The organism is Rhodoglobus galactosidasius (assembly GCF_054957775.1).
This window is the reverse complement of the sequence record NZ_JBQIAV010000003.1, coordinates 172,048-227,901: the sequence shown is the minus strand read 5'-3', so window position 1 is coordinate 227,901 and position 55,854 is coordinate 172,048. Positions and strand designations below refer to the sequence as shown.

Genomic DNA, 55,854 nt, shown 5'->3' with positions numbered 1-55,854 from the left:
GCATGTGCGCGGCAATCGGGTTCGCCGCGATAGCGTTTCGGCATGGCCACACGATCTTCACGCTCCCTCACAGGCATTGCTCTTGTTACCGGTGCGACCTCGGGCATTGGCGCCCAGTTTTCACGTCACCTTGCCCAGGAGGGTTACGACCTGGTTCTTGTTGCACGCGATCGTGAACGCCTCGACAGCGTGGCCGCCGAACTGCGCGAGGAGGCGGGCGTTGCCGTCGAGGTGATTGCTGCAGATCTCACCACCGCGGCTGAGCGCGCAGTGGTAGAAATTCGCCTGAAGTCGGCCACCGAGCCCATCACGTTCCTCGTAAACAACGCCGGCTATGGGCTGCCGCAAGAGTTCGAGCTCAACTCGGTCGACGATGAGGAACGGATGCTCGAACTACTAGCAACAGTTCCGATGCGCCTCAGCCATGCGGCGCTGGGCGGAATGCTCGCTCGCGGTACGGGCACCGTGCTGACCGTGGCGAGCCTTGCAGGCGAAGCCCCACTCGGACTCTATGCCGCAGCAAAAGCGTGGCCGATGAGTTTCAGCCGTTGGGCCAATGCACACTACCGCAGTCGTGGGGTGACGTTCACTGCGCTGGCTCCCGGGTTTGTGCGCACCGAGTTCCACTCGCGACTGGGCATTGAACGAGCATCCATGGCACCGAAGTGGATGTGGCTTGATGCTGAGTTCGTCGTGCGCTCTGCTCTTCGCAGCGCTGCTCGCGGTCGCGCCGTATCAATTCCGAGTGTGCGCTACAAGCTTCTGTGGGCAGTGATGAAAGTGGCACAGCCGCTGATCTTGGTGTTCGTGGCGCGTGCGAGCCGGGCAACCGACAAACCCGGCTAGCGACTCCCGCCAGCTGAGGGCTTGCTCAGCCTGCGACCCCGCAAGTTAGCAACCTCGCCAGTTAGCGAATCGAGAACCCGCGCGATTCGACCTCGTCTTTGAGGTGATCCCGCAGCGCGGCTGATGGGCCAGCGAGCGTTTCTGGTTTACTGCTGCGACGCGCGGTGTGTTCTGCCCACCCGTATTCGGCATCCGGAATCTGGGGGTCGCTGGCAACCTGGCGCCCGGCATACAGGCCGTTGGCGATCATGACGGCGTCGTAGTCACCAACGTGCTGCTCGAGGTCTTCAATGGAGTACTGCTCGCGGTGCACTACCGATCCGCTGGGAAGGCGCGGTTTTGCCCCTCTGCGCACTCCGGGGTTTGGGTAGCCGATCGTGAGTCCGGCGACCGCAAAGACGCCGGCGGGCAACGCCAACTCTTCGGCGACGAGGCTGGGTTCATTGCGTACGGATCCGATGGGCACCGCACCGAGCCCGAGCGATTCTGCCGCAACGAGAGCATTCTGAAGGGCAAGGCTGGCATCGATGGATGCCGTCAAGAACATTTCAAGGTTGTCGGCGGCAAAAGTGTGGCCTTGTCGCTCGGCAAGATAGTGCAGCCGAGAGACATCAGCGCAGAAGATGAGCATTACCGGGGCTTCAGCGACGTAGCGCTGGTCGCCCACTAGGTGAGCCATCCGCGCTCGTCGTTCCTCGTCTTCGATAACGATGATGCTGTACGCCTGCAGGTTTGATGAGGTGGGTGCGCTGCGCGCAGAAACCAGGATCGCTTCCAACACTTCGGCTGCGATGGGGCTGGGATCGAAACTGCGAATCGATTCGTGGCCGGTGAGTACCCGAATGGTGTCAGTAACGAATTCGGGCGAAATTAGTTGCTGCTCTAGTTCGATTCGGGTGTGTAGTGGTGTGGTGTCAGCGCCCTGAGTCATAACCCAATGCTTTCACGCCCGGCGGCATGCTCGATGCAGTCGCCGTAGTGCTCGGACCAGCTATTGCTCGATTGCCTTATTCGGACGCCTGCACTTCGGCCGCGTTGAAGGTTGAGTTTTTGGCCGAGAAGGCTTCAAGGCGCTGCTCGGGCGTCATCGCTTCGATTTGAGTCCAGGCTTCGGCCGAGTGCCCAGTGATTTCTGCGGTGTCGCCGACAGGGATGATCGAGTGCACTGTCTGATTCTCGTAGACATGCACCACGTTGACGGCCTGCCCGTAGTCGACGCCAGACAGCAGCCGATCTTCGGCGCTGAGATCGAGCGTGTAGCAGGTTGCCGAGGCGACAGAGACGGGGATGCCCGCAAAAGTAGAGTGGGTTGAGTAGTGCAGGTGGCCCGCAAGAATCGCTCGCACATCGCTGCCCTTCAACACTTCAGCTAGGCGTTCTTGGCGCTGAAGTTCGAGCATGCCCATCGCTTCGAGCATCGGCGTCGGGATCGGTGGATGATGCACCGCCAACAGGCTGCCGTGCGGGGCTGGGGCGGCAAGTTCGTTGCGCAGCCACTCCAGTTGCTCGTCGCTTATCCCACCGTGGTGGTAGCCCGGCACTGTGGTGTCGAAAGAGATGATGCGCAACCCGTCGATCATGTACACGCGGTCTTGGGGGGCATCCGATTCTTCATTGAATAGGAGCGACGAGTATTGGGCGCGTTCGTCGTGGTTGCCCATGACCCAGATGATCTCGGCGTTCATCCGCTTCGCTGCTGGCTCGACGATGCTGCGCAGGCGTAGGTAGGCGTCTGGCTCGCCCAGGTCAGCAAGGTCGCCGGTGAAGACGATGGCTTGGGGGTGCGCGGTGGATCGTTCGAGTTGCGTGAGAGCCTGTTCGAGGTGGTCGATGGTGTTGACGGCACCATAGAGCGGTCTTCCGCCAGCCAGCAGGTGAGTATCGCTGACGTGCGCAATGACGTGACTGGGTGCTGGGTACTGGCCGAGTTGAATCACGTTTCTAGCCTAGGTGCGTCGGGTGTCATCCGACAGGGTCGCGTGACGGTGGCACTCTAGCCCTCCTTGTTGTGCTGCGTGGTTAACGCAGGATGCCCGCCGCACCACAATTGTGGCGGGCGGGCATCCTCAGTGCTCGCGTCTAGATAGACGTAGCGACTATGCGGAAATTAGTCCTGCTTGGTGATGACGGGCAGCTGCACGGTTCCGGTGCGTACACCTTCGACTGCGGAATCGAATTCCTCAGTGATTCCGGCGCTGTTCTTGAAGGTGAGCATGCTCACCACGACTGCCACAACCAGGTTGAGCGCGAAGCCAGGAACGATTTCGTACATCGCTCCGGTGAGCGCTGGGACGTTGCCCCAGATGATGACGGTGACTGCACCGACGATCATCCCTGCAAGGGCACCCATGCTGGTGAGTTTGCGCCAGAAGAGCGACAGGATCACGATCGGTCCGAACGCTGCTCCGAAGCCGGCCCAGGCGTAGGCAACGAGACTGAGGATCGACGAGTCGGGGTTCCACGCGAGAGCGATGGCGACGATCGAGACGATCAGCACGCCCATACGACCCAGGATTACCTGAGCTTTGGGGGTTGCTTCCTTCTTGGCGACGATCTTGAAGAGGTCTTCTACCAGTGCCGATGACGACACGATGAGCTGCGAGGAGATCGTGCTCATGATGGCGGCCACAACTGCTGCGAGTACGAGTCCTGCGATCAGTGGGTGGAAGAAGATCTGTGCGAGTTCGAGGAACACCCGCTCAGGGTTCTCGAGCGAGAGCTCAGGGTGCTGCTGGAAGTACGCGACACCGATGAGGGCGGATGCCATGGCACCGACTACGGAGACAAGCATCCAGGTTATACCGATGCGGCGGCCGGCGATGGCATCTCCTGGCGAGCGGAGCGCCATGAAGCGCACGAGGATGTGTGGCTGGCCGAAGTAGCCGAGTCCCCATGCTGCTGCAGAAATCGCGGCGAGCACTGTTCCACCAGTGAAGAGGCTGAACATGTCGATTTCGGTGTTCGCTGCACGAATCGATTCGATGGTGTTGGCGACTCCACCGGTCTGCGTGATGCCGACGATGGGCACTGCGATGAGGGCGAGGAAGATCATGATGCCCTGCACAACGTCGGTGTAGGTTGCGCCGATGAATCCACCGAAGAGTGTGTAGAGAACGGTAACTCCACCAACAACGAACATTCCGATCCAGTACTCGGAGCCGAATGCACTCTGGAAGAAGACACCACCGGCGACCATTCCTGATGAGACGTAGAAGGTGAAGAACACGAGGATGATGACGCCTGCTGTGATGCGCAGAATGCGTGACTTGTCGCGGAGGCGGTTCTCGAAGAAGCTCGGCAGTGTGATCGAGTTTCTTGAAACCTCGGTGTAGGCACGCAGACGCGGTGCTACAAACTTCCAGTTGAGCCAGGCGCCAATGGTGAGGCCAATGGCGATCCAGCCTTGGAAGAGTCCACCAATGTAGAAGGCGCCGGGGAGTCCGAGAAGGAGCCAACCCGACATGTCGGATGCGCCAGCGCTGAGCGCTGCAACTCCTGGGCTGAGCTTGCGGCCGGCGAGCATGTAGTCATCAAGGTTGGTTGTTCGCTTGTACGCCCACCAACCGATACCAAGCATTGCGGCCAAATAAATGACCATTGCGATAATTTGGAAGAACTGATCGTTCATTGTGTCGCCTTTCTCATGCACATCCGTGGGCTAAGCCTGTCTACTTTGGCAGACATAAGGATTAGGAACAATCTCAATAGGCACATATAAAGCATTAGATTTTCTAAAGAGTAGGCCTGTTTCTGCAGCTTTGCGGCATATTTCCCGCCTTTGTGCACAATTTTTGCACCGCGAGAGATGACTTCACAGCTTTCACCTCTTGTGCACACAGGTGAGATTGCCCGCTTTTTCGCGCAACATACGTCTGCTTGCGCGAGTCGGTGCTTGTTGGTGCCGGGCCGTCAACGACTCGCTGGAGCCGATACGGTCCGCTTCCAGCCGCGTTCGGTCTCGCTGACGCAGCCGTCGAGCTCCAGCATCCCGAGTTGAGCGCGAACCGTGGCGAGTGCGAGCCCGCTGCGAGCTGCGATGTCGTCTGTGGTGCGGGCGCTGCGCGTGCTGAGGGCGTCGAGAAGGCGCGTAGTTTCGGTGTTGCGTGGAGCGTCAGCATCCGCGGACTCAGGTCGGGATTCGAGGTCGGACCGGCCAGCGGACTGGTCACTGTCGGCTCCACTCTCGGATGTGTTTGTCGGCGCATCGTTCAAGCTGGCGTTGGTATGCGCTTCGCGGTCGAGCGGCGCGAGTTCTGCCATTTGGTCGGGATCGGTGACACACACGGCGTCGTAGTCACGGATGAGACGGTGGCAGCCAGCGGACGCCGCGCTGGTGACGGGACCGGGCACTGCACCCAAAGGTCTGCCAAGCGTGGCGGCATGGCCTGCGGTGTTGAGGGAGCCGGAACGCCAGCCTGCCTCGAGCACAATGGTCGCCATGCTTGCCGCCGCTATGAGTCTGTTTCTTTGCAGGAATCGCCATTTGGTGGGTGGCGATCCGCATGGGAGTTCGGAGATCACAGCACCACTTTCGACGATTCGGGTGAGGAGGCTGTCGTGGCCGCTCGGGTAGAAGCGGTCGACTCCCCCGGCGAGAAACGCCACGGTGAGTCCTTGGCTGGCGAGGGCTGCGCGGTGGGCCATCCCGTCGATTCCGTAGGCGGCGCCGGAGATGATTGTGTATCCACGATCGACGAGACCTGCGGAGGCTTCCATCGTGATGTGTTCACCGTAGCCGGTTGCAGCCCGTGCGCCGACGAGCGCGATGCCGTCGACGATTCCGGCGAGCGCCGCATCCGTTCCGCGCACCCAGAGTGCCGCGGGCGCATGCCAGTCGAGGTCGTTGAGTCGCGTTGGCCAGAGGGTGTCATCGCGCGTCAGGAGTCGGGCGCCGAAGCGCGCCGCTTGACGCAACGCGATGAGCGCACTGTCTGATTTGAGTCGCGGCAGCCACCGTTCGATGGCTTGCCGCATGTCGTCCTCGGGCACCGTATCGCCGTCGGCGGATAGCTCGCCGGCGAAGCGTGCAGCGTCCCAATGTTCAACAACAGCGGTGAGGGCTCGGGCCGGGCCGAGTTGCTGAATAGCACGCCCTGCGAGTCGATCGCCGGGTTCGGCAAGTCCACTCCAGGTGGCTCGCGCAAAGCGGTTTTCGATGGCGTCGCGGTCGAGCTCACCGGGAGCGCTTACCGCCCGTACGAGTTTCGCTACTTCTGATTCTTTGAGTCCAAACATGCTCACTGTGACATTGCCTTTCGTAGATACAGTGCTTGCCCGACGTGGGTGTCGTCGGGTCGTGCGTCGTCGGCGAGGTCAGCGAGTGACCAGGCGACCCGCAACACGCGGTCGTAACCACGCATAGTGATTCCGCCGCGTTCGAGAGCGCGATCCAACCCGGCCGTGATCTTGGGCGCGAGGCGTAGTTCGCGGCCGCGGAGGTACGAGCCCGGAACTTGCGAGTTGAGTCGCCACGGCGTTGCCGTAAGTCGTGCAAGCGCACGCTGCCGGGCTGCAGTAACTTTGGCGCGAGCATCCGCCGTGGAGAGGGACGGGCGCTCCCCCGCAAGACGCAGCTGCGCACTGGTGATTCGTTCAACTCTGAATTGGATGTCGATTCGGTCGAGCAGCGGGCCCGAGAGCCGAGCAAGGTAGCGCCGCCGCGAATTTGGCGGACACGTGCATTCGCTGTCACGCGCACCCCATTGCCCGCAGGGGCAGGGGTTAGCGGCCATCACGAGCTGAAAGCGACCGGGAAAGTGGGCGACCGAGTTGGCTCGGTGGATGCTGATGATCCCCGATTCGAGAGGCTGGCGCAGCGCATCCAGAGCCGCGGGCGCAAACTCGGGTGCCTCGTCAAGAAAGAGCACTCCATCGGAGGCCCGCGCGGCAGCACCCGGACGGATCTGCGAGCTACCCCCACCCACGAGCGCGGCAGCGGTGGCGGTGTGGTGCGGGGCTTCGAGCGGCGGACGGGTAGTGAGGCTACTGCCGACAGGCAGCCCCGCGAGTGATCGGATCGAAGAAACTTCGAGGGCTGCGTGTGGGTCGAGGTCGGGCAGGAGTCCAGGGAGCCGTGCCGCGAGCATCGTCTTACCTGCGCCTGGTGGGCCAAGCAAGAACACATGATGCCCGCCAGCCGCGGCGACGAGCATCGCGTCGATCGCATCGCTGCCTCCAATCATGTCGGCGAGGTCGCCGGTGGTTTCCGGAGTTGCCTCGACGATGGGTCGGGTGATGACATCCACTGGTTGGGGCTCAAACTCTCCCCCGTGCCAGATCGCCGCATCGCGCAACGAGGGAACCGCGACTACGCGCATCCCAGGAACGAGAGATGCTTCGTCAGCATTGCCACTAGGCACCATGACGGTACCGAAGCCAGCTCGCGATGCGGCGAGCACTGCGGGCAGTACGCCGTTCACCGGACGCAATCGCCCATCAAGCCCGAGCTCGCCGATGTGCACAACACGATCGATGGACTCTGCGGACACGGTGCCGGATGCTGCGAGCGCCGCGATTGCTATCCCGAGGTCGAAACCGGAGCCGTGTTTGGGGAGCGCGGCAGGTGACAGGTTGACGGTAATTTTGCGGTTCGGCAGCCCGCATCCAGAGTTCGTGGCTGCCGCCCGCACCCGATCCTTCGCTTCTCCCAGGGCTGTATCGGGCAACCCAATAAGCACAAAGCCGGGCAAGTTGTTAGAGAGGTCGGCCTCGATCTCGACAATCGCACCCTCTAGACCGAGCAGTGAGACGGCGTAGGTTCTGCCGATCACGACACACGCTTCAGGTGCTCGATCTCGATCACTCCACGAGCAGGCACGATCACTGCAACAGCATCGATGCGTATGGCAGCACCTGAGCCGGGGTGTTCCTCACACCAAGCGGCCGCGAGCCGTCGCAAGCGTGCCACCTTGGTGGAGGTTATCGACTCGAAGGGATGCCCGAACAGCACACTTGACCGAGTCTTGACTTCGACGAACACGACCTCGTCACGGTCGCGAGCGACAATGTCGAGTTCACCTTGCGAGCATCGCCAATTGCGGTCGAGAATCTCCAGCCCGGCTTCGGTCAGATGATCGGCCGCGAGGATTTCGCCGCGAGCGCCTAGTTCGTCTTTTGCTGCCATGGCTCAAGAGTGACGCGGACACACCATCGCGATGCCTTTCACGGCAAGTCAGCGCACAGCGCGACAAGCTGCCGCCATGGGGAGGAGAAGACGCCAATGATTCCCACTCTTTTGGCATCCACTCTTACGCGGTATCGTGCCGTATGATGCGAGGTGTCAACCAACGAGTGTGGCTTGAGCGGTGGCAGGTCGAGGACCTTCCAGTGCTCGAAAAGGGCAATACCCCCGAGATGACGAGGTTCGTTGGCGGGCCCGAAAGTGTTCAGTAGATCGTCGCTCGCGCTCTTACCGAATGCCTCCAGTTCGCAGCAGATAACGGTGACCGCGACCATGTGCTGGCGTTCCCCCGCATCGACAACACCGCATCCAATGCTCTCTGCCAGCGTGCCGGGTTCATGCTCATTCGCGAATCAGACTTTGAGTACCCCAAAGGCCACTCAATCCGAGTCAATGAGTGGATGTTCGACCTCACCACCGTGCGCAATCCGAGCTAGGCGCGTCTGGCTACTCGAACAGCCCAGCGATGAGGCTCGCCGCCAGCACGACCATGATCACAGCGATCACAATATCGAGCACGCGCCAAGCAGCAGGCTTCGCAAATAGCGGACGTAAGAACCGGCTGCCATAGCCCAGCGCCGCGAACCAGACAACGCTGCCGAGGCAGGCTCCGAGCGCGAACCACCAGCGTTCATCACCATACGTTCCGCCAATGGAGCCGAGCAGCAGAACGGTGTCGATATAGACGTGCGGGTTGAGCCAGGTGAGCGCGAGCGCCGTCGAGAGGGCTGCGGCGAGCGTCATCCCGGTGCCGCCCGTGCTCGTCGTGAGCGCCTGAGGATGTGCCGCCCGCCGGATCGACAAGAACGCGTACACGAGCAGGAAGAGTGCGCCACCGACGCGGGCAATCACGAGCAACCAGCCGGCCTGCTGGATGAGCGTTCCGAGCCCAGCGATGCCCGCCACGATCAGCACGATGTCCGAGAGAGTGCACACGAGCACGACCGCGGTCACATGCTCACTGCGCAACCCCTGACGCAGCACGAACGCATTTTGGGCACCGATCGCGATGATGAGCGACAGGCCAAAACCAAAGCCTGCAATCACGACAGCGAGAATCAGGGGCATGAATTGACTCTAGGGGCACAATAGGACCATGCCCGACACTTCACTGCAGGATCGCAGCGACGTCGTTGACGCCCTTCGCAGCGTGGTCAATGGAGAGGCGGATGACAGCACCCGTCGCCGCGCCGAATACTCCAGCGATGCCTCCAACTATCGGGTCGTGCCGCAGGTTGTGGTGTTCCCTCGCGACATCGACGATGTGCTCGCCGCGCTCTCTGTTTCTCGCGAAAGCGCCACACCCATCACCGCACGCGGCGGCGGCACCTCAGTCGCTGGCAATGCGATCGGCACCGGCATCGTGCTCGACTTCTCCCGTCACCTCAACCAAGTGATCGAGATCGACCCGGATGCCCACACCGCCCGCGTGCAGCCCGGCACAGTCTTGGCAACTCTCCAAGCTGCCTCGCGACCCCACGGTCTGCGGTTTGGCCCCGACCCATCGACCTGGTCGCGCTGCACTGTCGGAGGCATGATCGGCAACAACGCGTGCGGCGCCCATTCGCTGCAGTTTGGGCGCACCGCCGACAACGTGCGAAGTCTTGATGTCGTTGATGGTCTCGGCCGACGATTCACGGCTGCCCGCGACCCCGGCGTGGTCGACGGCCTCGACTCACTCGTCAGCGGCAATCTCGCCACGATTCGAACCGAGCTGGGGCGTTTCGGTCGTCAGGTGTCGGGCTACAGTCTCGAACACCTCCTGCCTGAGCACGGCCATCACCTGGCCCGCAGTCTCGTGGGCACCGAAGGCAGCCTCGTGACCGTGCTCGAAGCAACCGTCGACCTTGTTGCCGAGCCGCAGCATCCACTGCTCGTCGCGCTTGGCTACCCCGACATGGCCACCGCAGCCGATGCAGTGCCCGCCTTGCTTGCCCACCACCCCAGCGCGATCGAGGGTCTCGACGCGCGCATCGTCGATGCAGTAAGCCGAGCCCGTGGAGCGCGTGCTGTTGCCGCACTACCCGAAGGTGCCGGATGGCTGCTCGTCGAAGTCGCCGGAGCCGAGCCCGCAGAGACACTCCAACGCGCACAACGCATCGCCGCCGACTCCGGTGCAATCGAGGCCAGCGTCATCACGGATGCGGTCGCCGCGGAGCAACTGTGGCGCATTCGAGAAGATGGCGCAGGATTGGCGGGGCGCACAGCATCCGGAGCCCAAGCGTGGCCAGGATTCGAAGACGCCGCAGTGCCACCCGAACGCCTCGGTGCGTACCTGCGCGACTTCGACGAGTTGTTGGCCGAATACGCCATCGAGGGGATGCCGTACGGCCATTTCGGGGACGGTTGCGTTCATGTGCGCCTCGACATTCCCCTCGCGACGGATGGCGCAGTTTTGCGAGCCTTCGTGGATGACGCCGCACAACTTGTGGCCTCCCATGGCGGTTCACTCTCGGGTGAACACGGCGATGGGCGTGCACGCAGCGAGCTCTTGCCGCACATGTATTCACCGGCCGCAATTGGCCTATTTGGGCAGTTCAAGCGACTCTTTGACCCGAACAACCTGATGAACCCCGGCATCGTGGTTGACCCGGCACCCGTCGATGCCGGCCTTCGCCGCCCGGCCGCGCTCCCCATCACCAAGATCAACGGTTTCGCCTTCAGCGATGACGGCGGCGATGTCACGACGGCCGCGCATCGCTGCGTGGGAGTCGGCAAGTGTCGCGCCGACAACTCCGCCAGCCACGGCGTGATGTGCCCGTCGTTCCTTGCGACCGGTGACGAGAAGGACTCCACGCGAGGTCGCGCCCGCGTGCTTCAAGAAATGGCTAACGGCACCCTCGTGACCGGTGGTGTGCACTCCCCCGAAGTGCACGACGCCCTCGACCTGTGCCTCTCCTGCAAAGCTTGCGCGAGCGACTGCCCCGCCGGCGTCGACATGGCCACCCTCAAAGCCGAGGTCTTGCACCGCCGCTACGACGGAAAACTACGCCCCCGAAGTCACTACCTCCTCGGGCAACTTCCCCGCTGGGCACGCCTGATCGCACCGATCGCCCCGTTTGTGAATGCGATGCTGCGGATCCCGCTCTTCGCTCGCATCGCCCTCTGGGTCGGCGGAATGGATGCTCGGCGCACGATCCCCGCATTTGCCCGCCGCCCGTTCCGCTCCAGCTCCGAGGCTCGCGCCCTGCGCGCATCCAGCCGAGCAGCGCCCCCTCCCGGTGAGCAAACGCACGGCGCGAGCACCCTGCCCGCGCCCAAACGCCCCCAGGTGCTCCTCTGGGCCGACTCGTTCACTGACAACTTTTCGCCCGACATCGCTCGGGCCACCCTCCGCCTGCTCGATGCGGCAGGCTATGAGGTATTGCTGCCAGAACGCGACGTGTGTTGCGGGCTGACCTGGATCACGACGGGGCAGTTGGAGGGCGCACGAAAGCGACTCACTGAGCTGGTGGGCGAGTTCTCCCGCTATGTCGACCGGGGCATCCCGATTGTGGGCATCGAACCATCCTGCACGGCGGTTCTGCGCTCCGACCTCACCGAATTGCTCCCCGATATCGCGGAAGCAGCCGCGGTCGCCCGCTCAACGTTCACCCTCTCCGAGCTACTCACGGCTCCGGCACCGATGGGTCCGGCCGACTGGCAACCGCCGAGCCTGAGCGGCGAGACGTTCGTCGTGCAGCCGCACTGTCACCAGCACGCCGTGATGGGCTTCGACGCCGATCGTGCTCTGCTGGCGGCGACCGGGGCAACCATCACCGAAATCAGTGGATGCTGTGGTCTAGCCGGAAACTTCGGTATGGAAAAGGGCCACTACGACGTTTCGGTCGCGGTCGCCGAAAACGGCATCCTGCCGGCACTGCGCAACGCGGAACCCGGCAGCACACTGCTCGCCGACGGCTTCTCGTGCCGCACGCAGGCGACACAGCTCGCCAACGTGCACGGCAAGCACCTCGCCGAAGTTCTCGCGGCAGCGCTACCCGAGCACTAACCGGCTATTCGTCGAGCGCGAGCTCTTTAGGCAGTTCGAGATCCTTGGCGCTGAGCTCTTCGATGTTCACATCTTTGAAGGTGAGCACGCGCACGCTCTTGACGAAGCGGTCGGAACGGTAAACATCCCACACCCACACATCAGTCATTGAGAGCTCGAAATAGAAGTCGTGCTCCGTGTCCCGGCGCACCAAATCGACCTCGTTGGCGAGGTAGAACCGTCGCTCCGTTTCAATCACAAAACGGAACTGGCTCACTACATCGCGGTACTCGCGGTACAGCGCAAGCTCGACCTCACGGTCATAGTCTTCAAACTCGTCTTCATCCATGCTGTCTTTATTGTAGGCCGCACTAACGCAACCATGTGTGCCGGTGCAGTTCTGTGGCCCCTAGGCCGCGAATCGCCTCAAAGTGTGCGGCTGAGCCGTAGCCTTTATTACTGGGCCAGTGATAGCCGGGATACTCCCCATCGGCTGCGATCATGAGCCGATCCCGTTGCACTTTTGCCACCACGGATGCCGCAGCAACCGACACGCAGTCCCGGTCAGCTTTTACCCTGGTGTGCACTCGCGGCGCAACGGTCAGCGCAGTGCTGAGCCAGTCGGTGGAACCGTCCAACAGCACCACACTCGACATGACGTCAACACCCGCTTCATGAAGTTGGATGAGTGCGCGTTTGCCGGCGAGCCCGAGGGCGGCGGTGATTCCGATGGAGTCGACTTCTGTGGCATCCGCATAACCGACTGACGACAGCGGAGCCCACTCGAGTGTGAGAGGTTCAAGAAGTTCGCGGCGTTTCTGACTCAACATTTTTGAGTCGCGCAGCCCTACCGGCCAAGCACCATGCGTGGGGGACATTGCGGTCATACCGACTCCGACGGGGCCGGCGATCGCTCCTCTGCCGACTTCGTCGCATCCGATTACGGCACGCGCACCCGCCGCAAACAGCTCAAGCTCAACGGCGTTGCTCGGGTCAGCTACTGCCACTGTCTACTCTGCGTTCGGGGTTAGCCGCTGGAAGGTGGTGGGGTAATTGTCGAGCACGCTCCAGCGCTGGGTCGGCCAACTGATGAGAAAAGCCCGCCCGACGACAGATCCGACCTTCACAAAACCACCGGTGGGGTCATCGCGGTGGGCCGCAGAGTCAGCGGAGTTGTAGCGGTTGTCACCCATGACCCAGAGGGAATCATCGGGCACGGTAACGGAGAAGTCCTCCGGAGTTGCTTTGGTGACAGAATCCGGGAGCACAATGTATGGCTCTTCCAACGGGATGCCGTTGACGATCAGTTGCCCAAACTCGTTGCAGCACTCGATGGTGTCGCCGGGCAAGCCGATTACGCGCTTGATGAGGTGATTGCTGCTGTCTGGCGCGCTGAGCCCCACAAAGGCGAGCACACCATCCACTGCACCAACAAACCAGTTCTCTGGTTCGCTTGAGAGTGCGGGAAGCCAGCCCCCTGGATCGGTGAACACGACAACGTCGCCGTGGGAGATCGGGAAGAATCTGGGTTCAAGCTGATTGACGAGAATGCGGTCATCAATCTGCAAAGTGTTTTCCATCGACGACGACGGGATGTAGAAGGAACGCACCAAGAATGTCTTGATCATGAATGAGATCAGGATGGCTGCGACGAAGATGATTAGCAGGTCGCGCAGGAAGAGTTTCCAGCCGCCGCCCTTTTTGCCAGCATCGCGACGGTGACCAGGACTGCTCGGCAGCGCGTTCTCAACAGTTTCGTTTGTCATTTAACCCCAAAGCTCCCAGCAAGCATAAGCCGCTGGGAGCAGTTGGTTCGTGAATTGCGAGTCGTGTTAGTTGTCGCGCTTCTCTTTGATCTTTGCCTTCTTGCCGCGAAGTGCGCGCAAGTAGTACAGCTTGGCGCGGCGGACTGCACCGCGTGAGACGACCTCAATGTGGTCGATGATTGGGGAGTGAACGGGGAAGGTACGCTCGACGCCTATCTGGAAGCTGACCTTGCGCACCGTGAAGGTCTCGCGAACGCCGTGGCCTGAACGACCGATAACAACGCCCTGGAACACCTGGATACGCGAGCGCGTACCTTCGATGATGTTTACGTGAACCTTGACGTTATCGCCGGCACGGAACTCAGGAATGTTGTCTTTAAGAGACGCCTTGTCGACGTCATCGAGGATATGCATAATTGATCGCTCTCTGCGCCCGCCATGAGTCGAACACACATAGTTAGAAAAGAAAGATTGTGCTTCAAGCGGTTACGACGCCCTCATGGCAGAGTCGTGCGCGAGCACAATCAACAATTCTGCCACAGATTTAGTCGGAAGTGCGATTCTCATCCTCGTCGAGGATGATGACATTGCCGTTGTCGAGTCGCTCTCCTGGCTGAGAGGGCCGCTGAGCATCACGCTCGAAGCCCTCAACGAGGGTGGTGAAGCGGTTACGTGTCTCAGTGACGAGTTGCCAGAGCGCGATCCAGAAGCCAGCCACAGCCCCGACAACGATGAGTGCTGCCAGCAGCGGGGCATCCATAAATCCGTAGGCAATGATCACTGCATGCCAGGCGGCGAGCACCCCGGCATCGATCCATGACACCGCACGCTGAGAACGCACACTCTTGCGTGCCGTGGTCAGACCAGCGATCGCAAGTAGTGCAAAGGCCAAGATGGGGCACAGCAGCAGGAAGAGAACGAAATCCCAGCCAACACTTGAGCCGAAGATTCCACGCCCGACCAGCACCCACAGGGGCAACACGATCACAGCGATGAACTGCCAGTAATAGAACGCACGCCTGATCATCATGGTTCTCAGGGTATCTTCGATGTGACTAAGAATGCTGAAAATCTCACTCTGAAAGACCGTGGTGGTCCCCTGTGCCAAAACCCGCCATTGTTCGCACTGAACCAGTGCAGCAACGAAGCGCCGAGCGCATCAACGTTTTGCTTGATGCTGCCGCAGTGCTCCTCGATGATCTCGGAATCGATGCGATCACGACCAGCGATGTTGCCAAACGGGCACGCTCGTCTGTTGGCGTTATCTATCGCTACTTTCCCAACATCCAGGCGCTGCTTCGTGCTCTTGCAACACGCAATTTTGACAAGTACCGTGCTGGGCTCACCGCAACTCTCAACAAGAGGGCGACAAACGCGCTCGATGCACTCAATGTTGCAATCGATATTTATGTCGAGCTGAGCCGCACAGAGCCAGGCTTTCGGGTGCTCTCCTTCGGCAATATTATCGACCGCAGATTCAACGTCGATCGCAAGAGCAACAACACGGCTCTTGCCGAAATCTTGACGGACCTACTGATCACCACTTATGGGGTTCCCGCCTCAGATGCACTCACTTTCGACATCGAAGTCACGGTAGAAATAGCGGATTCGCTGCTTGAGCGTGCATTCTTGTATGACCCGCGCGGTGAAGAACCGTTTATCGACAAGCTTCGAGAGTTCATTGAGCAACTCTTGGCACCGCACACGAAAGAGGCAGTTACCGAATGATCGAGTTGAGAACGCCCGCCGAAATTAATGAGATGAAAGCCGCGGGAGAGTTCGTCGCCAGCGTGCTTACCGCAACTCAGGCGGCATCCAAGGTGGGAGTCAACCTGCTCGAGATCGATGCGCTCGCCCACAGCATGATCCGCGAACGTGGCGCCGAAAGCTGCTACATCAACTACCACCCCTCGTTTGGTGCATCGCCCTTCGGCAAAGTCATTTGCACCTCGGTGAACGATGCTGCACTGCACGGGCTCCCCCACGATTACACGCTCAAAGATGGCGACCTGCTGAGCCTTGACTTTGCTGTTGCGGTGGATGGCTGGGTCTCTGACTCCGCCATCACGTTTGCTGTGGGTACTCCCCGCGACGAAGATATCCAGCTGATGGATGTCACGTCTCGCGCCCTCGATGCTGGTATCGCCGCGGCCGTCGTCGGCAATCGCATCGGCGGCATCTCAGCAGCAATCGGCGATGTCGCTTACGGCGCTGGCTACGAAGTGAACCTCGATTTCGGTGGTCACGGCGTTGGCCGCGAAATGCACGGTGACCCGCACATCCCCAATGACGGCAAAGCTCGTCGTGGAATGCCGCTCAAGCCAGGCCTCGTGTTCGCCATCGAGCCGTGGCTCATGATCGGCACCGACGAGATCTACACGGATGACGACGGCTGGACACTGCGCAGCATCGACGGTTCGCGTGCCGCCCACTTCGAGCACACGGTAGCGATCACGCCAGAAGGTCCGCTAGTTCTGACCGCTCGTAAATAGGCGAAGTTTGTCGGATGCTCGGCTCCGGTTGCCTGGCAATGGAAGCTCGGCGCCAGCTATCGGGCATAGTTACTGTTCGTCGGACAGTAAGTCAGGGCGAACTCGTCGGGTGCGTTCAACCTGCTGCTCGTGCCGCCAATCGGCAATCGCCTTGTGATTTCCGCTGAGCAAAACGTCGGGAACTGAGCGTTCACGCCACGTCGACGGTTTTGTGTAACTGGGGTATTCGAGGAGGCCCTGTTCGTGGCTTTCTTCAGTGAGACTTTCTGGGTTGCCGATGACGCCAGGCACCAGTCGGCCGATTGCTTCGATCATCGCCATCGTCGCGACCTCGCCGCCGTTCAGCACGTAGTCGCCGAGACTGATCTCGCGCACTCGCACCTGTGAGGCTGCGTAGTCGATGACTCGTTGGTCGATGCCTTCATAGCGCCCGCAGGTGAAGACGAGATGCTTCTCCTGTGCGAGCTCACGGGCGGCAGCCTGCGTGAAAGGAACTCCGGCAGGAGTCGGAACGATCACTACCGTTTCGGGCGTGAGTGTGGCATCCAGCGCTTCACCCCATGGCTCGGGACGCATGACCATGCCTGCGCCGCCGCCGTAGGGGGTGTCATCAACGGTGCGATGCCGATCGTACGTGAAATCACGCAGATCGTGCACACCGAGGTCGATGATTCCACGCTCGCGCGCCTTGCCAAGCAAAGAGATGTCGAGCACTCCAAAGAAGTCGGGGAAGATCGTCACGATGTCGATGCGCACGCGTTGACCCTAACTGCTATTTGGCTTCAGGTGCGTCAGTCTTGGGCGCTGCGGTCTCGACTGCGTCATCTGCGAGGTCTTCAAAGAGGCCAGGCGGAGGGGTAACAACCATTTTGCCGGTCTTGAGGTCGACGCTGGCAACGATCGACTTGACGAACGGCACGAGTACGTCGCCGTTCTCCGTTGTGACCGTGAGCAGGTCTTGCGCGGGAAAGTGATCAACTTGCGCGAGAGTACCGACCTGAACGCCGTCGCGGATTACCTTGAGGCCAATGAGCTGGTGGTCGAACCACGCATCTTCTTCTGGCTCCTCGTTAGGATCGTGATCGATCCAGAGGATGGCCTTGACCAGAGTTTCAGCCTCACTGCGGTCTAGCACTCCGGTAAAGAAGGCGACCGGCTGGGCGTTGAACCACTTGAGCTCGATGAGCTCGAGCGTTTTACCGTGCCAAGCAGAACTTGTTGGCACCTGCAGTGAGAACACGGCGCCCGGAACGAAACGTCGTTCCGGGGCATCCGTGTACATCTCTACTTTAACGGCTCCCTTGAGCCCATGAGCCTTCGTCAGGCGCCCCACTCGCAGCTGTGTGCGACCTTCGCGGGGTGTTTTTACTTCGCCCACTGGTTAGAAGTCAGTGTCGACGACGTCGACACGTACCTTGCGACCATCGGCCAGAGCCGTGATCAGCGTACGCAGTGCTTTCGCGGTGCGACCAGAACGACCGATTACGCGGCCAAGATCTTCTGGGTGCACGCGAACCTCGAGAAGTTCACCGCGTTGCGTGTTCTTTGCAACGACCTGAACGTCTTCGGGGTGGTCGACGATACCTTTGACGAGGTGCTCGAGAGCGGGAGCGAGCAAGGGCTAAGCCTTGTCTGCGTCTGCTGCAGGAGTCTCGTCGGCGACGGGAGCTTCTGCGGCTGGTGCTTCTTCGGCCTTAGGCTCAGTCTTCTCAGCCTTGGGCTTGAGAACAGGCTTCTTCTTCTCGTCAGCCTGGAACTCTGGCTTGGCTTCCTTCACCTTGACGGTGCTCTTAGCGTCTTTGTCACCCTTGAAGATGCCCCAGTCGCCGGTCAGCTTGAGGATTGCCTCAACCTGCGGGCTCGGCTGCGCGCCAACGCTCAACCAGTACTGTGCACGCTCGGACTCGACCTCGATGAACGAGGGCTCCTCGGTGGGGTGGTACTTTCCGATTTCTTCAATGACACGACCATCGCGCTTCTTGCGCGAGTCGGCAATGACGATGCGGTAGTAGGGTGCACGGATCTTGCCCATGCGCTTCAAACGAATCTTTACAGCCACAATTCTCCTGATTTAAATGTTATTGGTGGCGAACCGCTAGCCGTGAGCGTGGGGGCACACTCGGCAGAAAAGCTCTAGTGGATTCCGTTCGTGCCAGATTAGAGGGTCGAGCTACGAAGGACTCAACCGCCTATTCTGCCAGAGTTTTCGCCCGATGATGAACCGGCGGCAAAGAAAACCCCGAATGGGTCACATTAATCGTTTTGTGAGTCGCGCCAGGAGAGCCACTGCTTGGTGCTAGTGAGGTCATAATCGGGCCCGGTAATACCCAGTGTGAAGAGCGTGATGCCCTGCTCGCGCATGCTGTCAGCATCTTCAACACTCTTATCGCGAAGTTCGTTCGACAGCTCAATTTCGCTGATGTCGCGGCCAATGGCCTCGCAGTGATCAGCCAAGACGCTCATCTTGTGCACGAGCGCATCGCCTGTGGCGAAGCTGTGCCAAATATCTGCGTGCTGAGCGACCAGCTTGAGAGTCTTCTTCTCTCCCCCGCCACCGATCAGCACGGGAATTTTGCGTGTGGGCGCTGGGTTCACCTTGCCCCAGCGCGACTCGATGCGCGGAAGTGCCTCGGAGAGAGCATCCAACCGTGATCCGGCAGTGCCGAACTCGTAGCCGTATTCGTCATAGTCGCGCTCGAACCAGCCTGATCCAATGCCAAAAATGAAGCGCCCACCACTGATGTGGTCGAGGGTGCGGGCCATGTCTGCCTGAAGGTCAGGGTTTCGGTAGCTGTTGCAGTTGACGAGGGTGCCGAACTCAACGCGGCTCGTTAGCTCTGCCCAGGATGCCAGCTCGGTCCATGCCTCGAAGTGCAAACCGTCGGGTTCGCCATAGAGGGGAAAGAAGTGATCCCAGTTGAAGAGCACGTCAACGCCGAGTTGTTCGAGTTCACGAACACGGTCTCGAATGACCGAATATTCGGCGTGCTGAGGTTGAAGCTGAACGGCTATACGAACGGGACGGCTCTGAGTCATAACTCCAGAGTATCGCGTCGCAGCGACGCGACTTCTAGCTAACCAAGCGCGCCTACGAGACCCTCACCGCAGGCTCAGAGCGGCAGTCGACTAACGACCGAGGAACTTCTGCAGACTCTCGAGCTCTTCGGGTGAAGGACTATCAGCAGCAGGTTTCGAACCACCGAGACCAAAGCCTGAGCCGGCGGGCGCGGAGGTGCCGACAGCACCGTGAGCACGCGCTGCTTCGTCTGCCGCGCGCTTAGCCGGGTTGCCCGACTTGGAGCTCTTCTTCTTCTGGCCCTTCTTCGCATTCACCGACTTGCCGCCATGGCCACCAGGGATCGGGCCCATACCGGGAATCTGTGGCGTGCCGCCCTTGGCAACCGTCTTCATCATTTTGGCTGCTTGCTCAAAGCGGTTCACGAGCGCGTTCACCTCGGTGACAGTCGTTCCCGAACCACGAGCGATACGCACACGACGGGAGCCATTGAGCAGCTTAGGCACTGTGCGCTCTTGCTTAGTCATTGACTGGATGATGGCCTCGGTGCGCGTGATCTCCGACTCGTCGAAGTTGTCGAGCTGCTCACGCATGCCTTTGGCGCCGGGGAGCATGCCCAGCATGCTCTTGATCGACCCCATGTTTTTGAGCTGTTGCATCTGCCCGAGAAAGTCGTCGAGCGTGAACGAATCAGTCGCAAACTTTTCGGCGACCTTGCGAGACTCTTCTTCGTTGAAGGTCTTCTGCGCCTGCTCGATGAGGGTGAGGATGTCACCCAGGTCGAGAATTCGGCTTGCCATGCGGTCGGGGTGGAACGGCTCGAAGTCGTCGAGCCCTTCACCGGTTGAAGCGAACATGATCGGGCGGCCCGTGATCGAGGCCACCGACAGCGCGGCACCACCGCGAGCATCACCATCGAGCTTGGAGAGCACGACACCGGTGAAGTCGACCCCCTCTTGGAAGGCACGCGCCGTCTTGACCGCGTCTTGACCGATCATCGCGTCAATAACAAAGAGCACTTCGTCGGGGTCGACAGCCTTGCGGATGTTGGCGGCCTGCTTCATAAGCTCGGCATCCACACCCAAACGACCAGCGGTGTCAATGATGACGACATCGTGCTGCTTGTCTTTGGCAAACTTGAGGGCCTGCTTGGCGACCTTGACCGGGTCACCCTTGCCGTTACCCGGTTCGGGCGCGAACACTGCAACGCCTGCCTGCTCCGCGACCACCTGAAGCTGCGTTACCGCATTGGGGCGCTGAAGGTCGGCCGCAACCAGCAGCGGGGTGTGGCCATCAGCGGCAAGCCACTTGGAAAGCTTTCCGGCAAGAGTCGTCTTACCTGCACCCTGCAAACCAGCAAGCATGATGACGGTCGGTGGGTTCTTCGCGAACTCGATGCGCCGTGCCTCGCCACCCAAGATCGTGACCAGCTCGTCGTTGACGATCTGCACCACCTGCTGGGCGGGATTCAACGCATCCGAAACCTCATGGCCCAGCGCACGCTCACGAACACGGCCCGTGAAGTCTTTGACGACCTCGAGCGCAACGTCAGCATCGAGTAGCGCACGGCGAATCTCGCGAACGGTGCGATCGACATCCGCTTCGCTGAGCTTGCCCTTGCCGCGCAGGTTCTTGAACGTATCCGCGAGGCGGTCGGTGAGATTTCCAAAAGTGGCCATGATCACACCAGTTTAAGGTGTCGGAGCGCGGCTAGCGAACCCAATGCGCTGACAGCGCGCCCCAGTAGGGTGAGAGCGTGAGACACGGCATCGTAATCCTCCCCCAACAGCCTTGGGCTGAAGCCAAACATCGCTGGATCCAGGCGGAAGAACTCGGCTTCGATCACGCCTGGACTTACGACCACCTGTCGTGGCGATCCCTCGCCGACGAGACGTGGCACGCGACAGTTCCCACGCTGACGGCAGCCGCGAGCGTGACCAGCCGCATTGGGCTCGGTACTTTCGTTGCCTCACCCAACTTTCGGCATCCGGTCACCTTTGCTAAAGAGCTGGCAACACTCGATGACGTCAGCGAGGGTCGCGTCCTACTCGGTGTTGGCTCTGGCGGCACCGGCTTTGACTCGACTGTGCTCGGCATGGCAGAGCTGAGCCCCCGCGAACGTCACGCCCGCTTCGAAGAATTCGTACGTGGGCTCGATGAGTTGCTTCGCTTCGAACAACCCGGCAGCGGTGGCATCAGCTTCAGCGGCGACTGGTTCACCGCAGTGAATGCACGGATGGTCGGGGTACCTGCCCAGACTCCGCGCCTGCCCTTCGTGGTTGCTGCGGAAGGCCCCCGCGGCCTAAGACTTGCCGCAGAACTCGCCGACGGCTGGCTCACGCTCGGTCGCACCGCTGACACCCTCGAGGAGTGGTGGCAGGTCGTCGCCGCATCGTCTGCTCGAATGGATGACAGCCTCGAGAAGTCTGGCCGAGCATCCACCACTCTCGATCGCTATCTCAACCTCGATGGCGCACCGCAGTTCAGCCTCGAGAGCGTTGGTGCCTGGGATGACGCCGTCGGTCGCGCCGAAGCACTGGGATTCACCGATGTGATCGGGCACTGGCCGCGCGCCGAAGGAATCTACGTCGGCGACGAGAGCGTGCTGATCGAAATCGCTTCACGCTTCTCGCGGTAACTTATCCAAGTATCGCGCTAGCGTAGAAGCATGACAGCTCTCATCGTGCCCATCGCCGAACATACGCCCCAGGTTTCTGACAGCGCCTTCGTAGCGCCCAACGCGACCCTCGTCGGGCAGGTCACGCTCGGCGAACGCACGAGCATCTTCTATGGCGCAGTGCTGCGAGCCGACGTCGACTCCATCACCATCGGTGAAGGATCAAACCTGCAAGACAACGTGACGGTTCACTGCGATGAAGGCTTTCCGACATCCTTAGGTTCTGGAGTGAGTGTCGGCCACGGCGCTGTGCTTCACGGCTGCACCGTCGAAGATGACTGCCTGATCGGGATGAGCGCAACAGTGCTCAATGGAGCCGTCATCGGCACCGGGTCACTCGTCGCGGCAGGTGCTGTTGTGCTCGAAGGCACCATCGTGCCGCCCGGATCGCTCGTTGCTGGCGTTCCCGCGAAAGTACGCCGCGAACTGAGCGAAGAAGAGATCGCCAGCGTGCGCCAGAACGCCACGCACTACCTCGACATCGCTGCTGCGCACAAAGCCGTCGGCAACTAGCGAACTAGCCGACGAGATTCTGCACGAAGACGTGCGGGGTGAAGCCAGTGAGGTCGTTGATGCCCTCGCCCTGGCCGACCAGCTTGATCGGGATGCCCGTGCGTTCCTGCACCGCGAGGATGAACCCGGCCTTGGCCGAACCATCCAACTTCGTGATCACAAGGCCAGTGACGCCGGCGTGCTGGATGAATGCTTCAGCCTGAGCAACACCGTTTTGACCGGTGGTCGCGTCCAGTACGAGCAGAACTTCGGCGATCTCCGTCTGCTTCTCAACGACACGGCGGATCTTGCCTAGCTCATCCATCAGGCCGCTTTTAGTCTGCAAGCGTCCTGCTGTGTCGATGATGGCGATATCGATCGACTCCCGCTGAGCACGCTCCACCGTCTGGAATGCAACGGATGCCGGATCTTGGCCCTGCTGCTGAGGGCGCACAATCGATGCTCCCCCACGTTCGGCCCACGTCGCCAACTGCTCAACTGCGGCGGCACGGAACGTGTCAGCCGCACCAACCACAACAGAGCGGCCATGGCCGACCAAGAACTTGGCAAACTTGCCGATCGTGGTGGTCTTTCCGACGCCATTGACCCCAACAACCAGCACTACGGCGGGGCGGGCGCTGAGAGTAAGGGTGGGGTCGAGACGGGCTAAGCGTTCCTCAAGGGTTTCGCGCAGCATCCGCTTCAGGTCGGTTGGATCGTCAGTCTTGTATTTGGCGACGCTCGCCCGCAGTTCTTCGATGATCGAGTCGGTGATGTCCGGCCCAAAGTCTGCTGAAATGAGGGCGTCTTCGAGATCGCTCCAGGTTTCGGCGTCGATTGTGTCGCGCGCGAACATAGATTTGAGTGCGCCCGAAAGCGACCAAGATGCTGCCATATCTACAGGTTAAGGCAGGTCGGCGTCCGCACCCTAACCGCGCTAGGATTTTTGGATGCTCTCACTGATTCGTCACGGCCAAACCGACTGGAATGCTGCCGGACGCATGCAAGGCTCCAGCGACATTCCCCTCAACGACACTGGGCGTGAACAAGCCCGTGAAGCTGTAGAGCTGCTGCGTGGCACCGAGTGGGACGTGATTGTCAGCTCTCCCCTGCAGCGCGCCCGCGAGACAGCGCAGATCATCGCCGACGGACTAGGGCTCGAACTGGGTCGCAGCTATGACTTGCTCATCGAGCGCAACTATGGCGAAGGCGAGGGCCTCACCAAGGCCGAAATCGACGAGAAGTGGCCGGATGTCCCCATGTACCCCGGCCTCGAAAGTCTCGACTCGGTTGTCAAACGAGGCGTCGCTGCTCTGGACCAGGTCTCAGCCGATTATGGGGACAAGCAAGTGATCGTTGTGTGTCACGGAACGATCATCCGCTACACGCTCTCCGAACTTGCCGGGCGCGACTTCGATCACATTCTGAACGGATCGATCTCAACCATCGAACGACTCACCGATTGCTGGGCTGTGCGCACCGTCAACGGCGAACCACTGGCCTGGGTCGACTAGCTTGCTGCAGTTTCTTTCGCAACGCGCTGGCCAACAACTGCGCTGATGCCGTCGGATCGCATGCTCACGCCATAGAGAGCATCCGCGATTTCCATGGTGCGTTTTTGGTGCGTAATGATGATGAGCTGGCTGGTTTGGCGTAGGTCTTCGAAGATGGCGAGAAGTCGGCCGAGGTTGGCATCGTCGAGCGCCGCCTCAACCTCATCCATGATGTAGAACGGGCTGGGGCGTGCCTTGAAGATGGCGATCAACAGGGCCACCGCGGCTAGTGATCGCTCGCCACCGCTCAGCAAAGAGAGTCGTTCAATCTTCTTGCCTGCGGGCTTCACCGTGACCTCGATGCCTGTCGTGAGCAGCTCATCGGGGTTAGTCAGGAAGATGCTTCCCGTGCCGCCGGGGAACAGCACAGGGAAGACATCGTTGAACGCGTTCTTGGTGTCCTCGAAGGCGCTCGAGAAGATTGCCTGCATCTTCTCATCGAGCTCATCGATGATCGTGAGCAAGTCTTTTCGGGTGTTCGAGAGGTCGGTGAGCTGCTCGGTCAAGAACTTGTGACGCTGCTCGAGCGCTTCGAACTCTTCGAGCGCGAGCGGGTTGACCCGGCCCAAACGTGCGAGCTTTCGCTCAGCCTTCTGCAGGCGAGCCTCTTGTTCGGTGCGAACAAACGGGCGACCGGATGCCGCTGGTTCGACTGCTGCATCGCTGGCGCTGTCGTCGGCGACCGTGTCATCCGGCACGGCAACCTGCGGGCCATATTCCGCAACGAGTACATCTTCGACGAGGCCGAGTTCTTCACCCGATCGCTCAAGCAAACTGGAGAGGTGCAGCTTCTTTTCGTAGATCTGCATTTCGAGACCGTGCACGCTTTCGCTCACTGCCGAGAGGCGTTCACGCAGCGCTGACTCTTCGCGGCGCAGCCCCGAGAGTTCCTGGTTCTGAGCGGAACGTTCGGCCTCTTTCGCTGCGAGAACCACGCGAGCTTCAGACAGCGAACGGTCGACAGAGTCCAGCACTGCTGGCAGCATTTCAACGACACGGGTCGCGGATACAATCTGCCGTTGACGAATAACCGCCAGTCGTGCCTGTTCTGCGGCCGCTTCACGCTCGCGCACAAGCTGGGCGGCAAGTTGCTCGGCCCGGGCGCGCTCGGCGCGCACCCGCTCGCGGATCGTCTCAAGTTGGATTCGGTGCTCAACTTCGCGCGCCCTGGCTGTCTCAACCTCGGCGAGCATGGGGTCACGTTCTGAGACGTCGAGGATGGGCCGCGGGGCGGACTGATATTCGTCAGCTGCGGACTGTGCGCGGCCGACCTCGGCGGTGGCATCCGCGACCGCTTCTGCGGCAACGTCGACGGCACGGGCGAGGCGATCGCATTCGGCCTGGGCGGCATCCGCCTGAATGCGGTGTCGGCCAAGAAGTTCAGACTGGGCAGCCAACTGGGCGTCGTATTCGCGCAGTGTCGAAAGCGCTACTTCGGCATCCGTCTTGGCTGAGGTGAGTTCGCGGCGCTTCTCATCGAGCTCGAAGCTGGTGCGTTCTATTTGCGTGGTGACGCCGCCGAGCTTTTCGGCGGCGGCATCACGTTCGGCAACAAGTTCGACTCGTGAGCGTCTGGCTCCAGATCCGCCGCGCAAAACAAACTGGGTGAGAACGTCGCCTTGGCGCGTGACGAAGGTGATGTCTGCGGCGTTGGAGAGTGAACCGTAGGCGGCGCGGGCGGCGTCAAGGTCGTCGGCGATCAGTACGTGGGTGAGGAGTCCGTGCACGCCATCCGGTGCGGTTACGACGTCGGAAGCCGGCACCGTTCCTGCGGCAGCACCGAGAGACACCGTCGACTTCGCGGCGTTGGCAACAACAACTTCTACTCGGCCGAAGTCGCGGCTGGCAGACTCGGCAAGCGCATCGATCGCAGCATCGCGGTTGTCGGCGAGCACAGCATCGGCAAGCGTGCCGAGCGCGGCAGCAATCGCCGCTTCGAAACCGGGGGTGATCTTGACATGCTCGGCGACCAGACCCCGGATGCCAGAGAGCTGGGCTGCAACGAGTGCGCTAGAGCCATCCTTCTGATCGACCGCGAGCGAAAGTGCCGAGTTGCGGGCCGCAAGAGCATCGCGTTCACGTTCCGAGGTGTGCAGCGCCTCACGTAGCGATTCGATTTCGGCTTGGATGCTCGCAACCTTCGCCTCTGCCGCCGCATAGGCGTTGTCGAGCGAGCCATCCGACTCCGTGGTGGAGTTGTTGGCCTCAACCTCGAGGGCCTCAAATTCGGTTTGTGCTGCCTCGCGACGAGACTGCGCTTCGGCGAGCGCCTGCTGCTGACGAACAAGTTCGCCCTGGGCGGCAGTGAGCGTCGAGGTGGCTACTTCTACGCGGGCCGTGAGCCCGGCGCTCTCCAACTCGTGACGCGATACCAGTGCACTCTGAGCGGCGATTTCTTCGTCGAGCGAATCGAGCGCGGCCTTCGCTGTTGCGGTCGTTGCTGCGGCGGCGCCGACGGCCTTTTCGGCATCCTCGACCCCGGCGGCGAGCACGTCGGCTTCAGCCGTGACTTCATCAACCAACGTCTGGCTGACGGTGCTGCCCGAGGTGGGCGCATCACTCTGCTGGCCCAACAGCGACAGTCGCTGGTTGGCAAGGGTGTACAGACTGCGCAGGCGTTCTTGCACCGACTCGAGACCGAAGGACACACGTCGAGCCTCATCAACGTCGTCACCAACCTGAGCTTGCTCAAGCCGGGCTTCGCGCAGCTTATTCTGATCGAGCTGTTCCTGCAGAACGATGCGCTGAGTCTTGCGTTCGCTCTCGCTGCGACTGAAATCGTTAATGCTTGAGCGCAGTTCTACAACCTCGTCGGCGAGGAGTCGTGCGCGAGCATCCCGAACAATGGAGGCAATCGATGCTGCCTCTTTGGCAATCTCGGCCTGCTGCCCAAGCGGCTTGAGCTGGCGACGGATCTCCCCGGCCAAGTCAGAAAGGCGCGTGAGGTTAGCCTGCATCGCGTCAAGCTTGCGAATCGTCTTCTCTTTGCGACGGCGATGCTTCAGGATGCCAGCAGCTTCTTCGATGAAACCGCGACGGTCTTCTGGGCTGGCATGCAGCACCGCATCCAACTGACCCTGACCGACGATGACGTGCATCTCTCGGCCAAGACCCGAGTCGCTGAGCAGTTCTTGCACATCAAGCAGTCGGCACTGGGTCCCATTGATCGCATATTCGCTGCCGCCATTGCGGAACAGTGTGCGGCTGATGGTGACTTCGCTGTACTCAATCGGCAGAGCGCCATCAGCATTGTCGATCGTGAGCACCACTTCGGCGCGACCCAGTGGACCCTTCGTTGCTGTGCCGGCAAAGATGACGTCTTCCATCTTGCCGCCGCGCAGAGTCTTGGCACCCTGCTCGCCCATGACCCAAGCCAGAGCATCCACCACATTCGATTTGCCCGAACCGTTAGGGCCGACGACACACGTCACGCCCTGCTCGAAAGCAAAAGTGGTCGACTGAGCGAACGACTTGAACCCCTTGAGGGTCAAACTCTTGAGGTACACGTCACCGCCTTCACTGTCCTGGCCAACACTGTGCTGGCCAAGTTGCTGTCCAACATGCTGGTCAGAACCTTGCTATACGGTACCGGATGCGCGGGGTCCTGCCGTTCTGCCGCGCAGAAGAACAGTCGTGGTAGCTCTAGCGCCGAACGAGAGCCAGGCTAAACCGCGTGAGTCGCGGCCCGCACACGCTGACAGAAACTGCAGAAGTGCGAGCCGCGATTCATAAACTGCTCTCGCACGACCTCACGCCCGCAGCGTGGGCACTCCTTGCCCTGCTGGCCGTACACGTTCAGCGAGTGGGCGAAGTAGCCAGACTCGCCATTCACGTTGAGGTATTGGGCGTCGAAACTTGTGCCGCCCTCAGCCAGCGCTTTGGCGAACACGGCCCGCACTTCGGCGAGCAGCAGCACGGCTTTGGCTCGACTCAACGACTCGGTGGGCTGGTTGTAGTGAATCTGTGCCGCCCACAACGCCTCATCGGCATAGATGTTGCCGATACCGCTCACGAGGGTCTGATCGAGCATCGCCCGTTTCACCGTGGTGCGTTTCGCCTTCAGCGCCCGCAAAAACTTGGCGTCATCAAAGAACGGGTCGAGCGGGTCACGCGCAATGTGAGCAACCTGGCTCGGCACCGTCAGGTGCGGCTGATCAACGGTGGGCAGCATGCTGTCGAGAGACATCGAGCCGAAAATACGTTGGTCGACAAAGTTGAGGCGCAGTGCGCCGTGGTCAGGGTGATCAAGTTCGATCCGGATGCGCGTGAGCCGGTCATCCGTGCTGCGATCACGCAGCAGCACTTGCCCGCTCATACCCAGGTGGGCCACAAGCGCTTCGCCGTGGCCGAGCGGGATCCACAGGAACTTGCCGCGCCGCTGAGGTGCCTGCAAGGTGCGGCCGGTGAGCCGGTCGATGAAGTCTTCGCTCGGGCCGTCATGACGGCGGAGAGAGCGTTCGTCAAAAACGGTAACAGATGCCGCAGTCGCGCCAGTAATTGCCGGTTCAAGGCCGGCGCGCACAACTTCGACCTCGGGAAGTTCAGGCACAGAAGCTACTTGGCCGCGGTTTGAAGGAGGGTCCAGGCTTCAAGCGCTGCAGCCATCTCTGCCTGTTTCTTGCTCGAGCCGACACCTGTGGCAATGACCTCATCGCGCAGAACAATGCTGGCGTGAAAACGCTTGGAATGGTCGGGGCCACTATCTTCGATGCGATAGTCGGGAGCCCCACGTCCAAGCTGGGCGGCGAGCTCTTGAAGGCTCGTCTTGGGATCCATTGCCGCCCCAAACCGTTCAGGATCGGCCAGCAGGGGTGCAACCAGGCGTAGAACGAGCGCGGTAGCTTCGTCGTCACCCAGATCGAGGTACGCGGCACCGATGATTGCTTCAACAGTGTCCGCCAGAATGGACGGCTTTTCGCGGCCGCCCGTCTGCTCTTCTCCCTTGCCAAGGCGAATATATGCGCCAAGACCGATTTGCCGCGCGATTTCGGCAAGCGCGACAGAAGAAACAAGACTAGCCCGACGTTTGGCAAGGTCTCCCTCGTCAAGATTCGGGTTATCGCGATACAGCTTGACCGTTACTGCCTGGCCAAGAATGGAGTCACCAAGAAACTCGAGCCGCTCATTGTTGGCAATTCCGCCGTTTTCGTACGCGAAAGAGCGATGCGTCAACGCAAGCGCAAGCAATTCGGGGTCAATGCTGACCCCGAGCACGGCGGAGAGCTCAGCCGGTGCGCTAGAGCCCGTGACCGCCATTATTCGACTCGAGAAAAGGAAACTAGTTAAACGTCAGCTACCTTGCGGCCCTTGTACTCCATGTACAGGGGGGTGCCGGCGGAGTCTTCGACTACCTTGGCGCGGTGCGGGAGGCTGTAAACGGTCTTGCCGTTTTCGACGGTCTTGACGAGTGTGGGAGGCGTTGCCTTCCACTGGGCGCGGCGCATGCGGGTGCTGGCCCGCGACATCTTGCGCTTAGGTACTGCCATGACTAACTCTTTTCTTCTTGGGTCTCAGGTGAATCGTTCGCATCGTGCGAGTCTTGCGTGAAATCTCGGAGTCCGGCCAACGCTGCCCACCGTGCGTCGATGGGCGCTTCGTGTTCATGTCCTGGATTGTCGAGCAACCGAACCCCACACTCAGGGCACAGGCCGAGACAATCTTTCTGACAGACCGGTTGGAACGGTAGCGACAACACCACCGTATCCCTGACTACAGGTTCCAAGTCGACGTGTTCGTCGATAACCGTGTAGTCAAAAGCTTCGTCCTCAGAATACGCGAAAAGTTCTTGAAACTCGACCCGAACAGGCATCGCGATATCGATAAGGCAGCGAACACACTCAGCCTTAGCTGTGCCTGTTACCTGAGCATCAACCAAAATACCGTCGTGAAGCGACTCAAAACGCGCATCAATACCCAGCTCAGCACCCTTCGGCACCGCAATTACGGCATTGCCAAAAGATTCGGATACGACGACGTCGAGGGAGTGCTCTCTCATCTCACCTGGGCGGTGCATGAGATCGCGCACCAACACGGCGTACGGATTCTCGCTGATTCTAGACACGATCGTCAATTCTACCCCCGCAAGGCCCTCGCTGTCGCCCCCGGTCAGCGATCGCACAGTCACATGATGCGCGCGTGAGCGACAGCCGCGGCATCCGCACCCCAATAGACTGGGTTACACAGACCCGTGCGCTTGGTATGGCGTGGTTGGCTTGCCCATGATGGGGCTGCCGGTCTTCTCGAAACACTATTCACATTCTTCGGCGCGCCCAGTGCCGAAATTCGCGGTTTTTCGGAGGCCCCTTTGTCTATTCTTTCTCGCACGGTGCTTGTCGCCGGTGTCTCGATTCTTACTCTGAGCGGATGCACTGCTGCCGCCTCACCGTCCACTACGCCTTCCCCCGATACCGCCACAGGCGCTGTCGATCTCAGCAATTGCGACTTCGATGTAAGCTTCGACTCCGCTCCCGAGCGCGTTATTACGATCAAGTCGTCGACTACCGAGCTGCTGTTGGCGCTCGGGTTGGGCGATCGCATCATTGGAACCGCATTCCAGGATGGTCCGGTGCCTGCCGAGTGGGCATCCGAAGCGTCAGGGCTCACCTCGATCGCCGAGCGCGTGCCGAGCGAAGAAGCGGTGCTCGATCTGGAACCCGATCTCGTGTTTGCCGGCTGGGAATCCACGTTCAGCGCTGATGGCGCAGGCGAACGTGCCGACCTGACAGCACTGGGCATTAACACTTTCGTTGCTCCCTCTGCGTGCCAGAGCGCCGAGCAGCCTGCGCAACTCAGCTTCGACAACGTGTTTAGCGATATCGAAACTGTTGCCTCGATCTTCCGCGTCGATGCGAGCGACCTGGTCAACGACCAGCGCGACCGACTCGCCGCAATCGACGCCAACGGCGACTCACGCACTGCCCTGTGGTTCTCGTCAGGTTCGGACACCCCCTACGTTGGCGCAGGAATCGGTGCACCCCAGCTCTTGCTCGACACCGTCGGTCTCACCAACATTGCCGCTGATGTGGACTCCACCTGGGCCCCATACAACTGGGAAGCCGTCGTTGATGCCGACCCCGATTTCATTGTGCTCGTGGATGCCGTCTGGAACAGTGCAGAAAAGAAGATCGGTGTGCTTGAGGCGAACCCTGCAACAGCAAACCTCAGTGCTGTGAAAGCTGGCCGTTACCTCGTGGTGCCGTTCGCAGCGAGTGAAGCTGGCGTGCGCAGCGTTGAGGCTGCCGAAAGTTTGTCGGCTCAGATTGCGGAGCTTGATGGCTAAAGTTTCCCCGCTTGCTCTCGGCTCCGCACTCGCGGTCGCACTTGTGGTGTCGATCACGGTCGCGGTGACGATCGGGCCTGCCGACATCCGGTTTGATGAGGTCTGGCGGTCCATTGGTAGCCATCTCGGAATCGGAGTGAGCCCGTTGAGCGAGCTGCGTGATGGCATTGTGTGGCAATTGCGGTTGCCGCGCGTGCTGACCGCTGCCTCGGTGGGCGCTGGGTTGGCGTTGAGCGGGGCGGTCATGCAGGCCATCACGCGCAATCCTCTTGCTGACCCGTACCTGCTCGGGCTTTCCTCGGGCGCTGCCCTTGGTGCGGTGTCGGTGTTGCTGTTGGGTGCCGCCGTCTTATTGCCACTGGCAGCGTTTGTTGGCGCACTGCTCGCGCTCACCCTGACACTGTTGCTTGCAGGCTCACTCGGCGCGATCACGCCGTCACGCACGGTGCTCGCGGGTATCGCTGTCTCAGCGCTCGCATCGGCAATCACGAGCTTTGTGATCTTTTGGAGCGTCACCGGCGACTCCTACCGCGAAGTGCTTTCCTGGCTCCTTGGCTCGCTCAGCGGAGCCCGCTGGCCCGCCGTCGCGATCACGATGACGGCCATCCTTGTGGTCGGTATCCCGGTGATGCTCACCGGCCGCCTGCTCGACTCCTTTGCCTTCGGAGATGTGCAGGCAGCGTCACTCGGTGTGAACGTCAGCGCGACGCGGTGGGGACTGCTCGCGGCAACCGCTCTTGTCACAGGCGCCATGGTGTCGGTGAGCGGCTCCATCGGCTTTGTCGGCCTGATATTGCCCCATGCCGTTCGGCTGCTCGTCGGCCCCGGCCACCGCGCCCTGCTGCCCCTCAGCGCGCTGCTTGGCGCCGTCTTTCTCGTGTGGGCAGACACCCTTGCTCGCACCATCTTTGACCCGCGAGAGATTCCCGTGGGAATCGTGACCGCCATGATCGGCGCCCCCATCTTTGCCCTCCTGCTCACCCGCCGAAAGAGTTCAACATGAGCGAGAAGATCGGCCTCGTCGGCGAACGCATCAGCATCACTGCCGACGGCACATTACTCATCGACAACGTTGACTGTACCGTCGCGCGGGGCTCGCTGAGCGCTCTCGTCGGGCCAAACGGTGCCGGAAAATCCACTCTGCTTCGTGCGCTCACAGCAGTGCAGGCCCCGGCATCCGGTTCCGTGCACTTCGACGGTGAAAACATGCTCGGGATGCCGCGTCGACAACGCGCGCGCCTTGCAGCGTTCGTGGAGCAAGATGCCACCACAGACTCGTCTCTCACGGTCAACATGGTTGTGCAGCTGGGCAGGCTCCCCCACCAGTCGATGTGGGAAGCGGATTCCGCAGAATCAGCAGCAGTCGTAGCTGAGAGTCTTGAAACAGTCGGGATGACCACATTTCGTGAACGCGAATTTCAGAGCCTCTCGGGCGGCGAAAAACAACGGGTGATGCTCGCACGAGCACTCGCCCAGCAACCGCAACTGCTCGCCCTCGACGAGCCAACCAACCACCTCGACATCGCCGCACAGCTCTCGGTACTCGACCTGCTGGCGCACCTTCGCACGACGGGCGTCACCGTGTTGGCTGCGCTGCATGATCTCTCACTTGCGGCGAGCTACTGCGACCACATCATCGTGCTCTCACATGGCCGCGTTGTAGCTGCGGGCGCGACCGAAACTGTGCTCACCGAGGCGCTAATCGCCGAGGTCTACGGGGTGCGGGCATCCATTCTGCGGAACCCGGTGACGGGCAAACCTGTCATTGGCTTTAGCCCGGCCTAAGGCGTTCGGTCGCTTGCGCGGGCTGGCGATTCCAGTCACCGTCAGCACTGAGGGCATCCGGTCCGCTGTTCGTGTGGCCGACTGCGCGTGCTTAGCGTGCCCGCTCCACTGGACCGAAGGCTGTGCGCGGAGCCCACCGTGCGCGCAGTCGGGCTCGCCAACTCGAGGATGCTCGCAGCGATGCCAGTGCGGCCGTCACGGCTGTTCGCCGCAGTTGTGTTTTGCGCGGGCTGAAAGCGGCTACTTCGACGCTTGCCAGCAGGGTCGCGAGTGAGTTGGACGCCGAGGCACCCGTGTGAGCCGCCATCTGTTCGTACTGCTGACGTGGCGTTGCGGTCGTGCTGAGGTCAAAGCCCAAATCTGTCGCAGTGTCGCGCACCTCGCGCCAGGCAGGAGCGACAGCTCCACGTGAGACCGCTGTCAGGCGCAGCGCACGACGGACCAGCCTCACGAGCGCCGGGATCAGCAGCAGAATCGGCAGCGCGAGCAGTAACCACCAAAACGGGGATGCCGCTCCCGAGCCCGTCGTGGGAGAAGTCAGCTGCTCGTCAAGAGGCAGCTCAGGGCGGGCTGCGGTGGTAGCCGTCGGCGTCGGCACGGGGGTCGCGGCGGGCTCCGGCTGCGACTCATCCACATCGGGCGTGCTCGGATCATCGGTGATGCTTTGCGCAAACCTGGGTTCAGTACCGACAGAAACGGTGGGCTCGAAGCGGATCCATCCGATGGTCGGAAAGTACAGTTCGGGCCACGCGTGGAGGTTGTCGGTCGACACCACAAATTTGATCTCGTCGGTCTCCTCATCGGCTTGCTTTTGCCCAGGGGCAAAACCGACCACGACGCGGGCTGGAATGTCGAGGGTGCGAGCCATGGCAGTCATTGCCGAGGCGAATTGCACGCAATATCCGCTCTTGACGGTCAGAAATTCGGCGAGCACCGCGGCACCCGAACCGTCGTAGTCATCGTCGACGGGCGCTTGCTCGGAGTAGACAAAATCGCCATCCTTGAAGAACGATTGGAGAGCAATCGCCTGATCGAAGCGCGTGGGTTCGTCCCCGGCCACCTGCTGGGCGGTTTCGGCAACACTGTTCGGCAACGTTTCGGGTAGCATCAGATATTTTTCAAACCCGTCCGGAAGGGTGGTGGGTGCTGTCTCCAACTGCTCAATCGACGGCGCCGGTGTGATATACGACACTTCGTAGGCTTGATCCTTTGAGTTGCCGTTCACTGTCGAAACGGTGAGTCCCTCAGGCTCCCAATTCCAGTCGCCGTCAAGCCCAGAAATGCCTGACGACGCGTAGGGCACCGGCAAAAACTTGCCCCGGATGCGCTCAATTTCGATCTGCATCGTCTTCTCGGTGCGCGGCACTTCCGGCGCGAGCCCAGCCGGCTCCGGGAAAGAATCGACCGCGTCGCTACTGTCGTTGTCGCCCTCCGAGGGCTTCCACGTGTCGTCACCGAATTCGTCAAGTACGGCAACCCGCAAATATTCGCCCGCGCCCGTGGTGGTGTACGTCAACGCCAGCAGCGGTGTGGTTCGGCGCAGATCATCACTCAAATTGATGATCGGGTTCACACCGGTCGAGATCAGTCCGGGGCGATTACCCACTTCGGCTGCGGGCTCAACGCTCGGCAATAACACCGGAACGATCAGCGAGATCACAAGAGCCACTGACACCAACGGCCAGGCTGCCCGCACGCTGAGACGCTGAGACGCAACCAGCAAGATCGCGACATACGCCAGTGATGTCGTTGCAAAAACGAAAGCGTCGTGCAACTCGTTGCGTACAAAACTGGGCACCAGCAGAAGGATCAGAAGCGGGATGCCGGTGAGCGCCGGTTTGCGGATCACGAACGCCGCGAAATCCATGGCGAGTGTCACCGCCAGCGCACCCAAGCAGATCAGGAAGACGATGCCGGTGTCAGCATCCGCAGGAAAGCGTTGGTTCGCTATCGACTCATTGCCGTCGCCAACAAGCTGCGTGAAGCGAGCGAAAGTCTGCCCGGTCGGCACAACGCCTGCAATCGCCGTATTGGCGGCAAACATGAGAACGAGGAGGGCTGCTGCCGCGACGAAAGCCGCGACAGACCCCACAATCGCCCGCCGGTGAACGCTGCGAACAGCCGCTGCCGTCGCGAGCGTGACCGTCACAACGGCCATGAAGGGAAACCACCAAGCGCCTTCGGTAAGCACTGCACCCAGGCTGCTTGCGGCGATGCCAACAGCCAACGCCATGACACCGGCCAACGACCACACGCGCACCCGGTGATCGTGACGCTCGATGCTCGATGACCGTACTTGCTCAGTTACGCTCACGGGCCAACCTCGATTCCGTGACAAACAGGTTCCACACGTCGGCGACATCATCGAATGACTGCACCGAAATGACCTTCCAGCCCGCAGCGCGCAATTCCTCCGCCAGCGGTGGTCGGCTCGCCGCGCCAAAGCGTTCGCGATCGCCAAAGCCAGAAGTCGTCTCCACGACAAACACCACTGCGAGCACGTTGCTCGTGGCCTGGCTCACTAAGAAGTCGACCGTCGCTGGTTCTGGGTTGGCAACCAGAGCAATCACCGGACCGCGGGCGAACGAACGCGAAGAAGGTTCGCCCCACCAGTCAGCGGGAGTTTCGATCGGGGCCAAAGCCGCGAGACGAGTTAGCAGCTCTTGCTCGGCAGATGACCTGCGGTGCAGTGTGGCGGCATCCGTCAGCTGTGACTGCCCCGTTTCAATGATCTGCACCAAGAATCCCTCACGGCGCAGCTGCACGGCTGCCGACGCCAGCATCGTCACGACCCACTCCAAGCGAGCGCTGTGCAACTGGGATACGCCGTTGCCACCGACCGCCCGCAGAACCGTCGCCCTACTCGCATCGGGGTAACCCTCTAGACGCGTATCGACGATGATGCGCGCCTCGGGGTAGCTATGTTGCTCCTCTTGGCGAACCATGAGGCTGCCGTGCCGAGCGGATGCCTTCCAATGAACCCGACGCATGGCATCACCTCGGCGGTACTCACGCGTCATAGCGTCGTCATCATCGCCAGCGGAACGGCGCTGCACGACGCGTGCCTCACCATCACCAGACTGAGCGATGAGGGCGCTCGTCGCGAGCTGCGCAACCCGCGGCGTCACGATCAGTGAGGATTCGGAACCAACATTCCAGGCGCCCCACGCAAGCTCAAACGGGTCCGTCGCTTCCACGATCAGCGGGCCGATCTCAAAAACTCCACGTGTGGCGGGAGTCAAGGAATACGTCAACTGTGCCGCGCTGCGATCACTCGCCAGCCGGGTCTTTACCGAAAGCCGAGGTAGCCAACCGCTGTCGGTCACCCACGGACGCCAGGGCAATGCATCCCGCCACCGCACCGGGGATGTTGCACGCTTCGAATGATTGTCGACGCGCAAGGTCACTGCAGTAGTGGTTCCCACCTCGACCACCGGGAACGAGAATCTGCGGGACACACTCAACGCCGACTCCCTGGTGCGCACAAAAGTCAACGCAACAACAGGCAGCGCTACCGTGAAACATCCGACATATAGCAAAATCGGCATACCTGTGGCGAACCCGGCAAGAACAGCTATAACGCCCAGTGCGACGAAGGTGATCCCCCGGCGCGTGAGGCGCGCACCGCCCAGCACGATGCGGATCGATCGCCGGAAATCTGCGCGGGGCATGAGACTGGACCTAGGAAGCGGCTGCGACTACAGGAACCGGAATCTCGGCCACTATGCGCTCAATGACATCCGCGATCGAATGACCCGAAAGCACCGCCGCAGTGTCACCGGTGTGGCGGGCCGGAATCATCCGGTGAGCCAACACCGTCACAGCCAGGGCGTCAATGTCATCGGGCAGCACGAAGTCACGGCCATCGATAGCGGCGCGAGCTTTTGCCGCCCGCACCAAGTGAAGCGTCGCCCGCGGGCTCGCCCCCACACGAACCTCACGGTCACGACGAGTCGCCTGAGCAATCGCCACCGCATACTCCTCTACCGCAGTGCTGACGAACACGCGTCGCACCGTGGCAATGAGGTCACGCAACTGCTCGACTGTCACGACAGGCGTCAGCGAATCGAGAGGGCTAGTAAGTTCGCGCGAGCGCAACATGGCCAACTCGGCTTCAGCATCCGGATAGCCCATCGAAATTCGCGCCATAAACCGATCGCGTTGAGCCTCAGGCAGCGGATAGGTGCCCTCCATCTCAATGGGGTTCTGAGTCGCAACCACAATGAACGGGCTCGTAAGTTGATAGGTGTGACCGTCTACCGTCACACTCGACTCCGCCATGCACTCTAGGAGCGCTGACTGAGTCTTAGGGCTTGCGCGGTTAATCTCATCACCGATAACAATGTTCGCGAATACCGGGCCCTTCTTAAACTCGAAATCACGCGTGTTCTGGTTATAAACCGAAACCCCCGTGATGTCGGCAGGGAGCAGGTCAGGAGTGAACTGAACTCGCGACACCGAACAATCGACGCTGCGCGCCAGAGCTCGAGCGAGCATCGTTTTGCCCACTCCTGGTACGTCTTCGATCAGGAGATGGCCCTCCGCGAGAAGCACCGTGAGCGCCAGTCGCACGGCGTCTGCCTTGCCGTCGATCACCGTCGAAACACTGCGCACGATGGCAGCACAGTGATCATGGAACACGTCATCGGGCATTGGTGTGGAGCTCACATCATCCATTCGTTGAGTCTGTCAGCGCTAGTGCACTACGGCAATTGCTTGCGGCGGCGCAGCTTCTCTTCAAGTTCGTGAATCTTCTCTTGCTTCTGAAAATATTCGATCTCAGCATCAAGCTTGGCAAGCTCAGCTTCTGTGTTGCTCGTGCCACGCGGGGCAGCGTCTCGCGGCGTTGAGGCGCACCAAAACTGCTGAATTCTTTGGCTGGCGCATATTGGCGACCGATTGCGAGCCAGAGGATGGTGCCGATAAGCGGCAAGAAAATCACGACAAAGACCCACGCGATCTTTCCCAGATTCTTGATGCGTGATTCGTCGATCAGAATAGAGCTAAAACTCTCGACAGTCGAGTATTAATCTTCTTTAAGGTCAGTGTCGTCGTGAGCTTCGTCGAAGCCGGCGAGCCACGCCTCCTTGGTGCCCATGCGGAACATGTCGTCGGCACCGATTCGAACAAGCGAACGCGCCCCGGGCGCCTCGAGCTCGGCGACGTAGTGGGCTAGTCCACGCACGACCGCAACGGGGAATCCCCCGGCCTTGCCCTTCACGAGATCTGTCGCCGCGGCGAGTTCGTCAGCCACAGCAGTCACGCTGACGGCGAGCGGGCGACCGGATGCGTCGACAGTGCCACGAAGGTCATCAAGCACACGGATGCCAGCCGCACCGATCGCAATATCGGCCTGACCTCTTCGCCATGGCCGCCCCACCGTGTCGGTGATGACGATGCCGACATTCACTCCGAAATGCTCTCGCAGGCCAGCGCAGAGGTGGCGCGCAGTCTCATCCGGGTCTAGCGGTAGCAGCAGCACGATGCCGTCGGGGGTATTGCTTGAGTCCACGCCCGCTGCGGCCATCACAAGCCCGAGCCGGTTCTCGACAATGCGGGTTACACCATGGGGATGCTCGCGTGAGGCGACCACGCGAACCGTCTCGTCAGTGATGGCTTGCTCGCGGTCGGCAGCCTGCACAGTGCGACCCTCTGCCTTGCTCACGATCTTGGACGTCACCGTCAGAATGTCGCCATTCTCGAGCCCGCCAGACAGCGCATCGTCGGCGCTGGCTATCACTGCGGCCGCGATCACCTCGACCAGGTCGTCTCCGGATACGATCTCGGGGATACCAGGCAAGGCCCATGCGCTCATTCTCACGCCTCTAGTGTGCGGCATTGCCGTCGCCGACACTATTTGCGCAGCGCGGGAAGCACGTCGCGACCAAACACGTCGAGGAACTCTTGCTGATTTCGTCCAACGTTGTGGAGATAAATGCGGTCGAAGCCGAGGTCTAGGTAACTCTGGATGTAGGCACGGTGCACGTCGGGATCGGCGCTGACGGGCATCCGACCCTCAAAGTCTTCGGGGCGCACCATGCGCGCCAGTTGTTCGAGTTCGAAGGGGGAACGGATGTCGTTCTTAGCGAACCGCAGGCCGCCATTGGGCCATTCGGTGAGGGCATTCTTCATCGCCTGCTCATCGGTCTCGGCCCAGCTGAGGTGCAGCCGCAAGACACGGCTTTGCTTGGAGGTGTCGCGCCCAGCTTCACGCGCGCCCTCAGCGAATCGTTTGAGCAGCACATCAATCTTCTCAAGCGGCGCCGCCTCAGTAATCAGGCCATCAACTGCCTTGCCCGCACGCTTGGCGGCGACTGGTCCTGCTGTCGCGACCAAGATCTCGGGTGCCATTTCGGGCATCGTCCAGAGTCTGGTCGACTCCAGTCGGTAGAACTGGCCGTCATGCCGAACATCTTTGCCCGAAAGCCCCGACGCGAACAGCTTCTTGATGATCTCAACGGCCTCAAACATCCGGTTGATGCGCTCGGGCGCTTCTGGCCAGTACTGCCCGACCACATGCTCATTTATGGCCTCGCCACTGCCCAAGCCCAACCAGTGCCGGCCAGGATTCATCGCGGCAAGGGTCGCTGACGCCTGAGCCACCATCGCCGGATGCCAACGAAATGTGGGTGCAGTGACTCCCGTTCCCAAGTCACCGCTGGTGGTCTGGCCGAGAGCGCTCAACACATTCCACACGAACGACGCCTGGCCCTGCTGCGGAATCCACGGCTGGTAATGATCAGCAGCCATCACCCCGCGAAAGCCGCGCGACTCAGCGTGCTGGGCAAACGTCAACACTTCCAGCGGATGAAACCGCTCAAGCATTGCGGCATAACCAATGTGGGGCGCAGAAACGGATGCGGGCATCTGTCTATTGTTGCGCGGACTGCGGTGAGTGCGAACTTTCTGCAACTACATGAGCGTGCCAACGTGATTGTCACCGCGCTGCGTCGTTCGCAAATTAACACTTGTTTCTGAGACCGCGATAGTTCTACACTGAGCAAACGCCAACTATCGAAAGGAGCCTCGCGTGTTTATTTCAACAATCGGAATGATTCCGACTAACGCCGGCTCCGTCGGCGCCCTCTCCGCATAACTGGTTAGCGATTCCCGCCAACCGGTTCTGACGGTGGCGGCGCTCACGGAGCAAACCCGGCTCGACACACACGAGCATGCACGTTTCGGCGTGCACCGGTCGCACACGATTCTGCGGCCCGTTTGGCACCCGTGTCGCGCATCTTCGGGTAACCCACCTCGCAACCGAGCGTGCTTTAGCGCGCGCTCACGGGCGTGCTTTAGCCCGTCCACAATCTGCATCCCCATTAACGAAAGAGAAGACAGATGAACGACACCGCGACGACCGAACCCGGTCGCCAAGACCACCCACCTGAACAGCCAGTCGATGAGCACAAGCAACGAGTTGTGCGTCGAGTCGGAGTAATCGACCGAATCGCGCTACATCTCGGCGTGGCCCTGATCACTTGGAGCAGGCGCCCTCGACACCCCCGCTCCAGCCTCTCGGTTGCCGCTCGGGCCGAACATCAGCTCCGCCGTGAACGCTTGGCCCAAGCCCGAGCACGCGAGGAGCAGAACTACCCGCGCTTCATCATCCGATGATCGGCTGCACGCGACCGTCGCCGATTCACCCGACGGCGGTCGCTGCGCGCATCAGACGCACCATTCGCGCAACCGAGCAAAGCGCTCCTTAAACTCTGGCCACTCCTGCTCACCCGCACCACGGAATCCGGTAGCAATCTCGTTGAGCGCTTCACCACTGCCCACGCCAAGCATAATGCGCCTAGGGTACAGGCAGCCCATCGTGGCGAAAGCCTGCGCCAGCACGGCAGGGTTGTAACGGAACGTCGGAGTCATCACGCTCGTGCCGATACGAATCGTGCTCGTGCGCTCCCCCACCGCCGCCATCCAGCTCAACGAGAACGGCGCGTGGCCACCCTCGTGACGCCATCGCCGAGATCAACAACAGACCACACCCTGTTGCGCCTCGAACTAGAACCCGGGTGGGGTGCGACGTACTAAGCGACCGCCGCACTGCTGCCCACTAACGAAGCCTTAGACCACGCATAACGCCTCGTACTCCGTAGTCCCGATATGGGACGGCCTACGGTCGGGAGATAAAGCCTTCCTCCACCATCCAGTCGAACGCAACGTCCGCTGGCTGTAATCCGTCGACATCGACCTTGCCGTTGAGACTGCGCAACACATCGTTGCTGAGCGCAGCCGTGATTGGCGCGAAGACATCCGCAATGCTGGGGTACTGCTCCAACGTCTTCGAGTTCACGTTGATCGACGCGTTATAGGACGGGAAGAAGTTCTTGTCGTCTTCGAGCACGGTCAGATCGAGGGCTTCGATACGACCATCGGTGGTGAACACTTCGCCGAAGTTGCAGGCGCCGCGATCTGTTGCTGCATACACGGCACCGGTGTCGTAGATGCCGATGTTATCGTCCGGCACACCGTCTGCCGTGCCGCGCTCAATTCCATACGCCGCGAGCATGCCGTCCATGCCGTCCTGTCTGGAGTTGAATTCAGACTCAATGCAGAATGTCCGGTCCGCGACCGGCAGCGCGGCAAGCTCAGACAGCGTGGAAATATTCTGCAGCTCCGGCAGCGCTTCGCTGCGCACCGCGAAAGCATAGGTGTTGTTCATCTCGGCCCGGGGCAGCCAGGTGATCCCGTTCTCAAGGTCGGCATCGTGTACGACCTGCCACTGCTCCTGCGGGTCGGCCAGACCTTTCTCCTGGCCCATATACACCAGCCAGGCGGTGCCGGTGTAGTCCCAGGCGATGTCGGCAGAGCCTGAGAGCATGAGGTTCCGCACTGGTTCACTCCCCGGCACGTTTGCCAGGTCAGTGACCTCGAACCCAGCGGCCTGCATGGCCAACACGGCGATTTTCTCGAGCACTAGCGCCTCGGTGTAGTTCTTTCCGATTACCGTGATCGGCTGCCCGTCTGCAGCTGGAATCTCCTTGATCGAGCCTGGCCCTGCTGTGGGTACGAATGCGGTTGCCGGTTTCAAGCCGCAGCCGCTCACTGTCAGGGCGACTGCCGCCAGTACTGCGGCAGTGCCGGTCAGCCGCGCCCCGCGGCGCATCAGTGCATGCTCGGTGGTCCTGGTCATGAGAGCCCCTTCGGCTGCGCGACTTGCTCCACAACCCGGCCGAGCAGATCGACGACCAGGGCGAGTAGTGCCACGATCAGCGCTCCCGTGATCAGCACGCTGGGCAAGTCCAGGTTCACGCCGGTAGTGATCAACAGACCGAGCCCGCCGCCGTTGATAAACGTAGCCAACGCTGCCGTGCCGACGAGCAGCACCAAGGCAGTACGGATGCCGGAGAGCATGATCGGCACGGCAAGCGGCAGCTCCACTCGGAACAAGATCGCCCTCGAACTCATCCCCATGCCGCGGCCAGCCTCGATGAGACGGGAATCGACCTGGTCGATTCCAATCATCGTGTTGCGCAACACCGGGAGCATTGCGTACAGAACGAGCGCGACCACAGCGGCCACGAACCCGAATCCGAGCCAGAAAGCCAGCAGCACGATCAGCCCGATCGATGGCGCGGACTGGCCGATATTCGCAACCACCAGCACCGGGTTGGTGAGGAATCGCAGCGGTTGCCTAGTCAGCAGCACGCCGAGCGGCAGACCGATGGCCAGGACGATCACGGCGGAAACCAAGGTCAGCAGCAGGTGCTCTCCGAGGTATCCGAAGAGGCGGTCCGGATCGAGTGTGGTCCGCTCTGTTTGGGTCAGGTCGGCTGTCGCCAGCCAGATGACCAGCGCAACGGTGACTACCGCAATCCCGGCGAACTGCAGCATGAGCCGCCGCCAGGCGTGCCCGCTCTGGATCTTGGTGTCGGAGGCCGAGGTCCTCTCGGCAACATTGGGTTGAAGAGCTTCTGCGGTCATCAGCGCTCGCTATCGCCGGTCGAGCCAGCATGATTGTCGGCCGCATCCGCCGGCACCATGTTGAGAACACCCGTGTTGGTGCCGATGGGGGTACTGCCCGCTGGTGCCTCAGCAGCCGCAGTTCGTGCGGCACCGATCGCATCGGTAACCACAGCTACATCCACGACACCGAGCAGCTTTTGCCGGTTCCCGACCACGAGTGCGGCACCGACATTGGAGGCGAGCATCGCGTCCAGGGCGTCATGCAGGGTCGCCTTCAGGCCGACCGTCGGCAAGTTCTCGTCCTGCTGGTTTCCGATTGTCTCGCTGCGTTGCAACTGAGGACGACTGAGCCACTGCATCGGCCGGTCGCGGTCGTCGACGATGACCACGTTGTCGTGGCCAGTCCCGTTGAGACGAGCCAGAACATCCGCGGATCGTTCGCCAGGCCGCCCCGTGATGACCTCGCCCAGGGTGACCTGGTTGACCCGCGTCAACGTGAGTTGCTTCAACCCGGCACCCGCGCCGATGAAGTCTTCGACGAACTCGTTGGCCGGGTCGGCCAGGATGCGCTCGGGAGTGTCGTACTGCACCAACTGCGCGCCCTCCGAGAAGATCGCGATGTAGTCGCCAAGCTTGACGGCCTCATCGAAATCGTGAGTGACGAACACGATGGTCTTCTGCACATCATCCTGGATATGCACCAGCTCATCCTGCAGCCGCTGTCTGGTGATCGGATCGACCGCGCCGAACGGCTCATCCATGAGCAGCACAGGCGGGTCTGCAGCGAGGGCGCGGGCAACCCCGACGCGCTGCTGTTGGCCGCCGGAGAGCTGCTTCGGGTAGCGACCCCGGTAGAGACCGGGGTCGAGAGAGACCAGATCGAGCAGTTCGTCGACTCTCGCCGAGATGCGGTCTTTGTCCCAGCCGAGCATTTTCGGCACCATGGCGATGTTCGCCTCGACGGTCATGTGTGGAAACAATCCACCGGCCTGGATGACGTAGCCGATACGTCGGCGAAGCTGGTCGCCATCAATGTCAGTCACGTCGTCGTCGCCGATCATGATCCGGCCCGACGTCGGTTCGATCAGCCGGTTGATCATCTTCAGGGTCGTGGTCTTGCCGCAGCCGGACGGTCCGACGAGGGCGACGATCTTCCCGGCCGGGATCTCCAGGGTCAGCCCGTCGACGGCGGGAGCTGCCTGGCCACGATAGCTCTTGGAAACAACGTCGAGCAGGATCCGCACGCCGTGTGTGCTGCCTGTCGATGCGTCGGTAGTGGTTTGCAGGATGTTAGACACGGATACCTCGCGATGTGGTGAGCCGGCCGAGGCCGCTGAGTAGTTGGTCCAGAATGACGGCCAGGATGACCACCGCGACCACGCCGGTGACGACGGAGTTGAGAGAGTTGGCGCCACCCAGACGAGACAGGCCGGAGAAAATGAAACCTCCGAGGCCAGGGCCGAGCGCGTAGGCGGTGATCGCGGCGATGCCCATCACCATTTGCGCCGAAATCCGGATGCCGGTGAGGATCACAGGCCAAGCCAGCGGAAGCTCTACCCGGGTGAGGATTCTGAGCCGACTCATCCCGAGACCCTTGGCCGATTCGATCAGCGTCGGGTCGACGCTCGCCAAGCCGACGACGGCATTGCGCAGGATTGGCAGCGCGGCGAAGAAAGTGATTACGATGACCGCCGGCGTCACCCCGAATCCGAACGGGACGATCAGTATGCCGATGAGGGCGAAGGAGGGGATGGTCAGCCCGATTGCGGTGACGCCGTCGGCCAATCCCGTGAGCCACGCTGTGCGATAGACCAGAACGGCAATGACCACGGCAATAATGGTGGCGAGGATGAGGCATTGCACGACGAGGGAGAAATGTTGCCAACTTGAGAAGAGAATCCTGCTGAGGGAACTAGCAAGATAATCGCCCATACACATCCTCATTCACATTAGTTACGATTGTGGTGCGTTTTCGTTTGGTACGAGAGCTTTCGCGCTGCTCGAGTAAACGGTCGCAAGGGCGAAGCCTAGTAAGTAACCTTTTCAAGTCAAGTTGACGGCGATCCGGCCGCGGGACCGATAACGCTTCGTATGCTGACGCGAGCATCCGCGTGAGCTAAGAAGGAGCACAGTTTTTCCGTGGCCCGTGCCGGACTCGACGCGTTACCGAGTTCCGGCCATTTCGCCCCGGTGACGATACTGGGCTGCTGCGGATATTTCGGATGTGGGGGATCCTCTTAGAACGAGGGTTCGCTGAAAGTAGAGATCAGTATGATCCGCAGCAGCAATCGCAGCTCGTGCACCGAGTCGGCTACATCGACCAGATTGCGCTGCACGTTGTTATCGCACTGGTCGCTTGGAGTAGGTGCCCACGCCCCGTAGTCGCTCAGCCGCCGCTCTCCGTGATCACCGCCGGCGATGCTGCGCACAGTCGCAAGCGCGAGTTAGCTCGCGAAGCGTACGCCCGCGCACGGAATCGGAATCGGAATCGGAATCGAGAACAGCAGTTTTATCCCCGCTTCATTATCCGATAAACGCATCAGAACAGACCGTCGCCGGCCTCATCGGCGGCGGTCGACCGCGTCAATGTCGAGCTATAGCGCCCGCAATCGTGGAGCAATGTCGCGCTCGAAGAGCTCGAGGAAGCGACGCTGGTCGCCACCGGGCGCATGGAACACTAGGTGGTTGAGGCCGGCATCCACATACTGGCGAATTTCTTCGACAACCTTGTCCGGATCGTTGCCGACGATCCACCGTGAGGCGATCTGCTCGATCGGCAGAGCATCTGCTGCGCGTTCCATCTCAATCGGGTCAGTGATGTCGTGCTTCTGCTCCTTGGAGAGCGCGAGCGGTGCCCAGAAACGCGTGTTTTCGAGCGCGAGATCGGCATCGGTGTCGTAGGAAAGCTTGATCTCGATCATCCGATCGATGTCTTCAAACTTGCGGTCGGCCTTAGCCGCGCCCTCCTTGACACCGGGGATGAGTTTGTCGTTGTAGAGCTCCATGCCCTTGCCTGACGTGCAAATGAAACCATCGCCAGCACGACCTGCGTAACGCGCCACCATCGGGCCGCCGGCAGCAATATAGATCGGGATGGGCTGATCGGGTCGGTCATAAATGCTCGCCTCGTGAGTGGAGTAGTATTCCCCCTCAAACGAGACCCGGGCTTCGGTCCAGAGCGCACGCATCAGGCGCACCGATTCGCGCAGCCGAGCAAAGCGCTCCTTGAATTCTGGCCACTCCTGCTCGCCAGCACCACGGAATCCGGTGGCGATCTCATTGAGTGCTTCACCGCTGCCCACGCCGAGCATGATGCGCCCAGGGTACAGGCAGCCCATCGTGGCGAAAGCCTGTGCCAGAACAGCAGGGTTGTAACGGAAAGTGGGAGTCATCACGCTCGTGCCGATACGAATCGTGCTCGTGCGCTCCCCCACCGCCGCCATCCAGCTCAACGAGAACGGCGCGTGGCCACCCTCGTGACGCCACGGCTGAAAGTGGTCACTGACCGCAACGCTTTCCATGCCGTGGGCTTCGGCCGCGACCGCGATCTCTACGAGCTCACGCGGGGCGAACTGTTCGGCTGAGGCTTTGTATCCGAGAGTAAGAGTCATAGACCCATTGTGCCGCTACTCCTCGCGAGGCGCTTGTAAGAAATCAGAAACCGCCCGCGGAACGTACGGCGCAACATCGCCACCGAGAGTCGCCACCTGGCGTACGAGCGAACTCGATACGTAAGCGTGGGCCGGATTCGGTAGCATGAAAATGGTCTCGACCGCAGCAAGATCGCGGTTCACGATCGCCATGGGCGTTTCGTAGGCGACATCCACTTGAGAACGGATCCCCTTGACGATCACGGTTGCACCGACCTCGCTGCAGTAGTCGACAAGCAACCCCATGCTCCAGCTCGTGACACGGATGTTGCCTGCCAGTCGAGCGTCAGCCACCGCCTGCTCAATGAGCGAAACGCGCTGCGCAATCGGCAGAAGCGCCGCCTTGCCGGGGTTGTGCACGACAACAACGTGCACCTCGTCGAAGGTTTTCGCCGCCCGCTCAATCACATCCAAGTGGCCCAGGGTGACAGGGTCAAACGACCCAGGAACAACAGCGATCCGACTCATGCTTCAACGATAGCCGCTGAGTGCTGATCACCGCGTGGGAGTTCGCTGTGCGAGGAAACTTCACACAACACGCTTCAGTGAGCTAGCGGCGGCTCGCCTCAGCGAACTAGTTCTTACCAAGGAACGCTTCCGCACTCTCATCGAGACGGCGCTTGAGTGCTTCGGCGAGCGCCGAGTGCTCAACCAGGGTCGGATCGTCGGCCAGTACCGCCTGCGCAGCCTCGCGCGCTTCGGTGATGAGTTGCCCGTCATTAGCCACTCGCAAAAGCTTGAGGCTCGAACGCCCACCGGACTGCACACCACCGAGCACGTCACCTTCGCGGCGCAGCTCAAGGTCTTTGTTGGCCAGCTCGAAGCCGTCGAGAGTGGATGCCACGGCCTCAACCCGCTCGCGAGCCAACGACTCCACCTCTGCAGCCGTCACGAACAGGCACAGGCCAGGAACGCCACCACGACCGACCCGGCCGCGCAACTGGTGCAACTGGGAAACCCCGAAACGATCAGCATCGAGCACAACCATCACCGACGCATTCGGCACATCAACGCCAACCTCAATCACCGTCGTCGCCACGAGAACATCGATGTCGCCGTCAGCGAACGATCGCATCAGCTCGTCTTTCTCGTCGCTCGACAGCTTGCCGTGCAGCGCCTCGATCCGCTTGCCCGCGAGCACCTCATTACTGCGCAGCGATGCCAGTACCTCGGTGACGTTAGCTATGGGCCGCGGCGGTCCGGCATCCGGATCATCGGATGCTGTCGGCGCAGGTTCACTGCCGGGCTCTTCAGTCTTCGCATCGATCGCCGGGCACACCACGAAACCCTGACGACCGATCGCCAGTTCTTCAGCGAGGCGCTGCCAGACCCGTGACAGCCAGCCGGGCTTCTCGGCGAGCGGCACGACGTGACTGCTGATCGGCTGGCGGCCCGCAGGAAGTTCGGCAATCGAGGAGATGTCGAGGTCGCCGAACACCGTCATGGCGACGGTGCGCGGGATCGGCGTTGCCGTCAGCACGAGAACGTGCGGCGGCTTCGCGCCCTTGAGCCGCAAGGCTTCACGCTGGTCGACGCCGAACCTGTGCTGTTCATCCACGACAACAAGCCCTAGGTCGATGAAACTCACGGCGTCGCCTAAGAGCGCGTGAGTGCCGATGACGATGCGAGAGGAGCCCGAGATCGTCGCCAGCAGCGCCTTCTTGCGCTCGGCAGTCGGCAGCTGACCCGTGATGAGGGTTGGCCGCAATTCGGCCGCCAGATCGGGTCCCAACGTGCGCACGATCGACCGGAAGTGCTGATGCGCGAGAACCTCAGTGGGTGCGAGCAACGCAGACTGCCCGCCCGACTGCGCAACCACGAGCATCGCCCGCAACGCCACAAGAGTCTTACCCGAACCCACTTCACCCTGCACGAGACGATTCATCGGCACCGGTTCAGCCATGTCGTGAAAGATCTGCTCGCCAACAGTCTGCTGGTCGCCAGTGAGCGTAAACGGTAGAGCCGCGTCAAACCCTTGCAAGAGTGGCCCTGCGGTGCGCGCAATGGCCTCAGACTCGCGCTGTTTTTGACGCTGCTGCAACAACGCCGATTGTAAGACGAATGCCTCCTGAAAACGCAGGGCGTCACGAGCAGCACGCCACTCGGAATCAACCTTCGGTCGGTGCACAAGCTCAAGCGCCTTCGCAAACGGCAACAGTTCGCGTGTGCGACGCACAGCATCCGGAACCGGATCATCGAGCGGACCCAGAGTATCGAGCACAACCTCGACCGCTTTCTGAATCTGCCAGCTCGCGACCGTGGAGGTCGCCGGGTAGATCGGGATGGGCTGTTCCGCCCACGCCTTCGCCTGCTCCGGCTTCTTCAGCTCAAGAGCATCGCGGTCGAACAGTTCATAGTCGGGGTGGGCAAGCTGGCGCGTGCCGCGATACTGCCCGACTTTGCCCGCAAAGATTCCGCGCACACCCGGCGACAGTTCATTGGCGCGCCACGCCTGATTGAAGAACGTGAGGGTCAGGATGCCGGTGCCATCGCTAATCGACACCTCAAGAATTGAGCCACGCTTGTTGCGCATCGGGCGATTACGCACCTCGCGCACTTCAGCCACGATCGTGACCGCCTCGTCGAGAGGCAACTGGGCGAGAGCGGTTAGCTCACCGCGCCTCGCATACCGCCGCGGATAGTGGGTCATGAGATCGCCAACCGTCAACAGGCCGAGCCCTCGCTGCATAGAGGTAGCGGTGCGCCCGCCCAGCACGGCACTGAGCTTGTGGTCGAGGGGCGAGGTCACTCTAGAAGAGTACCGGTGGCCACCGACGCGCTCACCCGGGCTAGGCTCGACACGCTATGACACGCATCATCGCCGGATATGCCGGCTCACTCACCATCGCCGTACCGAGCGCCGGCACCCGCCCCACGAGCGATCGCCTGCGCGAAGCTATTTTCTCTGCGCTTGAAGCCCGAGATGCCATCGACGGTTCCCGCGTACTCGACCTCTACGCGGGCACAGGCGCACTCGGTCTCGAGTCAGCATCCCGCGGGGCACCACACGTCACCCTGGTTGAGAAGAACGCTCGCGCTGCAGAAGCCTGCCGCAAGAACGCCACCCTGATCGCTGCGAAGGCTCCGCGCGGATCAAAGCCGATCATTCTGACAGCCGCACGCGCCGTGCACATCTTCTTGGAAACATCCGGCGATCAGTGGGATCTCGTGTTCATTGACCCGCCCTACGAGCTGGGCAACGAAGAACTTCTCGTGGCGCTTGAGCTGCTGGCCACACAATTGAGCCCCGATGCACTCGTAGTCGTCGAACGAAGCTCTCGTGACCCTGAACCCGAGTGGCCTGCCGGCCTTGAGCTTAACCGCCGCAAAGACTACGGTGACACCTCGCTGTACTGGGTTCAGCCCGCAGCGCCGTCCCAGCCCGCATAAGGATCCCAACCGCCGCGCTTCGTGTAAGCAACACCGTCAACGAGCAGACCTTCGCCCTCAACGACGCGACCAATCGCGCGAAACCCTGCCGGCAGGGTCGCCGACTCAGGGAACGTCGCCAGTAGCGAATGATCTTCGCCACCATCAAGCTGCACCCGACCGCCCACCGCTGCGGATGACAGATCAAGCCCGACACCACTTGCGGTGGCAACGCGGCGGGCATCAATCGCGAGCCCATCGCTCAAGTCGAGCATGGCCGTTGCTCCCCCGAGCGATGCTTCCTTGCCGTCCGCGATCGGAGGCGCTGGCCTGAGTTGGGCGGCGACCGCCTCGGGATGCCGTGCAGCGACGTCGGCGGCGGCTGCGGCATCCGGTTCCCCGGCAACCACTCCCTCGCCAAAGAGCAGGCGGAGGCCTTCAGCGGCGAGACCGAGCGTGCCGGAGACGGCAATCACGTCGCCAACCTGTGCCCCGGAACGCAGCACGGGCGCGCGACCCTCGAGGTCACCAAATGCGGTAATGACAATGGTGAGAACCGTAGAGACCGACAAATCGCCACCGATCACTCCGCTGCCGGGAGCGAGCGCTTCGCAACCTTCGCGCAGTCCGTCGGCGATCGCCTCGAGTGAGCTGACAGGGGTGTCAGTGGGCGCCGCAATCGCAACCACGAGACCGCTAGGCACCGCGCCCATCGCGGCAATATCCGAGAGGTTGCTGGCGGCAGCTTTCCAGCCGAGATCGTACGGGCTCGACCAGGCGAGCCTGAAGTCGGGGCCGTGAATCATCATGTCTGTAGTAATAACCATGCGCTTGTCTGGCGCAGCAAGCACTGCGGCATCGTCCCCCGGGCCGATCAGTTCTGCTGCGGCGGAAGGCAGCCGCGGAAAGATGCGCTTGAGAGCATCCAACTCTCCGACCTCGCCGAGTGTGTCACGGTGGTCGCCCTCGCGGTCAGTCGTCATATTCTCACGGTAGCCTGAAGCGGATGAGATCGACGACCCGCACCCCCGTTTTGACCACGCTTGCAGTGGTTCCGTTGCTCGCCATGCTGGCCGGGTGCGCGCCGATTGTTGCTCTCGAACCCGCCGATGACGCAGCAAACCCCACCTGCGCCGAGGTTATCGTGCGCCTGCCTGACACCGTTGCTGGGCTCGACATGCGCGAAACCAACGCCCAGGGCACTGGCGCCTGGGGAGAACCTGCCAACGTGCTCCTGCGGTGCGGGGTAGCAGTGCCCGATCCAACCGCAGCGCTGGCATGCGTCACAGCACCCGAGAACGGTATCGATTGGTTGCGCGACGATAGTGATGCGCCCAACTATGTCTTCACGACTTATGGCCGCGATCCCGCCGTGCAGATCATCATCGACAGTGACGGTAACCCGGATGTCGATGGCGATGAGGTGTCTGGATTCAATGCTCTCGTCGAGCTTGCCGGTGCGGTGAGCCAGATCGCTCCCGAGCGCTTCTGCGTGGCGCTGTCAGACACAACGACCCCCGACGCGGGCTCTGAAGCAGATACTGAGTAGCGCCGCGCTATTCGAACGGTGGACAGCGAGCTCTAGCGAACGGTTTCGAGCCCCAGCTCAATGAGCTCATCGATGAGTTCGGGGTAACTCATTCCGCTCGCCGCCCAGCACTTGGGGAACATCGAGATCGGCGTGAAACCCGGCAGGGTGTTGATTTCGTTGACCACAAACTCCGTGCCGTCGAAGAAGAAGTCAACACGGGCAAGCCCGGCACCACCAATTGCTTCGAATGCGCGGGCGGCGGTGCGCTGCATTTGCCACAGTTCGCCATCGTGAAGCGCAGCTGGGCAAATTAGTTCGGCAGCCGAAACATCGAGGTACTTGGCTTCGAAGTCATAAAAGTCGCGGCCAGTGACCACAATCTCGCCGGCGACGCTCACGCGCGTCTCTGTGCCGTCACGACCTGAGAGCACACCACATTCGATCTCGCGGCCCGTCATTGCTTGCTCGACAAGAGCGGTTGAGTCTTCCGCGAAGGCGGTTGCGAACGCGGCGTCTAGCTCATCGCGGCCAGTGACTTTGGTCACGCCAACCGACGATCCGGCACGAGCCGGCTTCACGAATACCGGGAATCCGAGGCTCGACGCGCGCTGGCGCCACACTGCGGGTTCGCGTTGCCACTGGGTCGCAGCGACTGTCACCCAAGGCGCAACCGCAACACCGGCGGCTTCGAGTGCGAGCTTAGTGAAGTGCTTGTTCATGCCCATCGCAGACGCGAGCACGCCGTTACCCACATACGGCAGACCGGTGAGCTCGATGAGCCCCTGAATCGTGCCGTCTTCGCCGAACGGGCCGTGCAAGATGGGGAACACCACATCAACGTCACCGAGACTGCGGCTGGTGCCATGGGCATCCGTGACCGTCAGCTCTCGCGAGAGCGAAGACTCGGGCCAGTGCACTCGTGTGCCATTGTCGACGACTTCGGGCATCGCATCCGGATTCAAGGTGAACATGTCGGAATCATCAGGCTGCAGCGTGAAAGCACCGTCGCGCGTGATTCCCACCGGAATGACCGTGTATTTGCTGCGATCGATTGCCGAGAGCACGCCGCCAGCAGTGGCACAGCTAATGCTGTGTTCCGAAGAACGACCACCGAACAGCAGAACTACCGTCAATGTCGGCTTGGCCGTTGTCATGGGCTGGGCCGTCATCGTTTACTCCCCCTGAGGAAGATCGTCAGTTGTCAGATGCGGAGCAATATCCCGCGGGGCGAGCGTACCCGCCAAAACCTCAGCAACCTGGCTAACAATGGGCATGTCGACACCCTTAGAGAGCGCCAGTTCAAGAATGGGCGCAACGGAGGAAAGCCCCTCGGCAGTCTGGTTCATCTGCTTGATGACTTCAGAGAAGCTGTAGCCCTGCCCGAGCAGGCGGCCAGCGGTGTTGTTGCGTGACAGCGATGATTCGCAGGTGGCGATGAGGTCGCCGAGGCCTGCAAGACCAGCAAGAGTCTCCGGTCGCGCACCGAAGGCAACCGAGAAGTCGGTCATTTCGGCGAGCCCGCGGGTGATAATCGAGGCTTTGGTGTTCTCGCCATAGCCCACACCGTCGACGATACCGATGGCAACGGCGATCAGGTTCTTCAGCACTCCACCGAACTCGGTGCCGATGACATCCGTGTTCACAAAGGAACGGAAGTAGCGGTTGCGCGCGGTCACTGCCACGGTGGTTGCCGTTTCCAGGCTCGCGCTGCTCATCACAGCTGCCGTTGGCTGCTCTTTGGCAATTTCCAAAGCAAGGTTGGGACCGGATGCCACGGCAACGCGGTTCGGGTCGACGCCAAGTTCTTGCAAGATGACTTCACTCATGCGCGCTCCGGTGCCCTTTTCGACACCCTTCATGAGCGAGACGATGAGCGCGTCTTCGGGGATCAGCTCGCGAACGATACGCAGGTTTTCACGCAGTGCTTGACTGGGCACAGACAGGTAAACCTGCTCTGCTCCCTCAAGCACTTCATGCAGTTTGTCGCTGGCCCAGAGGGAACGCGGCAGGTTGATTCCTGGCAGGTAATCGCTGTTGCGCTTAGACTGCGAAATTTCGCGAGCAAGCTCCGGGCGTCTGGCCCACAGCGCTACGTCGTTGCCGCCGTCCGCAAGAATCTTCGAAAACGTTGTGCCCCAGGAGCCAGCACCGAGCACCGCAACTCGGCGGGCAGGTGCGTGGTCGGGGTCAACGTTAACGTTGCTCAAAATGGCCAACCTCGCTCTGGCCGTGGTCGGCCGGGTTGTAACGCACCTTCGGGGCGGTTTCGCCTCGAAGCTCTTCGAGCAGTTCAGTAATTGCGGTCATGAGCTTCTCCGTAGCCTCAGCGAGCACTCGCGAATCCAAATGTCTGCCCTCGAACTGCGACAAATTTACTGGTTCACCAAAACGAATGTGAACAGTCTTCCGAGGAAAAATACTAATCCGATTTGAGTAGCGCGGGAGGATTTCTTGAGCGCCCCAGCTCGCTGCAGGAATCAGCGGGATGCCGGCCTCTAGCGCGGTGCGAACAGCGCCATACTTGCCGCGCATCGGCCACATGTCAGGCTCACGCGTCAGCGAACCCTCGGGATAAACGACAACGGCAAGCCCTTGGTTAGCAATCTGACGGGCAGCCTTCATCGGGTCGACTCCCTCGCGGCCGCGCGAAACTCGCTGGACGGGCACTTGCCCTGACTTCGTCATAAGCCACCCGAGTACGGGAACCTTGAACAGCGACGCTTTGGCCATGTAGCGCGGCATCCGGCCAACCTTCCACATGCCAACACCGATCACTACCGGATCAATGTTGCTGTAGTGATTGGGCGAGAGCACGAATGCACCCTGCGCTGGCACATTGTGAGTGTCGTGCAGCTTGTACTTCGCCAACAGCGTCATGGCCGGCAAAATCAGGAAAGCAAGTACTCGAAATACTGCCGTCTTCTCAGACTTCACGCGCGCCGGTCGCTGGGGAGTTGACGACACCGGCGGTTATCCCTCGTAGACGAAGTCGGCGCCGAGCGACTCGAGCTTGTCGGCGAAGTGCTCGTAGCCTCGCGCGATAATGCCAATGTTGCTCACCGTCGACTGCCCCTCGGCGGTCAACGCAGCAATGAGGTGGCTGAAACCACCACGCAGGTCAGGGATCTCAACATCGGCACCGTGAAGGGGTGTCGGGCCGATGATCACTGCTGCTTGCTCGAGCGGGCGACGAGGAACACGTCGGCTGACCGACTCGAGCCCCTCCTCGAACACCTCAATGTTGGCGCCCATCTCAATGAGCGCTGAGGTGAAGCCCAAGCGATTCTCGTACACCGTCTCGTGCACAACCGAGCGACCCTCGGCCTGAGTGAGAGCAACAATCAACGGCTGCTGCCAGTCGGTCATGAAGCCAGGGTGCACATCGGTTTCAACAACGACAGGCTTGAGTGCTCCACCGGGGTGCCAGAAACGGATGCCGTCTTCAGCAACATCGAATGCTCCCCCGACCTTGCGGTAGATGTTCAAGAAGTTCATCAGCTCTTGCTGCTTAGCACCCTCAACAAAGATGTCGCCACCGGTCGCGAGAGCCGCGGATGCCCAGCTTGCGGCTTCGTTGCGGTCAAAGAGTGCGCGGTGGTGGTAGCCGCTGAGCTTCTCCACGCCCTCAATGAAAATTACGCGGTTGGGCTCGACGTTGATGATGGCGCCCATTTTTTGCAGGATTGCGATGAGATCCATGATCTCGGGCTCGATCGCCGCGCCCTTGAGCTCGGTGACGCCCTTGGCGAGTACCGCGGTGAGCAGCACCTGTTCGGTGGCTCCGACGCTGGGGTACGGCAGGTCAATGTCAGCACCGTGCAGGCCATCGGGAGCCGTGAGGCGAATCCCTTCGTAGCTCTTGTCGACGACTGCACCGAACGCACGCAGTGCATCCAAGTGGAAGTCAATGGGGCGGTCGCCGATGCGGCAACCACCGAGGTCGGGGATGAGCGCTTCGCCGAGGCGGTGCAGCAGCGGGCCGCAGAACAGGATCGGGATGCGGCTTGAGCCGGCAAGGGCGTCGATCTTGGCGAAGTGCGCCTTGAGTACGTTCTTGGGGTCAAGGGTCAGTTCGCCGTCGCCGGTCTCCGTGACGGTGACCCCATACGCTTCGAGCATTCCGGTAACAACGCGAACGTCACTAATCGCCGGAACATCTTTGAGAATGCTGGGAGTATCTGCGAGCAGGGCAGCAACCATCGCTTTTGTGGCGAGATTTTTGGCACCGCGAACGTTAATGCGTCCACGAAGTGGCTTTCCACCGTTAATAATGATCTGGTTGGAAAGCAAACCGGTTCGCTTGGCAGCCGCTGTAGCGTCCTGAGCCAATGGATTC

At 61.2% G+C, this 55,854-nt stretch carries 57 protein-coding genes and 1 pseudogene (1 of these 58 only partly in view); 14 read left to right on the top strand and 44 right to left on the bottom strand.

The genetic code is table 11. The annotated features are described in order from the left end of the window. Window positions 1-42 precede the first annotated feature (42 nt). Entirely contained in the window at window positions 43-846 is an 804-nt protein-coding gene (locus ACTJJW_RS05340; protein ID WP_462643098.1) for an SDR family NAD(P)-dependent oxidoreductase, read from the top strand. Window positions 847-907: 61 nt separating this feature from the next. Here ACTJJW_RS05340 and ACTJJW_RS05335 read toward each other — a convergent pair whose 3' ends face one another. The 6 genes from ACTJJW_RS05335 to ACTJJW_RS05310 all read right to left on the bottom strand — a co-directional run bounded on the left by ACTJJW_RS05335 (window position 908) and on the right by ACTJJW_RS05310 (window position 7,969). Further along, entirely contained in the window at window positions 908-1,777 is an 870-nt protein-coding gene (locus ACTJJW_RS05335; RefSeq protein WP_462643097.1) for an NADPH-dependent oxidoreductase, read from the bottom strand. A 76-nt stretch (window positions 1,778-1,853) separates the two neighbouring features. After that, window positions 1,854-2,783: a phosphodiesterase gene (locus tag ACTJJW_RS05330; protein WP_462643096.1), complete on the bottom strand. Its 930-nt coding sequence runs from the start codon at window positions 2,781-2,783 to the stop codon at window positions 1,854-1,856. 170 nt (window positions 2,784-2,953) lie between these two features. Then, window positions 2,954-4,474, bottom strand: a complete 1,521-nt coding sequence (gene putP, locus ACTJJW_RS05325; protein WP_462643095.1) for a sodium/proline symporter PutP — start codon at window positions 4,472-4,474, stop codon at window positions 2,954-2,956. Between the two features lie 281 nt (window positions 4,475-4,755). Continuing rightward, complete coding sequence (gene dprA / locus ACTJJW_RS05320; RefSeq protein ID WP_462643094.1) at window positions 4,756-6,087, bottom strand: DNA-processing protein DprA; 1,332 nt, start codon at window positions 6,085-6,087, stop codon at window positions 4,756-4,758. Next, window positions 6,084-7,616, bottom strand: a complete 1,533-nt coding sequence (locus ACTJJW_RS05315) for a YifB family Mg chelatase-like AAA ATPase (protein ID WP_462643093.1) — start codon at window positions 7,614-7,616, stop codon at window positions 6,084-6,086. Before ACTJJW_RS05315 ends, dprA begins: the two co-directional genes overlap by 4 nt. After that, window positions 7,613-7,969, bottom strand: a complete 357-nt coding sequence (locus tag ACTJJW_RS05310; protein ID WP_462643092.1) for a YraN family protein — start codon at window positions 7,967-7,969, stop codon at window positions 7,613-7,615. Before ACTJJW_RS05310 ends, ACTJJW_RS05315 begins: the two co-directional genes overlap by 4 nt. A 332-nt stretch (window positions 7,970-8,301) precedes the next feature. Between ACTJJW_RS05310 and ACTJJW_RS05305 the strand changes: the two genes are divergently transcribed. Continuing rightward, on the top strand, window positions 8,302-8,463 hold the full coding sequence (locus tag ACTJJW_RS05305; protein ID WP_462643091.1) for a hypothetical protein: 162 nt from the start codon (window positions 8,302-8,304) through the stop codon (window positions 8,461-8,463). A 10-nt stretch (window positions 8,464-8,473) separates the two neighbouring features. Here ACTJJW_RS05305 and ACTJJW_RS05300 read toward each other — a convergent pair whose 3' ends face one another. Beyond that, window positions 8,474-9,094 carry a LysE/ArgO family amino acid transporter gene (locus ACTJJW_RS05300; protein WP_462643090.1) on the bottom strand — a complete coding sequence of 207 codons (621 nt, stop codon included), beginning with the start codon at window positions 9,092-9,094 and terminating at the stop codon, window positions 8,474-8,476. 28 nt (window positions 9,095-9,122) lie between these two features. Between ACTJJW_RS05300 and ACTJJW_RS05295 the strand changes: the two genes are divergently transcribed. Then, window positions 9,123-12,017 (top strand): FAD-binding and (Fe-S)-binding domain-containing protein, encoded by a 2,895-nt coding sequence (locus ACTJJW_RS05295; RefSeq protein ID WP_462643089.1) that lies wholly within the window; start codon window positions 9,123-9,125, stop codon window positions 12,015-12,017. Between the two features lie 4 nt (window positions 12,018-12,021). On the opposite strand, the gene ACTJJW_RS05290 is transcribed toward ACTJJW_RS05295, so the two are convergent. From ACTJJW_RS05290 to ACTJJW_RS05270, 5 genes are all read right to left on the bottom strand, one after another. Further along, window positions 12,022-12,345 carry a DUF2469 domain-containing protein gene (locus ACTJJW_RS05290; RefSeq protein WP_009772690.1) on the bottom strand — a complete coding sequence of 108 codons (324 nt, stop codon included), beginning with the start codon at window positions 12,343-12,345 and terminating at the stop codon, window positions 12,022-12,024. 22 nt (window positions 12,346-12,367) lie between these two features. After that, window positions 12,368-13,003: a ribonuclease HII gene (locus ACTJJW_RS05285; RefSeq protein ID WP_462643088.1), complete on the bottom strand. Its 636-nt coding sequence runs from the start codon at window positions 13,001-13,003 to the stop codon at window positions 12,368-12,370. A gap of 3 nt (window positions 13,004-13,006) precedes the next feature. Further along, window positions 13,007-13,762 carry a signal peptidase I gene (lepB, locus tag ACTJJW_RS05280; protein ID WP_462643087.1) on the bottom strand — a complete coding sequence of 252 codons (756 nt, stop codon included), beginning with the start codon at window positions 13,760-13,762 and terminating at the stop codon, window positions 13,007-13,009. Window positions 13,763-13,828: 66 nt separating this feature from the next. Next, window positions 13,829-14,176 (bottom strand): 50S ribosomal protein L19, encoded by a 348-nt coding sequence (rplS, locus tag ACTJJW_RS05275; protein ID WP_462643086.1) that lies wholly within the window; start codon window positions 14,174-14,176, stop codon window positions 13,829-13,831. Window positions 14,177-14,306: 130 nt separating this feature from the next. Continuing rightward, the gene (locus ACTJJW_RS05270) at window positions 14,307-14,792 is read right to left on the bottom strand and encodes an MFS transporter (protein WP_462643085.1); all 486 of its coding nucleotides are present in this window, start codon (window positions 14,790-14,792) and stop codon (window positions 14,307-14,309) included. 71 nt (window positions 14,793-14,863) lie between these two features. Between ACTJJW_RS05270 and ACTJJW_RS05265 the strand changes: the two genes are divergently transcribed. Then, window positions 14,864-15,490 carry a TetR family transcriptional regulator gene (locus tag ACTJJW_RS05265; RefSeq protein WP_462643084.1) on the top strand — a complete coding sequence of 209 codons (627 nt, stop codon included), beginning with the start codon at window positions 14,864-14,866 and terminating at the stop codon, window positions 15,488-15,490. Beyond that, the gene (gene map, locus ACTJJW_RS05260; protein WP_462643083.1) at window positions 15,487-16,254 is read left to right on the top strand and encodes a type I methionyl aminopeptidase; all 768 of its coding nucleotides are present in this window, start codon (window positions 15,487-15,489) and stop codon (window positions 16,252-16,254) included. Before ACTJJW_RS05265 ends, map begins: the two co-directional genes overlap by 4 nt. A gap of 69 nt (window positions 16,255-16,323) precedes the next feature. Here the strand turns inward: map and trmD are convergent, their stop codons facing one another. The 6 genes from trmD to ffh form a co-directional block, all read right to left on the bottom strand. Then, window positions 16,324-17,010 (bottom strand): tRNA (guanosine(37)-N1)-methyltransferase TrmD, encoded by a 687-nt coding sequence (gene trmD / locus ACTJJW_RS05255; RefSeq protein ID WP_462643082.1) that lies wholly within the window; start codon window positions 17,008-17,010, stop codon window positions 16,324-16,326. 16 nt (window positions 17,011-17,026) lie between these two features. Next, window positions 17,027-17,536: a ribosome maturation factor RimM gene (gene rimM, locus ACTJJW_RS05250; RefSeq protein ID WP_462643212.1), complete on the bottom strand. Its 510-nt coding sequence runs from the start codon at window positions 17,534-17,536 to the stop codon at window positions 17,027-17,029. Between the two features lie 99 nt (window positions 17,537-17,635). Next, window positions 17,636-17,872 (bottom strand): RNA-binding protein, encoded by a 237-nt coding sequence (locus ACTJJW_RS05245; RefSeq protein WP_010203243.1) that lies wholly within the window; start codon window positions 17,870-17,872, stop codon window positions 17,636-17,638. A gap of 3 nt (window positions 17,873-17,875) precedes the next feature. Further along, window positions 17,876-18,313, bottom strand: a complete 438-nt coding sequence (gene rpsP, locus ACTJJW_RS05240) for a 30S ribosomal protein S16 (RefSeq protein WP_462643081.1) — start codon at window positions 18,311-18,313, stop codon at window positions 17,876-17,878. Window positions 18,314-18,507: 194 nt separating this feature from the next. Next, a complete protein-coding gene (locus ACTJJW_RS05235; protein ID WP_462643080.1) occupies window positions 18,508-19,290 on the bottom strand; it encodes an LLM class F420-dependent oxidoreductase in 783 nt (260 codons plus the stop codon). Between the two features lie 90 nt (window positions 19,291-19,380). Next, complete coding sequence (gene ffh, locus ACTJJW_RS05230; RefSeq protein WP_462643079.1) at window positions 19,381-20,949, bottom strand: signal recognition particle protein; 1,569 nt, start codon at window positions 20,947-20,949, stop codon at window positions 19,381-19,383. Between the two features lie 77 nt (window positions 20,950-21,026). Here ffh and ACTJJW_RS05225 point away from each other — a divergent pair, with 77 nt between their 5' ends. Both ACTJJW_RS05225 and ACTJJW_RS05220 read left to right on the top strand, forming a co-directional pair. Then, the gene (locus ACTJJW_RS05225) at window positions 21,027-21,908 is read left to right on the top strand and encodes an LLM class flavin-dependent oxidoreductase (protein ID WP_462643078.1); all 882 of its coding nucleotides are present in this window, start codon (window positions 21,027-21,029) and stop codon (window positions 21,906-21,908) included. A 30-nt stretch (window positions 21,909-21,938) separates the two neighbouring features. Further along, window positions 21,939-22,460, top strand: coding sequence for a gamma carbonic anhydrase family protein (locus ACTJJW_RS05220; protein ID WP_462643077.1), 522 nt, complete (start codon window positions 21,939-21,941; stop codon window positions 22,458-22,460). A gap of 4 nt (window positions 22,461-22,464) precedes the next feature. On the opposite strand, the gene ftsY is transcribed toward ACTJJW_RS05220, so the two are convergent. Further along, window positions 22,465-23,334 (bottom strand): signal recognition particle-docking protein FtsY, encoded by an 870-nt coding sequence (ftsY, locus tag ACTJJW_RS05215; RefSeq protein ID WP_462643076.1) that lies wholly within the window; start codon window positions 23,332-23,334, stop codon window positions 22,465-22,467. Window positions 23,335-23,389: 55 nt separating this feature from the next. Here ftsY and ACTJJW_RS05210 point away from each other — a divergent pair, with 55 nt between their 5' ends. Further along, window positions 23,390-23,953, top strand: coding sequence for a histidine phosphatase family protein (locus ACTJJW_RS05210; RefSeq protein WP_462643075.1), 564 nt, complete (start codon window positions 23,390-23,392; stop codon window positions 23,951-23,953). Here ACTJJW_RS05210 and smc read toward each other — a convergent pair. The 5 genes from smc to ACTJJW_RS05185 form a co-directional block, all read right to left on the bottom strand. Further along, the gene (gene smc / locus ACTJJW_RS05205; RefSeq protein WP_462643074.1) at window positions 23,950-27,498 is read right to left on the bottom strand and encodes a chromosome segregation protein SMC; all 3,549 of its coding nucleotides are present in this window, start codon (window positions 27,496-27,498) and stop codon (window positions 23,950-23,952) included. The two genes, ACTJJW_RS05210 and smc, sit on opposite strands and share 4 nt — an antisense overlap. A 158-nt stretch (window positions 27,499-27,656) precedes the next feature. Next, window positions 27,657-28,541 (bottom strand): bifunctional DNA-formamidopyrimidine glycosylase/DNA-(apurinic or apyrimidinic site) lyase, encoded by an 885-nt coding sequence (gene mutM, locus ACTJJW_RS05200; protein WP_462643073.1) that lies wholly within the window; start codon window positions 28,539-28,541, stop codon window positions 27,657-27,659. 5 nt (window positions 28,542-28,546) lie between these two features. After that, entirely contained in the window at window positions 28,547-29,248 is a 702-nt protein-coding gene (rnc, locus tag ACTJJW_RS05195; RefSeq protein WP_462643072.1) for a ribonuclease III, read from the bottom strand. 26 nt (window positions 29,249-29,274) lie between these two features. Then, window positions 29,275-29,478, bottom strand: a complete 204-nt coding sequence (gene rpmF / locus ACTJJW_RS05190) for a 50S ribosomal protein L32 (protein WP_009772721.1) — start codon at window positions 29,476-29,478, stop codon at window positions 29,275-29,277. A gap of 2 nt (window positions 29,479-29,480) precedes the next feature. Further along, the gene (locus ACTJJW_RS05185) at window positions 29,481-30,053 is read right to left on the bottom strand and encodes a YceD family protein (protein WP_462643071.1); all 573 of its coding nucleotides are present in this window, start codon (window positions 30,051-30,053) and stop codon (window positions 29,481-29,483) included. Between the two features lie 243 nt (window positions 30,054-30,296). On the opposite strand from ACTJJW_RS05185, the gene ACTJJW_RS05180 reads away from it, so the two are divergent. The 3 genes from ACTJJW_RS05180 to ACTJJW_RS05170 are packed head-to-tail and all read left to right on the top strand — an operon-like array spanning window position 30,297 to window position 33,056. Further along, entirely contained in the window at window positions 30,297-31,271 is a 975-nt protein-coding gene (locus ACTJJW_RS05180; RefSeq protein WP_462643070.1) for a putative F420-0 ABC transporter substrate-binding protein, read from the top strand. Continuing rightward, window positions 31,264-32,274 carry a putative F420-0 ABC transporter permease subunit gene (locus tag ACTJJW_RS05175; protein ID WP_462643069.1) on the top strand — a complete coding sequence of 337 codons (1,011 nt, stop codon included), beginning with the start codon at window positions 31,264-31,266 and terminating at the stop codon, window positions 32,272-32,274. Before ACTJJW_RS05180 ends, ACTJJW_RS05175 begins: the two co-directional genes overlap by 8 nt. Continuing rightward, the gene (locus tag ACTJJW_RS05170) at window positions 32,271-33,056 is read left to right on the top strand and encodes an ABC transporter ATP-binding protein (protein ID WP_462643068.1); all 786 of its coding nucleotides are present in this window, start codon (window positions 32,271-32,273) and stop codon (window positions 33,054-33,056) included. The genes ACTJJW_RS05175 and ACTJJW_RS05170 overlap by 4 nt, the downstream gene beginning before the upstream one ends. Window positions 33,057-33,147: 91 nt before the next feature. Here ACTJJW_RS05170 and ACTJJW_RS05165 read toward each other — a convergent pair whose 3' ends face one another. From ACTJJW_RS05165 to ACTJJW_RS05140, 6 genes are all read right to left on the bottom strand, one after another. Continuing rightward, the gene (locus ACTJJW_RS05165; RefSeq protein WP_462643067.1) at window positions 33,148-35,370 is read right to left on the bottom strand and encodes a transglutaminase TgpA family protein; all 2,223 of its coding nucleotides are present in this window, start codon (window positions 35,368-35,370) and stop codon (window positions 33,148-33,150) included. After that, window positions 35,357-36,727 carry a DUF58 domain-containing protein gene (locus ACTJJW_RS05160; RefSeq protein WP_462643066.1) on the bottom strand — a complete coding sequence of 457 codons (1,371 nt, stop codon included), beginning with the start codon at window positions 36,725-36,727 and terminating at the stop codon, window positions 35,357-35,359. The genes ACTJJW_RS05165 and ACTJJW_RS05160 overlap by 14 nt, the downstream gene beginning before the upstream one ends. A 10-nt stretch (window positions 36,728-36,737) precedes the next feature. Beyond that, the gene (locus ACTJJW_RS05155; RefSeq protein ID WP_462643065.1) at window positions 36,738-37,733 is read right to left on the bottom strand and encodes an AAA family ATPase; all 996 of its coding nucleotides are present in this window, start codon (window positions 37,731-37,733) and stop codon (window positions 36,738-36,740) included. Further along, entirely contained in the window at window positions 37,726-38,016 is a 291-nt protein-coding gene (locus ACTJJW_RS05150; protein WP_462643211.1) for a PLD nuclease N-terminal domain-containing protein, read from the bottom strand. Before ACTJJW_RS05150 ends, ACTJJW_RS05155 begins: the two co-directional genes overlap by 8 nt. Before the next feature lie 66 nt (window positions 38,017-38,082). After that, entirely contained in the window at window positions 38,083-38,871 is a 789-nt protein-coding gene (cofE, locus tag ACTJJW_RS05145) for a coenzyme F420-0:L-glutamate ligase (RefSeq protein ID WP_462643064.1), read from the bottom strand. 38 nt (window positions 38,872-38,909) lie between these two features. Next, the gene (locus ACTJJW_RS05140; RefSeq protein WP_462643063.1) at window positions 38,910-39,923 is read right to left on the bottom strand and encodes a TIGR03557 family F420-dependent LLM class oxidoreductase; all 1,014 of its coding nucleotides are present in this window, start codon (window positions 39,921-39,923) and stop codon (window positions 38,910-38,912) included. A 474-nt stretch (window positions 39,924-40,397) separates the two neighbouring features. Here ACTJJW_RS05140 and ACTJJW_RS05135 point away from each other — a divergent pair, with 474 nt between their 5' ends. Beyond that, the gene (locus tag ACTJJW_RS05135) at window positions 40,398-40,673 is read left to right on the top strand and encodes a hypothetical protein (protein WP_462643062.1); all 276 of its coding nucleotides are present in this window, start codon (window positions 40,398-40,400) and stop codon (window positions 40,671-40,673) included. Between the two features lie 63 nt (window positions 40,674-40,736). Here ACTJJW_RS05135 and ACTJJW_RS05130 read toward each other — a convergent pair. The 9 genes and pseudogenes from ACTJJW_RS05130 to ACTJJW_RS05090 form a co-directional block, all read right to left on the bottom strand. Beyond that, a pseudogene (locus tag ACTJJW_RS05130) lies at window positions 40,737-41,021 on the bottom strand (LLM class flavin-dependent oxidoreductase); the annotation flags it as partial. Window positions 41,022-41,175: 154 nt separating this feature from the next. After that, a complete protein-coding gene (locus ACTJJW_RS05125) occupies window positions 41,176-42,195 on the bottom strand; it encodes a glycine betaine ABC transporter substrate-binding protein (RefSeq protein WP_462643061.1) in 1,020 nt (339 codons plus the stop codon). Beyond that, a complete protein-coding gene (locus tag ACTJJW_RS05120; RefSeq protein WP_462643060.1) occupies window positions 42,192-42,986 on the bottom strand; it encodes an ABC transporter permease in 795 nt (264 codons plus the stop codon). Before ACTJJW_RS05120 ends, ACTJJW_RS05125 begins: the two co-directional genes overlap by 4 nt. Further along, window positions 42,986-44,266: an ABC transporter ATP-binding protein gene (locus ACTJJW_RS05115; protein ID WP_462643059.1), complete on the bottom strand. Its 1,281-nt coding sequence runs from the start codon at window positions 44,264-44,266 to the stop codon at window positions 42,986-42,988. The genes ACTJJW_RS05120 and ACTJJW_RS05115 overlap by 1 nt, the downstream gene beginning before the upstream one ends. Then, the gene (locus ACTJJW_RS05110) at window positions 44,259-44,900 is read right to left on the bottom strand and encodes an ABC transporter permease (RefSeq protein ID WP_462643058.1); all 642 of its coding nucleotides are present in this window, start codon (window positions 44,898-44,900) and stop codon (window positions 44,259-44,261) included. The genes ACTJJW_RS05115 and ACTJJW_RS05110 overlap by 8 nt, the downstream gene beginning before the upstream one ends. Before the next feature lie 305 nt (window positions 44,901-45,205). Further along, a complete protein-coding gene (locus tag ACTJJW_RS05105) occupies window positions 45,206-45,397 on the bottom strand; it encodes a hypothetical protein (protein ID WP_462643057.1) in 192 nt (63 codons plus the stop codon). A 165-nt stretch (window positions 45,398-45,562) separates the two neighbouring features. Beyond that, window positions 45,563-46,579 carry a glucose-6-phosphate dehydrogenase (coenzyme-F420) gene (gene fgd / locus ACTJJW_RS05100; protein WP_462643056.1) on the bottom strand — a complete coding sequence of 339 codons (1,017 nt, stop codon included), beginning with the start codon at window positions 46,577-46,579 and terminating at the stop codon, window positions 45,563-45,565. A gap of 15 nt (window positions 46,580-46,594) precedes the next feature. After that, on the bottom strand, window positions 46,595-47,086 hold the full coding sequence (gene coaD / locus ACTJJW_RS05095; RefSeq protein WP_462643055.1) for a pantetheine-phosphate adenylyltransferase: 492 nt from the start codon (window positions 47,084-47,086) through the stop codon (window positions 46,595-46,597). A gap of 106 nt (window positions 47,087-47,192) precedes the next feature. Then, complete coding sequence (locus ACTJJW_RS05090) at window positions 47,193-49,307, bottom strand: ATP-dependent DNA helicase RecG (protein WP_462643210.1); 2,115 nt, start codon at window positions 49,305-49,307, stop codon at window positions 47,193-47,195. A gap of 116 nt (window positions 49,308-49,423) precedes the next feature. Here ACTJJW_RS05090 and rsmD point away from each other — a divergent pair, with 116 nt between their 5' ends. Further along, window positions 49,424-50,008, top strand: coding sequence for a 16S rRNA (guanine(966)-N(2))-methyltransferase RsmD (gene rsmD / locus ACTJJW_RS05085; RefSeq protein ID WP_462643054.1), 585 nt, complete (start codon window positions 49,424-49,426; stop codon window positions 50,006-50,008). Here rsmD and thiL read toward each other — a convergent pair. Further along, entirely contained in the window at window positions 49,978-50,970 is a 993-nt protein-coding gene (gene thiL / locus ACTJJW_RS05080; RefSeq protein WP_462643053.1) for a thiamine-phosphate kinase, read from the bottom strand. The genes rsmD and thiL overlap by 31 nt on opposite strands. Before the next feature lie 23 nt (window positions 50,971-50,993). Here thiL and ACTJJW_RS05075 point away from each other — a divergent pair, with 23 nt between their 5' ends. Further along, window positions 50,994-51,536, top strand: coding sequence for a DUF3515 family protein (locus tag ACTJJW_RS05075; protein ID WP_462643052.1), 543 nt, complete (start codon window positions 50,994-50,996; stop codon window positions 51,534-51,536). Between the two features lie 32 nt (window positions 51,537-51,568). Here the strand turns inward: ACTJJW_RS05075 and ACTJJW_RS05070 are convergent, their stop codons facing one another. The 4 genes in view from ACTJJW_RS05070 to murA are tightly spaced (at most 6 nt apart) and all read right to left on the bottom strand, a layout consistent with a single transcriptional unit that may run on beyond the window. Next, window positions 51,569-52,687, bottom strand: a complete 1,119-nt coding sequence (locus tag ACTJJW_RS05070) for a D-alanine--D-alanine ligase family protein (protein ID WP_462643051.1) — start codon at window positions 52,685-52,687, stop codon at window positions 51,569-51,571. 3 nt (window positions 52,688-52,690) lie between these two features. Beyond that, window positions 52,691-53,725: an NAD(P)H-dependent glycerol-3-phosphate dehydrogenase gene (locus tag ACTJJW_RS05065; RefSeq protein WP_462643050.1), complete on the bottom strand. Its 1,035-nt coding sequence runs from the start codon at window positions 53,723-53,725 to the stop codon at window positions 52,691-52,693. After that, complete coding sequence (locus ACTJJW_RS05060; protein WP_462643049.1) at window positions 53,712-54,482, bottom strand: lysophospholipid acyltransferase family protein; 771 nt, start codon at window positions 54,480-54,482, stop codon at window positions 53,712-53,714. Before ACTJJW_RS05060 ends, ACTJJW_RS05065 begins: the two co-directional genes overlap by 14 nt. Before the next feature lie 6 nt (window positions 54,483-54,488). Further along, on the bottom strand, window positions 54,489-55,854 hold the 3' portion of the coding sequence (gene murA / locus ACTJJW_RS05055) for a UDP-N-acetylglucosamine 1-carboxyvinyltransferase (RefSeq protein ID WP_462643209.1). The gene runs 2 nt beyond the window's last position; 1,366 of the gene's 1,368 nt are visible here — the last part of the coding sequence; only part of the start codon is in view: it crosses the right edge, with 1 base visible at window position 55,854; it ends in the stop codon at window positions 54,489-54,491.

Bases quoted from the DNA above. Each gene is read 5' to 3' on its own strand.
- map (WP_462643083.1), top strand. From the start codon at position 15,487: ATGATCGAGTTGAGAACGCCCGCCGAAATTAATGAGATGAAAGCCGCG.
- ACTJJW_RS05170 (WP_462643068.1), top strand. From the start codon at position 32,271: ATGAGCGAGAAGATCGGCCTCGTCGGCGAACGCATCAGCATCACTGCC.
- ACTJJW_RS05070 (WP_462643051.1), bottom strand. From the start codon at position 52,687: ATGACGGCCCAGCCCATGACAACGGCCAAGCCGACATTGACGGTAGTT.
- ACTJJW_RS05270 (WP_462643085.1), bottom strand. From the start codon at position 14,792: ATGATGATCAGGCGTGCGTTCTATTACTGGCAGTTCATCGCTGTGATC.
- ACTJJW_RS05210 (WP_462643075.1), top strand. From the start codon at position 23,390: ATGCTCTCACTGATTCGTCACGGCCAAACCGACTGGAATGCTGCCGGA.
- ACTJJW_RS05120 (WP_462643060.1), bottom strand. From the start codon at position 42,986: ATGACCGCAGAAGCTCTTCAACCCAATGTTGCCGAGAGGACCTCGGCC.
- ACTJJW_RS05300 (WP_462643090.1), bottom strand. From the start codon at position 9,094: ATGCCCCTGATTCTCGCTGTCGTGATTGCAGGCTTTGGTTTTGGCCTG.
- cofE (WP_462643064.1), bottom strand. From the start codon at position 38,871: ATGAGCGCATGGGCCTTGCCTGGTATCCCCGAGATCGTATCCGGAGAC.
- rimM (WP_462643212.1), bottom strand. From the start codon at position 17,536: ATGTACACGGATGCCCCGGAACGACGTTTCGTTCCGGGCGCCGTGTTC.
- thiL (WP_462643053.1), bottom strand. From the start codon at position 50,970: ATGACGACTGACCGCGAGGGCGACCACCGTGACACACTCGGCGAGGTC.
- ACTJJW_RS05075 (WP_462643052.1), top strand. From the start codon at position 50,994: ATGAGATCGACGACCCGCACCCCCGTTTTGACCACGCTTGCAGTGGTT.
- putP (WP_462643095.1), bottom strand. From the start codon at position 4,474: ATGAACGATCAGTTCTTCCAAATTATCGCAATGGTCATTTATTTGGCC.
- lepB (WP_462643087.1), bottom strand. From the start codon at position 13,762: ATGACAAACGAAACTGTTGAGAACGCGCTGCCGAGCAGTCCTGGTCAC.
- ACTJJW_RS05155 (WP_462643065.1), bottom strand. From the start codon at position 37,733: ATGGATGATGTGAGCTCCACACCAATGCCCGATGACGTGTTCCATGAT.
- rsmD (WP_462643054.1), top strand. From the start codon at position 49,424: ATGACACGCATCATCGCCGGATATGCCGGCTCACTCACCATCGCCGTA.
- ACTJJW_RS05135 (WP_462643062.1), top strand. From the start codon at position 40,398: ATGAACGACACCGCGACGACCGAACCCGGTCGCCAAGACCACCCACCT.
- ACTJJW_RS05220 (WP_462643077.1), top strand. From the start codon at position 21,939: ATGACAGCTCTCATCGTGCCCATCGCCGAACATACGCCCCAGGTTTCT.
- ACTJJW_RS05235 (WP_462643080.1), bottom strand. From the start codon at position 19,290: ATGACTCAGAGCCGTCCCGTTCGTATAGCCGTTCAGCTTCAACCTCAG.
- rplS (WP_462643086.1), bottom strand. From the start codon at position 14,176: ATGCATATCCTCGATGACGTCGACAAGGCGTCTCTTAAAGACAACATT.
- ACTJJW_RS05290 (WP_009772690.1), bottom strand. From the start codon at position 12,345: ATGGATGAAGACGAGTTTGAAGACTATGACCGTGAGGTCGAGCTTGCG.
- ACTJJW_RS05110 (WP_462643058.1), bottom strand. From the start codon at position 44,900: ATGGGCGATTATCTTGCTAGTTCCCTCAGCAGGATTCTCTTCTCAAGT.
- ACTJJW_RS05175 (WP_462643069.1), top strand. From the start codon at position 31,264: ATGGCTAAAGTTTCCCCGCTTGCTCTCGGCTCCGCACTCGCGGTCGCA.
- rpmF (WP_009772721.1), bottom strand. From the start codon at position 29,478: ATGGCAGTACCTAAGCGCAAGATGTCGCGGGCCAGCACCCGCATGCGC.
- ACTJJW_RS05140 (WP_462643063.1), bottom strand. From the start codon at position 39,923: ATGCCCGCATCCGTTTCTGCGCCCCACATTGGTTATGCCGCAATGCTT.
- ftsY (WP_462643076.1), bottom strand. From the start codon at position 23,334: ATGGCAGCATCTTGGTCGCTTTCGGGCGCACTCAAATCTATGTTCGCG.
- ACTJJW_RS05125 (WP_462643061.1), bottom strand. From the start codon at position 42,195: ATGACCAGGACCACCGAGCATGCACTGATGCGCCGCGGGGCGCGGCTG.
- ACTJJW_RS05340 (WP_462643098.1), top strand. From the start codon at position 43: ATGGCCACACGATCTTCACGCTCCCTCACAGGCATTGCTCTTGTTACC.
- ffh (WP_462643079.1), bottom strand. From the start codon at position 20,949: ATGGCCACTTTTGGAAATCTCACCGACCGCCTCGCGGATACGTTCAAG.
- ACTJJW_RS05295 (WP_462643089.1), top strand. From the start codon at position 9,123: ATGCCCGACACTTCACTGCAGGATCGCAGCGACGTCGTTGACGCCCTT.
- ACTJJW_RS05090 (WP_462643210.1), bottom strand. From the start codon at position 49,307: ATGCAGCGAGGGCTCGGCCTGTTGACGGTTGGCGATCTCATGACCCAC.
- rnc (WP_462643072.1), bottom strand. From the start codon at position 29,248: ATGGCGGTCACGGGCTCTAGCGCACCGGCTGAGCTCTCCGCCGTGCTC.
- ACTJJW_RS05335 (WP_462643097.1), bottom strand. From the start codon at position 1,777: ATGACTCAGGGCGCTGACACCACACCACTACACACCCGAATCGAACTA.
- fgd (WP_462643056.1), bottom strand. From the start codon at position 46,579: ATGACTCTTACTCTCGGATACAAAGCCTCAGCCGAACAGTTCGCCCCG.
- coaD (WP_462643055.1), bottom strand. From the start codon at position 47,086: ATGAGTCGGATCGCTGTTGTTCCTGGGTCGTTTGACCCTGTCACCCTG.
- ACTJJW_RS05160 (WP_462643066.1), bottom strand. From the start codon at position 36,727: ATGCCCCGCGCAGATTTCCGGCGATCGATCCGCATCGTGCTGGGCGGT.
- ACTJJW_RS05310 (WP_462643092.1), bottom strand. From the start codon at position 7,969: ATGGCAGCAAAAGACGAACTAGGCGCTCGCGGCGAAATCCTCGCGGCC.